We start from the raw sequence: 56,757 nt of genomic DNA on the forward strand, positions 1-56,757 counted from the left end.
GTACACGAAAGTGACGTCGGCGGTCACCTCAAGGGCCCCGCGCTTCCCTTCCCGGTACGTGAGCCGTCCGCGGGTCTTGACCACGTCCCCGACCAGGCGCGCCTGCGCCGGGTCGAAACGGCTGAAGAGCATCCGCGCGTCGTCTTCCTCGCTCGGTGTGCGCAGCGCGGTCGCTACGAAGGTCGTGACGTCCTGCTGATGCGGGTTCATCAAGGCGATCGCCTTCTCCGGGCGTCCTCCGCGCAGCACGGTCGCGTCCAGGCTGGACGCGGCGAGGAAGTCGCGTGTCCGCGCGAGCGCCAGCTGTACCTCCGCCTTCGTCATCCACCCGGTCGCCTTGGCGGCGGGCACGGTGATCCCGGCCGTGCCGTTCGCCCAGCGCGCCGCCGGGGATCCCCGGAACGGGTCGTCGAGTGTGGCCCGCCCGGCCGGCTCGGCCGCGGGCGCGTCCTCCGGGCGTTGCGACTCCTGAGCCAGGGGCTCCCGCGTCGGGCCCTCGTCACCGGACCACCCGACGATGCCTCCCGGGTCCACCGCCACGACCAGCAGGACCAGCGAGGCCAGCAGCCCGGCCGCGTACCAGCCCTTCTTCCTCCGCCGTGGCCGGGCGGGTGTGTGCGCACGCCACGGCGTCGGCTCCGCGGGCTCCGTCCGCAGCCGACCTGCCACCTCGCGGGCCCGCGCGGACGGTTCCTTCGGCGCGTCCCCCGCACCATCGCCCGCGGTACGCAGGAACTCCTCCCACACCTCGTCCGGCACGGACGAACCGCCGCGATCCCCACCCATGCCCACGCCCTGCCCCTCACCCCGTGTGTGGTCCCGGCCCCTCCCCGGGGCCACCGCATGATCGCACACCCCCATCGGGCCCATCCGCCCAGCTCAGAGCCCGCCCCTGGAGGGGATCCAGCTCTCCATGGGCGGTGCGATATTCGATGGGGCGAACGCGCGTCATCGGGCACAATGCCCGCGGTGATCTCCCACGCCGACGAGCTGCTCGCCGTTCTCGACCCCCTGCCGCACGCCGCCCGGCTCCGGTACACCGCCGTCACCGCTCACCGGCTCGCCGCCCGCGGCGACCTGCGGCCTCTGCTGGCCGCTCTGGACGTGCGCGGCCCGTACGAGCGCCGCCTCGCCGCGCTGGCGGCCCTCGCCGCCGGGGATGCGGCGTATCTGGCGGCCCGGATCGGCGATCCGGACCCGGTGGTCCGCCGGTACGCATTGCGCGGTGCCCGGCGACTCCCCGTCCCGGACTCCGCCGTCGAGGCCGCGTACGACGACGCGCCCGCCGTGGTCCGCGCCGACCTGGCACGGCTGCTGCGCGACGGGCGGCGGCCCGAGCTCGCCGAGCGGCTGGTGCTCCGGGTGCGTACCGCGTACGGCGACCAGGACGCGGCCCGTCTGCTGCCGGGCTGCTCGCCGGAGTTCACCGCGCGGCTGCTGCCCGAACTCGCGGGGGCGCTCGCGTTCGAGGAGTGGAGCACGCTCGCCGTACGCCATCCCGTCGCCGTCCTCGACCACGCGGAACGGGAACTCGCCGATCTCCCCGAGCGGCTGCGCGACCGCTGGTGGGTGCGGCACGCCGTCGGAGTCGCCGCCGCCCTGCCCGCCGCGCCGGGGCGCGTGCTGGACCTGCTGGAGCGGTACGGCCCTGACAACCTCCCCGGTCCGGTGCACGACCGGCTGGGGGCCCTCGTCGCGGAGGACGGCGAGCGCGTCGCGCGCTGGCTCGCCGACCCCGGCCGGGCGGCCGCGCGGTGGGAACGGACACCCGGCCGGGCGGTCATGCGGCAGCTGGTGGCGACGGATCCGCCGTCGCTGCCCGCGCTCGGGGCGCGCTGGTTCCACCGGCAGGCCTTCACTCTTCTGCTGCGGTCGGTACCACCGGCGCGCCGGTCCGGCTTCCTGGACGCCGTCATCACCGCCGGCCATCCACGCCGGAACGTCCGCGCGCACGAAGGGGTGCTCGCCCTGCTGCCCGCCACCGAGCGGCACACGCGGGCCCGTGCAGCGGTGGAGGCGCTCCGCGTCGAGCGCGGCAGCACGGTCTGGGACCTCTGGGGTCTGCTCGCTCTGCTGCCGCCCGCCGAGGCCCGTCCCGAACTCCTGGCCGCCCTCGGCACCGGTGACGCCGAGGAGCGCGGGACGGTCTGGGAGCGGCTGGCCGTCAACGCCGGCCTGAGCCGTGATCCGGAGCAGGTCGCGGAGGTCCTCGCGCTGGCCGCCCGCAGACTCGCCAACGAGCGCGACCCCGTACGCGGAGAGGCCCTGTCCGCCTTCGCCGACCTGCCGGCACCCCTGATCGTGGCAGCGCTCGGGGGCGGCGCGACCGCTGGGGGCCGCGCCGGGTCCGAGTCCCTGGAACGGCTGTGCCTGGATGCCCTGCGGGCCCGGGACTGTTCGTCCGGGACCCGGGACACGATCCGGACCCTGGTCCCGACCCTGCTCACCGCCGTGGACGCGGAACGGGAGGGAGACGGGGAAAGGGTGGGAGTGGGAGCCGTGGTCGGCGGATTCGCGGTGGCTGCCGGCGGCGGTGCCGCCCTGCGTACCGCCGTACGCCTCGTGGAGGCGTTGACCGCTCTCACCGGCACGGTAAAGCTCGGCCGTCCGGGCACGCTGCCGCGCGCCAGCGGGGTACGCGTCATGGTGCACGCACTCGGCCCGTGGCTGGACCGGGCCGCCGCCCGCAGGGACGTCGCGCCTCTGCTCGCGCTGGTCAGTTCCTGCGGACACCACGCGTACCGGATCCCGGAACTCCAGGAACGCCTCGAACAGGCCCTGCACGCCTGCCCCGACGGGGTCTTCGGTGACGTCGCCGCGGCCTGGTTGGCCGACCCCGCGACCCGCGGCGACCGTGTGGCCGAGCTGCTGGCGAGAGAGCCCTCTGCGGCCTTCCTGCCTCCCGTGCTCGCCGTACTCGCCGCGGAGCGCACCGACCTGCTGGACGCCGCGCTGCCCGCGGTCCCGCCCGCGGACGGCCGGTTCCCACCGGTCGGTACCCCCCGGCCGCTGCCTCCCTTCCGGTACGCCGACCGGTGGCTGCCCCGGCAGCAGCGGGCCGCGGTCCTGCTGGCCGCGGACGTCGTCGCGGACCCCGGCCGGCCCGTCGACGAACGCGCCGCGCTGCTCCGTGCGGTGGCGCCAGTACCGGAGCACGGGCGGGCCCTGCTCCGGCGGTACACCGCGTCGGCGTCGGCCTACGCCGGCCCGGCGTCGGCGTCGACCGACGCCGGGCCCGACGACGCGGCGGAGTCCGCGGCCGACCACGCCGAGTCCGCTCTGACGACGGCGGCTCTGGACGCGGCCGCGCACACGGACGATCCGGCCTCGGTCCTCGGCGCCCTCCTCGACCACGCCGGCGACGACCGGGCCGCGGCCGCCTGGTCCGCGGCCGGCCGCGCCGCCGCCCACACGAGGCCCACCCGGCTCGCGGCCCTGCTCCGTGACGTCCTGACCCGCGAGAGCGGAGTGAAGGTCACCGTCCGGAAGACGGCCGCCCGGCTCGCCGTCCGCCATCTGCCCCCGGTCGCCGCCACCGCGCTCCTGTCCGCCGTGGGCGGCACCCCGGGTATCCATCCGGACGTGCGCGCCACCGTCGTCGGGCTGGCCGCGACGCTGCTGCCGGCGGAGGAGATGTGGGCCCTGCTGGAGTCGGCTGCCGCCGACGGGCCGGATGCCGCCTGGCGCGCGCTCCTGGATCCGAACCCGGCGGAGCTGGCCGTCGCTCACCGGGCGCGGTACGGGGAGCTCGTCGCCCGGCTGCCCTTCGTCGCCGGGGAACAGGTGGCGGATCAAGCCTTGTTGAGCCTCCGCGACTGGGCGCGGTACACGCCCGCGGCCGGCAGGGCCCTGGCCGACGTCTACACCGATCTCTCCTCGCCGCTGAGCTCCTGGCGCGCGAGCCACGGGCTTACGGAGCTGGCCCAGTCCGAACTGCCCCACCCGATCGGTGGCGTGGAGCCCGGCAGCCTGCTGCACGACGTCGTCGACCGGCTTCTGGCGCTCATCGCGGCCGGCGAACCGGAGGGTGGCGGGGAGGATGGGGATCTTCCGGCCCGCCGTCGCCTCCACTCGCTCCTCAGCACGTCGATCCGCGACCATCGGATGTGCGCGGAGCTGGCCCGGCGGCTGCCGGCCGTACCGGCGGTCACCGCCACCCGCACCGCCCTCCTCGCACGGGCGATCGACCTGACGGCACCCGAACCCGAACTGCTGCTTTCACTGCGCGAGTTGACCGCAGCCATCGAGGGTCGCCCCGTCCTCGCGGTCCGGGTGGCCGAGGATCTGGAGGAAGCGCACGCGTACGGCGATCCGCTCGCCGACCCCGCCGGCGCCCTCGCCACGGTCCGGGCCCTGAGCAGCGAGGGCGGCGCCGTGGAAGGTCTCCTCGCCGTCGGCCTCGTTACGGCGCTCGGGGCCCGCCAGAACTGGCCGGACATCTGCCGCGCCGCCGTCGTCGCACTGCGCCGCCACCCGGATCAGGAGGTCCGGGAGGCGGCGTACGCCACCGCCCTGGCCGGGAGATGAGCCCGCCCGGCGGAAATCCGTTCGATCGGCCGTGGCCCCCCGCACTAAGGTCGGCGACGTGGCAACGAAACTCAAGCGCATGATTTGTTGCGATCAGAGTCAACAAGAAGGGCGGGCTTGATCGCCCCCTCGATCTCCAGGAGCGGCACCCGCGCAGGCTCAGTATGTACGGCGTCGCCTTCGGGCAGAGAGGATCGCCATGACGGCCTCCCAGCGGCCGTTCATCCGCCGGCGGTCCCAGTAGGTCTTCACCGACCTGGACTCGAACTGCGCGAAGATCTCAGGCCAGCTGGAGCCCGTACGGGCCTTGCGGAGGATGCCATCCAGCATCCTCCTCGGGTCCACGCTCCAATGTCCCGTCATGAGCGGGGCCACCCGCTCCCATGCCTCGTCGGTCAGCTCGGGGACGAGTCGATTGCGGTCGGCGAACCACTGGCCGACCGAGCACTTGCGCCCGGCCTTCCGGACGATCGGCTCACCGGCGCCCTTCGCCCTGATGTCCAACATCTCGATATACCGAGCCTGGGTCTCCGCGTCGGCCTGAGCCATGTAAGTCTGGGCCAGTTCTGCCAGAGCCTCGATGTCCTTGGCCCGGCCTTCGGCCGCCGCGGACTCCGCCTGCCACTGCCGGGTCTCGGCAAGCAGCTGCTCCGTCTCGGTAAGCTCCTCTTCGAGCCGCCGTACGGCGCGCTCCACGTGCGCTTCAGCCTCGGCGCGGCTGAGGCCCTTGCGGGCTTCCATCAGGGAGACGCGGACCAGGTCGCCGTAGTGCTCGGCGAGCGGCCGGGCCTGGCGGGCCACGGCTACTCGCCGTTGAGGAGCTTGGCGAGCTGCTCGTCCAGGGTGAACTCGCCGTTGTCGACCGCCGCCTCGAGCCATTCGGCCGCCGCCCTCACCTTCGCGATCCCGCGACGGACGGTCTCGCGCTCGTCCTCGGTGAACTCCTGGCCCCTCAGCCGCGGGACGAGCCGGCCCAGGGTGGCGACGTACTGGTGGCAGGACCCGACCAGGTCCAGGTACTCGTGGTGTGCTCGATCTTCCTCACGGCCGGGGTGCGTTCGCGGATCGTCTCCCTCACCTGCGCGGAGTTGTCGAACTGGGCCCGGTTGACCAGGAACCGTGCGGTGCCGTCCCGCATCGTCTGCCTCGCGACCTCCGGCCGGTGCAGCAGATCCGTGGTCACCGTTTTCGCGACCTCGTCGTCCCGGGTCAGTTCCTGGACCACGCGGACCCGCTCGGCCGGTGGCAGCTGGGCCGTGGCCGTCGGCCTGCGCAGCAGATCGGCCGTGACATCGCCGCGACCTCCTCGTCTCTGGTCAGGTCGGCGGCGGCCTGGACCTTCTCCTCGACCGTGACGGGCCGCTCAACCCGCTGGCCCACCCGGCGCTTCGCCGCGTCCGGGGTCCACCCGCGCCGGCCGGTCCGCTGGTTGAACGGCACGTCCTCGATCGCCGCCCACCGCTCGGTCTCGTCGGTGACCGACGCCAGGATTCGGTGGACGGTGAACGACACGTCGTCCTTCCGCTTCGCGGCTGGCCAGCGGGATGAGGTCCACCGCCAGTCCTCCACCGTCGACTTCGCGACCCCGATGTCGTCGGCGAACAGCGCGAGCGACTCCTCGACCGTGAACAGGTCGTCCGTGCCGTTCGGCATCGACCCGCCCACCGGCCGCATCGGCTCGATCCCCAGCGCCTTGTCGCCCAGACAGAACTGGGCCCTCGAAACCTGCGCGATCAGCTCCCGCGCTTCGGCGACGAGCTGTTCGTACCGCGACCTGGTGACGTTCCCGACCCGCTCCGACATGACGACCACCACCTCACCCCTGGGCCGGACCCGGTCATGATGCTGACCGACGTTGGGGAGGCTCCCGGCCCAGGTCCCTCCACCGTGACGGGCCCTGGCACGACGGGGCAGAGCATGAAGCAGGGGCGTGCGAAGCGCCGGGCAACCGCTGCTTGGAGCCGGTGAACGACGGCCGTGGCCGGTGGTGACGGCGAGGCGTTCGGCTACGGCGTTTCCGTAACACCGTTCCGTGACGCCGCCCGCTGACGGCAGGCCCGCACCCGGCACCGCGACGAACAGTAGACGGCCGACCGTGACCGCTCGACCCCCACCGTCAAGCCCCACCGGCAAACCGGACACTCCGCCTGCTCGCCCCGGCGCATCGCAGCCACCCGCTGCCGGGCTCGCTGAAGCCTCCGCCACCGTCGCGACCTGCAACAGCCCGAACAGACCACTGCCTCCACCGCCATCGACGATGGCAGCGGATCACCACACTCCCGGCAGTACCGCCGGCCCACCACGCCAGACGCCACAACCCGGATCATCCAGCCGATCACACCCCACGACCAGAGTTCAAAAACACATACTGAGGAAAGGGTCAGTCGCCAGACGGTGCACGACCGCCCCACACCTACTTCTCTACTACGGCCATCAGATCCGCCAGGTTGAACTCGAGCGGCGCGGTCCGGCGGCGGGATCGCGGAGCCCGCCGCCAGAGAGGTTTCAGGTGGTGCGCGTTACCGTCACCAAGACGGTAACCACGGTCGCCATCAGCATCATGACGGCGAGCGCCCCCGTGATAGGGGCGGCCCATGCAGGGCGAAGACGGATCAGCACCAGGACTGCGCCTCCGGCCATCGCCGTGACAAGAAACATGAGCAGGATCAGCAGAAGGATGGTCAGGCTCATGCCGACTCCCCTTCCTGCCTGGACTGCCGCATGTCGGGCGTCGCCTCTGGCCGCTGCAGGGAGCGGCGACGATGCTGTTCGGCGCAAGTCGGCGAGCCTTACGCCGTACCCGCTCAGCGAAGGCGGGCGGGTCCTCTGCTTCCACGTGCTCCGCGGCTTCCCGCCAGGTGCCGATATCCGGCAGCCCGAGGGCCAGGACCACCGAGCGCTCGGCGGGCTCGAGCTCGGCGAGAAGATGGCCCAAGCGCTGATCGCCAGGGATGAAGTCGAGCAAGGAGTCCTCTGGGCAGGTGTTGTCCGACAGCACCTCCCGCAACGTGATGCCTGAGGGCCCCGGGGTCTCTAGGAGGGCCAGCCGCTTACCTTCGACTCGGCGTCCCCTCCACACGAAGCCACCCGTCCTGCGTTGCCACAGCGGCTGTAGCTGAAGGTGCACGACCTGAACCTCCTGCGCCAACACAGTCAGGGCAGAAGGGCGAAGCTCACCGGCCGTGTGAAGCGGGGCTGCCCAATCGCTCAGAAGAGCGGTGGACACTGCCTCATCCCATCTGGGCTGGAGCCGAAGGACTGAAGAGCTGAACTTCCGCAACTGCTCCTGGTCGTTGCGGAGAGCGGATTCCCTCGCGGCCAAGGCCGCCCCTACCGAGTCGTGGTCATCGCCGAAATCCAACAGAGGGATGCTGTTGCGGAGGCTCGCCACCCGCCGCGCTAGCTCCTCGGCAGTGACACGGTGGCACCTCCTCGTTTCCTCCGAGCGTTCGGCAGGGCGCCGGGCGAAGACCGTCACGCTGCCGTCGGGGTAGAAGTATGTGTCGCACGGAAAAACTCGGACTCGTCGGTCTGCTTGGACAAACGGTTGCGTGCACTGCGGATCGTGGAACGACGAGTAGTCACGGGCGGTCCTTCGTATGTGTAGCCAACAGGGTCTGCACCCCTGGGCCGCGGGAACAGCCCGAACCGGCAAGAAATCTCACCAGAGGCCATGTGATGTCCGTAACGACGCCGAAGCGCCGTTCCACTCCCCCAGCCCGACAGCGACTGGTTCCGAGTCTTTACCCAGGGGCAGGAGCCACTTGCCCGCGGCACGTGCGGCGGTGATGCCAGCGGCGTACCGAGGTCGTGGCTGAAGTGAGGCGGCGGATACGTCAGCGGGTGAACACCCACTCGCTGGGCACCAGCCATCGAGCTGTGGCCACAAGGGCTGGCTCGCCGTCGTCGGGCACCTGGGCCCGTACGCCCTGTGGCGACGAGGGGCGGGTGCACACGTCTACAGGCGGAGATCGGGCCTGCCGCCTACGGCTCGCCCTGCTGCTCCAGACGCTCCACCGCAGAAGCGGCCCGCTCGGCAACCCGGCGCGCCTCCCTCAGGGCGCGCTCCGCCGACTTCACCGCCGTACCGGCGTCCGCCTCAGCTCTCTTGGCCTCGGCCTTCGCCTCCTGGGCACCCTGAAGCTCGCGCTCCAGGCGGCGCACCCACTCGACCGCCTCCTCCCGATTCCCCTCGGCGGTCTCCTGCGCATCATGCGCCTTACCGAGCTCCCGCTCGCGCCGGCCGACCTCGGCGTCAGCCTCCTCCGCCGTCGTACGAGCGCGCTCGAGGTCGCGCAGCCGCGCCGCCGTGCGCCCCGACTTCGTCTTCGGCACGGGCTGTTCGGTCGGAGCCGGGCGTGCGGGCGCTGCCTCCGGGGCGACATCGGCGAAGTCGACCGCGGCCTCGGGCGTCTTCACGAGCCGGCCCTTCGACCACTGCTCGGCGACGTCCGGGTCGGCGAGCACGCCGTGGAGGGTCTGCTCGATCTCGTGCAGCACCGTGTCGCTCACCGGCTGCCCCGCCTCCTGGGCCAACACGGCGGCCGTACGGGCGAGCGCGGTAATGAGCTGATGCTGCTGCCGACTCGCCGTACGCAGCTGATCGGCATCGAGCGTCTGGTGGGCCTCCCGTAGCGTCTTCCCCAACGCCAGGAACTGCCGGGTCTCCTCAGGCCGCTGACGGGCCAGGAGGTTCGCGGCCCACGCCGCGAGCGCTGGCCGGCGCAGCGCCGCGATAGCCTTCGCCGCCTCGGGGTCCTTCGCCTTGCGGGCCTCGACGACGTACCCGTCGCGTGCCGCGACGAAATCGGACGGTTTCAGCCCATATAGCTCCTGGGTGATCTCCTCGACATCCACGTCCCCACTGTGCGCCGCCCCGGCCAGGCCGAGGGGGACCTCACGGGCAACGGCTCCGCCAGATGCCGGGCCAGGTCACCCGCGCGGTCCGAACGGCGCCCTGCCACAGATCTCTCTGGCCCGCCGCGACGTACGGTCGGAGCAAGGCATCCGACAGGACGGATTCCGAAGGACCGGCCGCCCGCACCCCACCACCGAGCGCGGGTGGCCAGCTACTTCTTCGCCCGGCGCTCGTCTACGCCGTGGGGTCGAGCGGGACGATGCCCGTGGTCGTGTACAGGTCGTGCCACTCAGGCGCTGACGTAAGAGTCAGCACGGACCGCCGGATTGAAGAATGCCCAGGTTCGAGATGACCTCCCGGCTGCTGGAACCCACACTCCTGGCCCTCGCCGTCCCCGCCATCCGCGGACGAGCCCTCCGACATCGCCGAAGAAGTCCCCACCGCCGGCCTGGCGCAGACCGCCTCCATCTAGGCCGTTTCTCTCGGATCATGGCGCTGACCAGATGAGGATGGCCGCGACGTGGAGTCCGGCCAGGTAGACGGTGGCGGTCTTCTCGTAGCGGGTGGCGATGCCGCGCCACTGTTTGAGGCGGTGGTCGGCCCAGCGGACGGACGGGGAGGCGAAGACGTCGCGCCGCCCGAGCGCGCGATGGAGCTGTTCCAACACGCACACCACGTAGGCGTCGCGGTCCACCGCACCGGGCGGCAGGTCCGGGTTGGAGAACACCGCCTTCTTCCACGCCGGCGGCACCAGTTTCTGGTCCACCTCGCGCGGCAGCAGCGGCTTGGCCTTCACCTTGCGCCGGGCCGGCGCGGGCAGCCGCTTCACCGCCTCCAGCACCCGCCGCCCGCCGGAAGCGGCACCGAGCGCGCACGACTCGCCGAGCAGCGTCAGGAACGGCCGGACCGTTGCACCGGCCGGCCAGCTGACGGCGCACCTCAGCCTCCGCCTCGTCGTCCCCGGGTGGCAGCAGCTCGTCCAGCAGCGCCACCGCGGCCTCGACCTCGGCACGTGGAGCGACCTCGGCCTCCAGCGCCTGCCACATCGCCGCCGCGTCCAGGTCGGTGCCCGTCTCGGCGACCAGGTCCAGCTGCCCGCTCCACAGCCGAAGCGCCGCCTGCACCGTCCGCGACGCCTTCGCCAGGCGCGGCAGGGCGGCCAGCCAGTCCCGGTCGGTGGCGCGCTTCGCCACGCTGATCAGCTTCACCTGCATCAGCAGCGCGAACACGTCCAGCGCGTCGTCGATCGCGGCCGCTTCCAGGTGCCGCACCACCGACGTCAGCAGCGCGGTGCGGCGCGGCTCCGGGGTGCGCTGAAGGATCGGCGCCTTTGCCCAGGACCGCAAGAGCTTCGAGGAGTTCGAGGACACCGTGGCTTCCTACGAAGAGGTCATCGAGTTCCGCCGCACGTACGGCCGCCCCGACTACTTCCTCCGCGTCGCCGTGGCCGACCACGCCGCCTACGAAGCCTTCCTCACCGGCAAGCTCAGCTGCCTGCCCGCCGTCCTGCGCCTCGAATCCCACCTCACCATGAAAAAGATCAAGACGAACGACTGAACTCGGCGGCGTAGGCGGTGCCAGTCACACGGGCGGCGATTCCAGAGCCGTCCTGAGGGCAATATTCTCAGCGTCGATTGCATACACGGGCCATAATGGACCGCTCGCGGACTCGGTCGTGGACGGTCGAAGTACGCGTCAGCTGACCCGAAGACCGACCGCCAGCGTCAGTTCAAGGACCCGCTGTGGCGATGCGAGATCCGGAAACAGCTCCCGCAGCTGCGACATCCGGTACCGGACGGTCTGGGGATGGACGAACAACGCCGCCGCCACCTCGTCCCGCCTGCCCTGGTGCAGCAGCCACTCCCGCAACGTCTCCTCCAGCCGCCGTGCGGTCGCGACAGACAAGGTCCGCAACGGTGCGAGGGCTCGGGCACGCAGGTCTGCGAACGCGTCCACGTCGGCGCTCAGCACCAGCTCGGGCAGGTGGTCCTCGGTGTCGCGAATATCAGAGGAGAGGGAGCGCGCGCGTGCGGCTCGTGCGTACGAGGCGGACGCACGAGTCCATGGCCGGGCCGGGCCGACCACGGCGGTGCGGTCGGTTAGCTGCCGCAAGAGATGTGATCGGTCGGCATCGGGGACGAGCAGCACACCGGTGGCGTCCGGCAGATCGTCGAGGACGAGGGTGCTCGGGTCGAGGGCGCGGTAGGCAGGCCGGGCCTGGGCGGCGGGCAGCAGGACCGCGGTCAGCGAAACCGGAGGCTGCCACCCGGCCCGTTGAACAGAGGCCAGCAGCACGTCCGGGCTCGCGCCGGCGAGGAGGTCGCGGGCCAGGTGTTCCAGGTGGCGCTCGTGGGCCCTGCCCCGGGCGGCCAGTTCGTCGGCGTGGCCCGCGGCGCTCGCGGCGGAGAGCTCGTCGATGTAGGCGAAGGTCAGCTCGGCGAACTTGGCGACCTCGGCGGCGGGCAGACCTGCGGGTACGGCACCCGCTGCCAGGCATCGCCAGGCCACGCGGGCGCCGACGCGGTATGCGCTGAGCAGGGCGTCCATCGAACGGCCGGATCGCACCTCGCCACGGCCCAGCTCGTAGGCCGCGTCACCGGCGTCGCCGCCTGTGGCGTTCCCGCTCGCGAGGTCCAGGTAGTGCCCCAGGGCGGTGCGGACGGCTCGGCGGATGGTGCCGCCCATGCGGCCCGACAGGGCGTTGGCGTAGGGAGGGACCTCGTCGATGATCGCCTGGACGACCTCGTCGGCGGTGGATTTCAGCGCGGCCCGAAGTGCGGTGACCGTCGTCTCATCCAGGGCCAGTTCGGTGACCCTCCGGATTGGATGGCTCATGCTTTATTCCCTGCGAACAATTCAGCCGACCAGATTTACGTCCTGCGGTCAGGACTTTACGCCTTGAGGCGCAGCAAGCTGGAGTCATGACGAGTGCAGCCCTCCGCAGCAGGGCGTGGAAGCTGCTGGAGATGGTCACGACGCCGCTGCTGCCGTCGGACTACCTCGACCTGGTCAGCCCGCTGCGTGCGGGCGCTGACCTGTGTGGGCGCATCGAGGCCGTGCACCCCGAGACGGGTGACGCCGCGACTGTCGTGATCAGGCCGGGACGGGGCTGGCGCGGTCACACGGCCGGTCAGTACGTGCGGATCGGGGTCGACGTCGACGGGGTGCGCCTGTGGCGTGCCTACTCCATCACCTCGCCGACAAACCGCCAGGACGGCCGCGTCACGATCACCGTGAAGGCGATCCCGGACGGCAAGGTCAGCAACCACCTGGTCCGCAGGGCGAAACCGGGCACGCTGGTCCAGCTCGGCCAGGCAACCGGTGACTTCGTCCTGCCGCAGGCCAAACCCGCCAAGGTGCTCTACCTGACGGCCGGCAGCGGCATCACGCCTGTGATGGGCATGCTGCGCGACGTCGAGTTCGACGACGTCGTCATGGTCCACTGCGCGCCACAGCCGCAAGACGTGATCTTCCGTAACGAACTGCACGACCTGGTCGCGGACAAGAAGCTGCGGCTCACCGAGGTGCACACCGACACAGACGGCATGCTCGACATCGCCCGCCTCGACGAACTGGTGCCCGACTGGGCCGAGCGCGAGACCTGGGCCTGCGGGCCCGCGGGCCTGCTCGACGCCGCCGAAGATCACTGGACCGAGCACGCCGTACAAGAGCGCCTGCACACCGAACGCTTCCGCCCCAGCATCGTCGTCGCCGGCGACGGCGGCGAGGTCACGTTCAGCGCCACCGGCAAGACCGTCGACGCGGACGGCGCCACGCCGTTGCTGGACATCGGCGAGGAGGCCGGCGTGCTCATGCCGTCCGGGTGCCGCATGGGAATCTGCTTCGGCTGCGTCACGCCGCTCAAGGCGGGCGCCGTCCGCGACCTGCGTACCGGCGAGATCACCGAGGCCGAGCCGGGTGTCCTAATCCAGACCTGCGTGTCCGCCGCGGCGGGCCCCTGCGACATCGAACGGTAGGAACACCTTGACCGCCATCGACCCCACCGCCCACCTGACCGCGGAGCAGATCGAGGAGCTTGGCCGCGAGCTGGACGCGATCCGCGACGAGGTGATCGCCGACCGTGGCGAGAAGGACGCCGCCTACATCCGTAAGGTCATCTCAGCGCAGCGCAAGCTCGAGCTGGTCAGCAGGGGCGTGCTGCTGTTCTCGTTCTTCCCGCCCGCGTGGCTGCTCGGCACCGCCGGTCTGTCCGTGGCAAAGATCATGGACAACATGGAGATCGGCCACAACATCCTGCACGGCCAGTGGGACTGGATGCGGGACCCGAAGATCCACTCCACCACCTGGGAGTGGGATCACGTCTCGCCGTCCGAGCAGTGGAAGCACTCGCACAACGAGCTGCACCACACGTACACCAACGTGATCGGCAAGGACAACGACCTCGGCTACGGCATCATGCGCGTCGACGAGGACCAGAGGTGGCACCCGTTCCACCTCGGCCAGCCGCTGTGGAACTTCATCAACGCCTGCTTCTTCGAGTACGGCATCGCAGCGTACGACCTTGAGCTCGGCAAGAACCTGCACAAGCGCCGCCGCAAGAACCCGGAGTTCCGCGCGCGGGCCAAGGCCGTGGGCCGCAAGATCCGCAAGCAGGTGCTCAAGGACTACGTGATCCACCCGCTGCTGTCGGGCCCGTCGTTCCTCACGACGCTCGCCGCCACGTTCACCGCGAACCTGGTCCGCAACATCTGGTCCCACTCGGTGATCATGTGCGGGCACTTCCCCGAGGGCGTGCAGGTCTTCGAGCGCAGGTCGATCAAGGGCGAGACGCGCGGCCAGTGGTACCTGCGCCAGATGCTGGGCTCGGCGAACATCAGCGGCAGCAGGGCCATGCACTTCATGACCGGCAACCTGTCGCACCAGATCGAGCACCACCTGTTCCCTGACCTGCCGAGCAACCGGTACGCCGAGGTCGCGGTGAAGGTGCGCGCGCTGTTCGAAAAGTACGAGCTGGAGTACGTCACCGGGCCGCTGCCCAAGCAGGTGTTCTCCGCGTGGCACAAGGTCTTCCGGCTCTCGCTGCCGAACAAGAAGCCGAAGGTCAAGACGCCGGACCGCGAGCAGGAGCTCGTCGCGGCCTGATTCCCGGTATTGGTTCAGACCTTTCGGCCGTACCGGCGGCACCGCCGGGTCCGGTGAGACCCGTCGCGGACGGTGGGCGGCCGCGATATCAGACCGTACGACACGGGATCCGGAGCAGCCCGGTGTCCGGCTGCGCTGCCTGGACGTGCGCCAGGAGCTCAGCACACAGCCCCCGGCGAGGTGTCGTAGTGCACTGACCTGCCGTGGTCAGGCTGGTAGTCGGGTGCATACGCGCACTCGGTTTGCCGACGGCGGGCTGGGTGGAAGGCATGGGCTGTGACGTGGACACTGCCACGGTACCGAGGTGGCAGGCGTGACGAACCGGCATGCCGCAGTCATCTGCACCCACGAGGGCTAGCTAGGCAATGGCCACGTTCCGGAGACACGGAACGTGGCCATCAGCGTAAGACGGACTCAAGAACCACAGGTCACAGCCTCGGTATATGCCGTGGGCGTTGAGATCCCACACCCAGTGTAGGGTTTCAGATTTCGTGGCACAGTCTCAGCCGCGATTGGCGCGAGGGATGGCACCTATGCCGCTCTCGTGAGACTCCCTGGTGCCCTGTCGCATTGAAGCTGTCGGATTCTCACGGCTTTCTCCTTGCGTCGCGGGCTGCGCGACGACGTTGGCCCTCAGAGAACCGGCATTGCCTTGAGAAGTCTTGACGGCGTGTGATCACGTCCGGGGTCAGTGTCGGAACAGCCAGACCATGCGGTCCCACGACAGGGCGTGGTAGACGATCAGCACGCCGGCGAGCGTGATGGCCAGAACATGGGATCCCGCCGCGTAAAGCGCCACGGCGCCGCCGAAGAAGACAGCCAACTCCAGGAGGAACCGCAGCGCGCCGGGGGTCGCCACCACCGTCCCGCCGGACCGGGACTTGTCGCCGGGGGTGGCGAACACGCCCCACAGCACGGCCACAAGGACCGGGGCCACGACTACAAGGACGTACCGCAGAGGTCCTGGCGTGGTCGTCCAGGCCCAGACCGCGAAGCATGCGAGCGACACCAGTTCCAGAATGAACCGTACAGCGAGCGTGGACGCGTGAAACCCGAATCCTGACGACATGCGCGAGATCCCCCCTATAGCCCTCCGCGGATGTGAGCCGCCGGCGGCCGAGAGCGGACAAGAGAGCAGACCGCGGGCACCCCGGCTCGGGGGCTACCGGTCCCTCGATATGCCGGGCAGGGCCGCTGACTTCCTTCGCGCCGCCGACCTCGCCCCCACCAAGCGGGCCACCCTCGACCAAGGTGTCACTGTACCCGGCCAGACCACCGCGTCCTCAGGAAATGCCACCGCCGTGAGGCTGGCCGGAGTGCCACCGACCTGCGACAGCGACTGAGCTCCTGGTCAGCGGGCAGGGCTCGGTCACGAAGCGCGAGGTCCTACACCCAGGCTATGCAGACCCGGCCGGTGATCGCATGCCTGGCGGCGCGAAGGAAGGGGGCGGGCGGATGCCCCGCCGGGATTCGAACCCGGGTTTCCGTTTCCGGGCGAACCGGAGACCGGTGTCCTTGGCCGCTGGACGACGAGGGCTGTGCGGCATCGTACGGGCGGGGGCGAAGCAGCGCACCAGAGTTCCGGTGTCAGGGGCCGGTGACGCGGACCCGGAGCTCGTACCGTGCGCCGCTGCTGATCGCCTGCGCCTGTTCGATCAGGTCGGCGCCGGTGAAGTCGAGGAGCGCGGCGTCGGCCGCCTGGCGGAGTAGCGGCAAGATCTCGGCGACCGTCCGGCCGCGGTGTGAGACGGCGAGCTCGGCGTAGGCCCGCTGGTAGGGGGCGCCGTACGCGCTTGCGGGGTCGTGCAGGAGGTGGTCGATGTACTGCGCGCTGACGGTGATCTCACCCATGACCCGCTCCCTATGTCGCCAGGCCTGGCCGTTCCAGGCCCTCGACACGACGGTAGGGGGCAGGTCTGACATTTCCGGTCTCGGAGGGTCACCCCAAGGTGCCGTGGTACCAGAAGGTGACAGGAGCCGAGTCGGTTGCCGGCGCGTACTGGGGTCCACGGGCGGCCTCTCGCTGCTCTTCGAGTTCCTCGTCTGACGTGGCCAGGACGGTGGTGACCTGCCGGTCGGTCATCTGGCTGAGACGTCGGACCAGGAAGGTTTCGTCCTGCTCCCGGAAGCGGGGGATGGACAGGAAGCGGGCGAGAAGTTGCGTGCGGGCAGGGTCCAGCTCGTGTGTCATGCCGCCCTTCTACCAGGACTACTCGCCGGGCTTCACCGGAACGATCTGAACGTCGCTGACGCCGTCTTCGGCTTCCTTCAGGGCCTTGTAGTACTCGGGCTCGTCGCGTCGTAGCTGACGGCCGCGACCTGCCGCTCTTCCCGTCCCGCCCGCGTCCACGTCAGCCGGTAGATGTCCATGTGGTCCTCCGTCGTCCTGGTGTGGGGCCCGGCGGCAGCATCGGCTTCAAGGATGGGCGCCGCCGGGCACCGTCAGGTTGTCACGGCGCACTGACACTGCCCAGTACGACCGCGCGCGGGGCATGGCCGTGTACGACGACGGCGCGCCTATGGCCTCCCGTGGGGAGCCGGGAGGCAGGCGCGGCCCGGCCCCCGCGGGCGACGCGGGGCCGGGCCGGCGGCCACGCTCCGCAGGGGGTGAGCCGCGGGGGGCCGCTTGCGGTTCACCCTGCCACCGGGCCGGTCGGGTACGCCAGAGTCGTGCACGAACCAGCCACCGGCATATGCGGCAGGGGTCAACGTCGGCCCGCGAGGCGCTGGTCGTCGTACGCTCCGGTCCCCGTGGACACCGCGGCAGGGTCCGCGAGCTCGGTGAGCGCGTGCACGGCGGCATCCATTCGTGCCGTTCCTGCCCTACTGCCGCCAACGCCTCGCCGACGACCCGCATTTGTGGGCCTCGACCCTGTTCGACGAGGTGACCGAACTCGGCTATGAGGGCGCGTACTCGACCTTCACCCGGGCACTGCGCCGCTACCAAGTTCGCCCGCATTGCGAGCCTTGCCACGCCTCCACCGGCAGGAACGTCGCGGTGATCGCGCATCCGCCCGGCGAGGAGATCCAGTTCGACTGGCTTGAACTGCCAAGCCCACCAGAGGAGTGGGAGTAGGTGAGCACGCCCATCTGCTGGTTGGCGCGCTCGCTCATTCGGGCCGGTGGCGGGCGGTTCTGTCGGAGTCCGAGGACTTCCCTCACCTGGTCCAGGCCCTCGACGAGGTCATGCGCAAGCTCGGCGGAACGGCCCGCCGGTGGCGCTTCGACCGGATGGCGACGGTCTGTTGCCCCTCCAGCGGGCAGGTGACCTCCTCTTTCGCCGCCGTCGCCAAGTACTACGGAGCCGGCGGGGACTTCTGCCCGCCCCGACGCGGCAACCGCAAAGGAGTGGTGGAGAAGACCAACCACTCGGCCGCTCAACGCTGGTGGCGCACGGTCCCCGACGGGCTGACCGTCGTCCAGGCCCAGTCCGGCGTCGACAATCTCGCCGTCCGGATGGACGAGCGGCGCCGCCGCATCGACGGAGTCGCCACCACGGTCGGTGAGCTCGCGGCGGCCGAGCCGATGCTCGACATCCCAGTGCGGCCCTTCCCGGCCGAGCTCGAAGTCGAGCGGACGGTCAGCCCGCAGAGCCTGGTCCAGTTCGACGGGAACTTCAACTCCGTCCCGCCCGGCCTGCCAGGAGTCCAGGTCAAGGTCCTCAACCGGCTCGGCGATGACGTCCTGCGGATCGCCACTGCGCGGGCAGTCATCGCCCAGCACCGCCGGGCTCCTCGGGGATCCGGGCAGACCGTCCGCGACGACGGCCACGTCATCGCACTCGAGTGTCGGCGTACACGTGAACGTCCCCAGCCTCGTACGGATGAAATGGGACAGTTGCTGATGCGGTGAGACCTGCTGCTCGGCACTCTGCTGCTTGGTCGATACGGGCGGCGGAGGGGGCTGGCAGTGGTCTTGGATCCGCAGCGTTGGCTGGAGCTTCGGCGCTTTCGTGGCCTGCTGGAGTCCGGGGCGATTAGCCTGTCGGAGATCGCCAGGGAGACCGGGATGGACCGCAAGACGGTCCGCAAGTACCTCTCGGCACCGGGGCCGGCGACGCCTCCGCGTCGGTCGCCGAGCGGGCGGCGGGCGAGGGTGATCGATGAGTTCGGGCCGCTGATCGACTCGATGCTCCGGGCCGAGGTCTTGATGAAGGCCGCGGTCATCCACGAGCGGTTGACCCAGGAGTACGGCTTCACCGGCAACTATCAGCGGGTCAAACTCTACGTTCAAACGGCCCGGCCGAGGATCGCCGAGGAACTCGGGATCACGCCCAAGGAACTGGCGGGGATACACCGTCGGTTCGAGGTGATCCCGGGCGCCCAGGCCCAGGTCGACTGGGGAGATGAGGGCAAAATCCTCGCCCACATGGGCATCGCAAAGGTCTACTCCTTCCACATGACGCTCTCGTACTCGCGCGACCCGTTCTGCTGCTTTACCACCAGTCAGGACCTGCAGACGTTCTTCGACTGCCACCGCCGGGCGTTCGCCCACTTCGGCGGGGCGCCGATAACGATCGTCTACGACCGGACCAAGACCGTCGTCCGCCGCCACGTCGCTCCTGGTGAGGCGGTCCCGCTGCATCCGGAAGCGGTCGGCTTCGCCGGGCACTACGACTTCGACATCGACGTGCTGGCCGCCTATCGGCCGCAGGGAAAGGGCCGGGTCGAGCGGCAGGTCCTGATCGTCCGCGACCACGTTCTGTCCGGCCGGTCATTCTCCTCCGTCGAGGAGATGGACGCCGCGTTCACCGCCTGGGTGCCCGTGCGGCGGGCCCAGATCCACAAGACTCACCGGGAGGTCATCGCGGAGCGGGCGGAGCGGGATCACGCGGCTCTCAAGCCGCTGCCGCCGACTCCGTATCTGGTGGCCGAGCGGCAGCTGCGGCACGTGGGCAAGGACTGCCTGGTCGCCTTCGACGGCAACCTCTACTCGGTGCCGGCCCGCAGGGTCCGCCCGCGGCAGCTGGTCGAGATCCGGGCGACAAAGTCCCAGGTCATGCTGCATGCCACTCTCACCGACGCCCACGGCGGCACGCTGCTGGCCTCCCATCCCCGGGCGATCGGACGCGGTGCCCGTGTCGTTGACGAGTCCCACTGGGACGGCCTGCCCACCGGCAAGGGACGCCGGACCACCACCGGCGATATCCCGGTCCAGCCTCGCCCCGAACGGCCGCGGGGGGGAGGAGGCCGGGCCTTTGCAGGCCCTGCTGAATCGGGCCGCGGCCACCCGGATCGAGGTCGGGCGCCGACCGTTGTCGGTCTATGACGAGCTGACCGGCACCCGCCCCTTCACCACCCATCGAGCGACGAAGGAATCGTCTTGAGCGAGCTGACCGGCAACCGCATCCGCACCACGGCCGGCAAGCTCGGCCTGCCCCACCTCGCGGAAACCATCAACGAGTTCACCCGTCGGGCCGACGAGTCGAAGATGGCTACCTCGACTTCCTCGACCTGGTCCTCTCCGAGGAACTGGCCGTCCGCGACGACCGCCGCTTCCGCCAGGGCCTGCGGCTCTCCCGGCTGCCGCACCACAAGACGCTCGATGAGTACGACTTCTCGTTCCAGCCCGACCTCGACCCGCGCAAGGTCAAGGACCTGGCCACCCTCTCGTTCGTCGAGGCCAAGGCGAACGCCGCTCTTCTGGGTCCGCCGGGGGTGGGCAAGACACATATCGCCGTCGCTCTCGCCGTCGCGGCCTGCCGGGCCGGCTACTCGGTCTACTTCACCAGCCTCGACGACATGGTCCGCAACCTCAAAGCCGCCGAAGCCGCTGGGCGCCTGGCCAACAAGCTGGGCACCTACCTGCGGCCGGGCGTCCTCGTCGTCGACGAGGTGGGCTACGAGATCCTCGAGCGCGGAGAAGCGAACCTGGTCTTCCAGGTCATCTCAAAGCGGTATGAAAAGGGCTCTATCATCCTGACCTCGAACAAGACCTTCAGTGAATGGGGACAGGTGTTCGGCGATGAGGTCCTTGCCACCGCCATCCTCGACCGCCTCCTGCACCACTGCGACGTGATCTCAATCAACGGACCGAGCTACCGGCTCAAGAACCGGCTCAAGGCCATCGAGCGAGACACAGACGTGGCCTGACAGGCCACTTCGTGAGACCGCCGGAGCCTGGTCAGTCGCCGTCGAGTCGCTGGAAAATCTCGGAGAACTCGTCGTTCTCGATCAGCCCGGCGATCACCTGGGTCATGTTGCCGATGCCCGGCTCCCGGACGATCAGGCCGTCCGAGACCCAGAAGTAGCGGCCACCGAGAGCCTCGTCGGTTCCTGCCCAGGTCTGCATCAAGCGTTCGACTTCTGCCACCGTGAAGACGGTCGCGCTCCACCGGGAGCCGTCCTCAAGGTCCACGAAGACATCGACGTTGCACACCAAGTCCAAGTCCTCGCCTGAGCTGGGCAGGAACGATGCTTCGAAGGCGTCCGCGCGAACCCGGTACCACGGCCCGTCCCAACCTCGTTCGACCGATCCAGGCGATGCGTTGTGACTCATCACGCGAGTGTCTCCGGCCGGCCTGACGATCTCAACCAGGTTCCTCAGCCGTGCTCCTGCCCGCGACATAACTGGGGACGTTCATCCGTACGCGACTGGGGAGCTTAGGTCGTACGCCGACACTCGAGCGAGCCGTGCTCGCGTCGTTCTCCGACCGGGCCCCCTGCAAGACCAAGGTCCGAAGGCCGCCCTCGGCGGCCGCTCTCGCGGAGGCCGAGCGTCTGCGCGGGCTTCCAGTGGCCGGGGATCCGGCCGAACGGGTCGTGATCGACCTGTCTCACTATGCCGCCGTGGCCGACCGGCTGCGGACAGCTCCCTCACCGACGGAGGAGAACGAGGAGTGAGTACGCCATCGTCGCCGATGCAGATGAGCGAAGCACGCCGATTCCAGCAGCTGCGAGGCCATCTGTCCTACCTCAAGTTGAACGATGTTGCCGAGGCCCTGAACCGGGTCTTGGACCAGGCCCGGAGCGAACGGATGTCGCTGACCGCAGCTCTGGAACGGCTGCTGGAGATCGAGGTCGAGGCCACCGAGGCCCGCCGGCTGGCGGCCCGGCTCCGGTTTGCTTGCCTGCCCGAGCCCTGGACCCTCAACGACTTCGACTTCGCCGCCCAGCCGGGCGTTGACGAGAAGCTCATCCGGGACCTGGCCACCCTCCGGTTCCTCGACGACGCCTCCAACGTCCTGTTCGTCGGGCCGCCCGGGGTCGGCAAGACCATGTTGTCCGTTGCCCTGGGCCGGGCCGCGGTCGAAGCGGGGCACCGCGTCTACTTCACCACCGCTGCCGAGCTCTCGGCCCGGGCATCCGTTGGGGCGGACGCCCCCTCAACAGCGCAGCCTGACCAACCGCGAACTTACACAGCCACAGCGCATCATCGGTCTGCTCGTGGCCAAGCGCGGACGACCGAAGCGTTGTGAAGATGATCTCGGCTGGGCAGATCCGGAGCCCCGAACGGGGCCGGTTCAGGAGAAGGACGGCGCCAGAGGAGAAGGGCTCAGGAGGCGGACGGCTCGATCTCCCCCGCGAAGACGATGACCTGGTCGATGAGGCTCCGCCGCAGATGGACGACGTCCGTTCCCGCCAGGCGGGGGCCTCCATCCGGCGTCGTGAAGACCCACTGGTACCGGGCCCACTCGTCCGGCATGTCCACCGCCGAACAGCGCACCATCGTGCCGGTCCCCGCGGGGTGGCGCCGGATGTCCAGCACGAACCGCTCGACCGCCTCGATCCCCTCACTGCGGCCCAACGGTCCCCAGAAAACCACGTCCGAGGTGAGGGCCTGAGAGAGCAACGCAGTCACATAGCTGTCGTCCGAGGCGTTGAACGCGGAGATGAACGTGTCGATCGCGGACCGCGCGGTCTCTTCCTGCATGCACCAGTAATACCAGTCGCCTCGCGGAACGCGCTCGTCCCGTGAGCCATCCTCCGACCACGGTGAACCATCCCGGTCACAGCACTAGTAGGGCTTGGTCAGGTTCGTGTTGGTGTTGCGTGTCCTGCGGGTTCGGTGTGTCGTTGGGGATGTGTGACGCCGGAGGAAGTTTCTGCTGTGCGTGGCGAGTTGGAGGACTCTGCGGCAGAGGTCTTCGAGCCGTTCGCGGTAATGATCAGCGTCGGTGGGGGCGGGTTTACCTGCGGGGCCTGCTCACGGACGGGCAGCGCAAGTCGGTCGAGCCGATGGCCGCCCGGCTTGGTGAGGACGGGAACCGACAGGCGCTGGCCCACTTCATCACCACCAGCCCATGGGATCCAGCGCATGTGAGGGCCCGGCTGGCCTGGAGGATGGAGAAGGCGATCCAGCCCACCGTGCTGATCTTCGATGACACCGGATTCCTCAAGGACGGCAATGCCTCGGCGGCGGTGGACTGGCGGCTGTTCGTGCCCGAGACCTGGGCGCCGGGGTCCGTTACGGCGCATCCGGACAAGGTCGCCCGCCGCACCGCCTGCGGCATTCCCGAGGACATCGGGCATGTGGAGAAGTGGCAGCTCGCACTCGACATGCTCGACGAAACCCGCTCGTGGGGCATCGAGGTGCCGCTGGCTGTTGCGGATGCCGGATACGGGGACGCGGCCGCCTTCCGGCACGGCCTGCAGTCCCAGGGCCTCAACTACGTCGTGGGAATCTCCACCACCCTCTCGGTCCAGCCCGGCCGAGCGAGGCCGGTGACCGAGACGTACTCCGGGACCGGACGGCCGCCGGTTGCGAAGTACCCGGATAAGCCACAGTCGGTGAAACAGCTGGTCATCGGGGCGGGCCGGAAAGCGGCGAAGCCGGTGCAGTGGCGTGAGGGCTCCCGGCCCGGCACCGGCCGCAGTGGCTTCAAGCGGATGTACTCGCGGTTCGTGACCTTGCGGATTCGTCCTGCCGGACGCGAGGTCCGCCAAGCCGTCGACGGCCCGGAGCTTCCCGAGTGCTGGCTCCTGGCCGAGTGGCTGGCCGACCAGGCCGAACCCGTCCAGTTCTGGCTCTCCGACCTACCCGCCGACACCCCGCTAACCACACTGGTCCGCCTGGCCAAGCTCCGCTGGCGTATTGAACACGACTACCGCGAGATGAAGCAGGCGTTGGGCCTGGCCCACTTCGAGGGCCGCACCTGGAACGGGTGGCACCACCACGCCACCCTCGTCTCCGTCGCCACGCCTTCTGCACCCTGCAACGACTGGCCAGAGCCCCAAAAGACACCAAGCCGGCCTGAGCCTCTACCGCATCGTCCGCGAGCTACAGACCCTCCTCGCGACATGGACCGGCGTATGCCCCACCTGCCACCGCGGCATACCCACACCAGCCCCAACCTGACCAAGCCTTACTAGGCTTCGCGGCGAGTTCCCGCGTGGCTGGTGGCGCTCGGCGCGATGGTGGATCACCGGAATCCGTGAACTGGCACTGAGCACTGTGGCGGCTGTGACCACCGTGGTGTTCGTCGGCGAGATGGTGCGCTCCGTGCGGCATCGCAACGAGCCGAGGACCCTGGCGCGTCTGGCCGGCACGATCGAGGGGTACGTGTCGAGCATTCTGGTCAACGGCACAGGCTTGGGCGTTTTGGTCACCATGGCGATCAAGGATGATCTGCCTGTGGTGCTGCTGACGGGGTGGTGTCCGCCCAACATCGGCGCCAGCGCTGTGGTGTTCGTCGTGGTGGCCCAGTCGAGGATTCGGAGGCCAACAGCGTGGGCCGAGCTCGACTTCGTCGAGCAGCATGCCCCGAAGTACGGCCGGCCGCCGGAGACCATCGAGGAAGTACCGGGCGCAGCAGCTTCAGGAGCAGGCGTAGAGGCTTGACCAGACGAGGAAGGACAGAACCCCATGTACGCGATGTCCACGGGGTTCTGCGCTGCTTGGCTGGCCAAGCGGGACGTCGACGTTACTTCTTGCACTTGGCCTTAAAGGCGTCCAGCAAAGCCTTGCCCGCATCGGAGTTGTCACGTACGTACGCGCTACCGCTGACGCTTATCGAGGTGTCGCTGGTTGAGATGGGCTCGGTGCCGGTCCGCTCGTTGCGGGTGTCCTCTCCGGCGACCGTCCAGATGATCTGGGACTGATCCTTGTTGAACTCGCCGGTGCTCGTCACGTCCGGCTCCTCGTAGACACCATCGCAGTCGTACTCATGATGCGAGACATTGTTGCCCTTGACGACCAGCTGGCCGAGCTGGGACGTGCCGTTGACGTCCTTGATGTAGTAGGTACCGTCGAGCTCGCTGTCGCTGCTTCCGCTGCAGGCGGTAAGTATGAGTGAGCCCGCGGCCAGGGCCGCGATGGACACGGTAATCTTGGCCCGCGTCCTACGTGCAGTCCTGGTGATCCTCATGACGTTCTCCCTGCGTTCGTTATGGAAGTCTGTTTAGATAGAAGGCCAGTCAAAATAACCTATGGATAGGTGACTTTGGCGGACCGGGACCGCCTGTCAGGTGCCTTCTCGGAGGTTGTCGAGCCGATGCTCAGTCAGCGCTAGCGCGACCTCGGACTGATTGAGCGCCTGCTCGCCGTCCGGGATGCGCCACTGCAGACGCTGCACGGGCGGGGCATCTGCTTCTTGGACTGCCAGGTCGCCGAGTTCACTCAGCTCTGCGTACGCTCCCTGCAGCTGTTCCCCGTGGTGTGCTGACCGGACCCTGAGGCGGCCAGCCCACTCTTCCCACCAGCGCACCCGCGACTCGCTGTCGAGCGTGGTCTTCCCCTCGATCCAGGCACGGAGCTCGGTTGGGTCGACGTCACTCGGGAGCCCCGTGGCGAAAGGCCCCTCGGGTTCCGGCATGTCGATAGGGATGTGCGACAGCAGCACCGCGGGGGTCGTGTTGAGCACGTAGGCGCTCGCGACGAGATCGTCGACGGTCACGGGGCGATCGCATCGCTCCATCTCCGCGAGAGCGTCGGCTGAGATCGGGTGATCGAGCATCGAGACACCACGCCGGCCTGAGCCTCTACCGCATCGTCCGCGAGCTACAGACCCTCCTCGCGACATGGACCGGCGTATGCCCCACCTGCCACCGCGGCATACCCACACCAGCCCCAACCTGACCAAGCCCTACTAGGCCGTGTATCGAAAGCGCTGTTCATGCTGCTTGCCGACGGTTGAGGGAGTGCTGGATGTACGAGTTGCAGGGGTAGGAGCCACCCCTGCAACCACAGAGTTGAACACGTTCAACATATCTGGCAAGGTATCTCTCCACGGTCGCTCCTATCGATTGACCGATACGGGCTGAGGGTGGGAGGTCCTGGTGGCGGGCGGAAGCAGACGGCGCGTGCGGGGCGCTGCCCTCGGTGTCTTGCTGGTGGTTTTCGCTGCTCTGACGGCATGCGCCGGCCCCTATCAGTACTACGAGGGAACAGGGCTCCATGACGCCACGGCGGCCGAAGTCGCTGGGGGCTGGGAGAACGTCGAGGGGACCCGCGTGGTACTCCGTGAAGACGGGTCGGCTCTTCTCGAAAAGCTCGACGGGCAGGGCTTCGACTTCGAGGACGGTTGGCGCCTCTCCGGTGCGGGGACCTGGCAACTGACCGACGACGACGGCGGACAGGTCGTCCGACTCGCGCTGACGACCCGGACACGAGTCGAGAGGCGCTTTCCCGTGACTGTGGCCAGCCCCTCGGCTCCGGAGCCTCCGTCGACGCACTCGTGGTTCTTCTACGTGGACCGCGATAAGCACGATGGGCTGGTGCTGTTCTTCATGTACGGCGATCATCGCAGTGGAGAAGGGCGTCAAGTCCCGGGCGCACCAGGACCTGACGGCAGCTCATCACGGCCTGCAGAAGCCCGCGTTGCTCGCCGGGATCTCCCGTACCTACCAGCCGAAGGACGAGGAGGGTGAGCAGCTGCCGCCCGAGTCGACGCTGGTGCAGGTGAAGGCCGAGGACGTACTGCGCGACACCGCGCGGGCGTTGACACGTCTCTTCGACGTGACGGCCACCAAGGACTGGGCGAACTGCGAGGCGCGCGCCGACGTCACGGTCGACGGGCGCGTGCTCGTGGGGCAGGTGCCCGTCGCGTATCTGCTGTTCCTCGAGAAGCAGTTGACGGACATCAACACCTTCGTCCGCAAGCTTCCCGTGCTGGACGCCGCCGAGTCGTGGACGCAGGACCCGTCGACCGACGCGTGGAAGACCGAGGTCGTCCGCACGGTCCGTACGAAGAAGGTGCCGCGCAACCACGTCAAGGCGGAGGCGACGGACAAGCACCCGGCGCAGGTCGACGTCTACTACGAGGACGTGCCGGTCGGTTACTGGACCACGGTGAAGTTCTCGGGAGCGCTGCCGGCCCGGCGGGTCAACGAACTGCTGGAACGGGTGGAGAAGCTCCAGCAGGCGGTGAAGTTCGCCCGTGAGGAGGCGAACAGTGCCGAGGTCACCGACCAGCGGGTCGGCGACGCCGTCTTCGGCTACCTCTTCGGGTAGCCGGGACACCACAGACTCCCCGGCCACAGAACACGGCCGGGGCGCGCGAGGAGCGCAAAGCTGAAGCTGAGCCTTGTCGTAACATCCGCGGTTCCAGTGGAGGTTCGAGTCCTCCTCCCGGCACTTCGCGCCGGGACGGCCCAACCAGGCAGAGGCAGACCGCGGTCAATCTCAGACTATTGCTCCAGACTCAGCATTCGCCGCTCATCGCCGGATCGACCGGGCCCGGGCCCTGGTGCGTCGAAATGCCAGTTCGAATCTGGTCCGCCGAGCTCGATCGGCGGTGGTCCAACGGCAGGACGCGACGCCATGACGAATGACCCGGGTCCTCAAGCGTGCCGGCGTGTGATGTGAGTGGCATCGACAGGGTCCGGGGGCAGGCTACGCCCTCGGACCCGCTCCTTTTCCGCGCGAGACCTCTCATCCGGTGAAGTCCGCCACTCCTGTCGGCTCCGCCACTCCGGTCGGCTCCGTCTATCCGGTCGGCTCCGTCTATCCGGTGAGTTCCGCAAGGGCCTCCTCCAGCCAGTGCACGTGCCGGCACGCTGGGCCGGCAGCACCAGTGCGACCTCTGGAACGCCGCGCGCTGACGCGCGACACGAGCGCAGGTGCGGCACGTGACGGTGGACGCAGAGACATCAGAGTGAGCCTCAGAGCCATGGATCGTCTCGCGAGGAGCGTCTTGACTGGCATCATGATCAAGCATCCGATCCTGGTAACCGGCGGCACGGGCAAGTCCGGCAGCCGCGTCGTCTCCCGCCTGAGGGCCCAGGGGGCCCCGATCCGCGTGGCATCGCGCACCGGTGAACCGCCCTTCGACTGGCACGACCGCACCACCTGGGACTCCGCGCTGGAAGGCGTGCAGGCCGTGTACCTCGTGCCGCTCGACGGCCGGCTCCTCACCCGCCCCTTCGTCGAGCGCGCCGCGGAGCTCGGTGTCGAACGCGTCGTGCTGCTGTCGGGGCGCGGCGTGGACGTGCCGGGCTACTCCGGCGAGGCCAACCTCGCCGGCGCGACGCATGTGGACGGGGAGAGCGCGGTACGCGACAGCGGCCTCTCGTGGACGATTCTGCGGCCGGCCTGGTTCGCGCAGAACTTCAGCGAGGGCATCTTCCGGGACGCGGTCCTCGCCGGTGAGCTGCGCCTGCCGGCCGGGGACGGCGCGGCCTCCTTCACCGATGCCGACGACATCGCCGCGGTCGCGGTCGCGGCGCTCACGGAGGACGGCCACGCCGGGCAGACGTACGAACTCTCCGGGCCGCGGGCTCTGACCATCGCCGAGGCGGTCGCCGAGATCTCCGAGGTCACCGGCCGTGTGGTGCGCTATGTCCCGCTGTCCCACGGCGAGTTCGTCACCGAGCTCATCGGAGAGGGCTGGTCGGCCGCCGAGGCCGAGGACTACGCGGAGGCGGTGGGCCCCATCCGGCGGGGCATGGACAGCGCCCTCTCCGACGGCGTCCAGCGCGCTCTTGGCCGCGCGCCGCGCGACTTCACCGAGTACGTCGCGGGGGCCGTGAACGCGTGGCGTGACTGAGTACTGCCGTCGGCTGCCGTGGTGTGGTGTCGGCTGCCGTCGCCTGCCGTCGCCTGCCGTCGCCTGTCATCGTGCGGCGTCGCTTGTCGTCGCCGCCCTCGGCTGTCGTCGCCGCCCTCGGCTGTCGTCGCGTGCCGTAGCCGGTCAGGCGGGCGTGGACAGGGCCGCGAGGTAGTCGGGCAGGACCGTCGCAAGGGCGGCGAGCGGAAAGCGGGCGCCCAATTGCCCGTCCGGGCGGACGACGAGGCCGGTCGGGCCGTCGGGGCGGTAGAGCCGGGCGAACTCCCCCTCGGCGTCGTGGTACCCGGCCACCGCCGCCAGGAAGTCCAGGCCGGTCCGCGACGCTTCACGGGCGAGGATGGCGAGGGTCTGCGGGCGGTGCTCGGCCTGCGGGCCGCCGTCGGGCCACCGCACCATCCCGCAGGCGACCGAGGCCGCGGCCAGCTGGGCCGGATCGGCGGCGTAGAAGAGCACGACGTGTTCCGTACGGCCCCGCAGGACGTCGAGCAGGCGCAACGGGTACGCGGCGATGGGCGCGGTGAGGCCGCCGCAGTCCGGGGCCCGGTCGCCGGGCTGGGGTGCGTCGGCCGGTCCGTGCGTACCACGGGCGAGCGGACCGTCCCGGTAGCTGACGAGCAGTTGGGCCTCGCGGAGCGTCGCCGTCCGTGGTTCGGCGGACTCGGCTTCGATGCCCTGTGTGGCATGGCGCACGGTGCGGCCGACGACCTCCTCGCCCACGGGGCGGCGCTCGGCGTCGTAACTGCCGAGCAGGGCGGGGCCCGCCTCGCCGCGACAGACCAGGGCGAGCTTCCAGGCCAGGTTGCAGGCGTCCTGGATGCCGGTGTTCATGCCCTGGGCGCCGGTGGGCGGGTGGATGTGGGCGGCGTCGCCCGCGACGAACACCCGACCGTCGGCGTAGCGGTCGACGATCCGGTGGCTGATGCGGAAGACGGAGGACCAGCGCATCCGGGACAGCGTGGCCGGCCAGGGGCCAAGACGGTCCACGACAGCCTGGATGTGGGACAGCTCCGGGGCCCTGCCGCCCTCCAGGCCGTGCGTCACGCCGTCGCCCCGCCCCGCCGGCCCCACGGCGTCCGCGGCGTCCGCGGCGTCCGCGGCGTCCGCGGAGAGTTCGGGCGGGACCAGCATCGACATGCGGTAGCGCCCCTGCCCGGGGAGCGGGATGCAGACCAACAGGTCGTCGGTGGAACCGTCGTCGGCGAGGTGGCTGGACCGTACCCCGTATCCGTACGGGAGGTCCCAGTCGGCCTCGACGTCGGCCAGCATGTACTCCGCCGGGAAGGCCCCGCCCTCGAAGGTGAGGCCCAGCTGCTTGCGGACGGTGCTGTGGGCTCCGTCGCAGCCGATCAGATACCCCGCACGCACCTCCTCCTCGGCGCCGGCGGCGCCGCGCAGGAGGGCGGTGACACCTTCCTGGTCCTGCGTGAACGACAACAGTTCGGTGCCGCGCTCGACGGTCGTGCCCAGGCCGGTGACGTACTCGTCGAGGAGGCGCTCGGTCTCGTACTGCGGGAGCGCGGCGAAGCCGTACGGCACCTCGGGCGGCAGCGCGAGCTCGATCCGCGTGCGCTCCCGGCCGTTGACGTAGACCAGCTGGCCACGCAGCTCGGCGGCGGCTTCCAGAGCGGCGCGGGCCAGGCCCATCCGGTCCCAGAGCTCCAGGGTGCGCGGCTGGATCCCGACTGCCTTGGCGTACGGGAGCGGGGCCGCGAGCCGGTCGATCAGGCGGCAGCGCACGCGCCGGCGGCGGAGTTCGGCGGCCGCGCTCAGTCCTACCGGACCGGCGCCCACGACGAGTACGTCGGTCATGCGGGTGCGCGCCACGGCTGCCTCCCAGCGCCTGGCCCCCGGATCGGTCCCGTACTCCATCGTCGCCCGCCGATGCGCGGGCGGCGACCCGAGTACCGGAGCCGGGAACGTTGCCGCAGGGGGAATCGGGGGGCGAGGTCGTCGTCACCGCTCCGAGTCGTCGGAGGTGTCACTTCCACTCGTAGATCTTGGCAGTGGCCTTCCCGCTCTCCTCGACATGGAACTCGAACACGCCGGCGATGCCGGTGAGTCGGGTGAACCTCGCGGCGGCGGTTTCGAAGAACAGGGCACCGCGCCAGTCGATCGCGCCGGATTCGTCGAAGCTGCCCACGCCGGAGCCGTGCCAGGTGATCGTCTCGCCGTCCTGAGTCATCAAGACACCCTGGCCTTCTCCGAAGAGGGTGCCGTCGGCTCGTACGACCGACTCGTACGTGCCCATGTCCTTGACTCCGACACCCAGGAGCGTGCCGGCCGCTTGGAAGGACGCCTCCATCACGGGGTGGCCGCCGTCGGTGGACAGCACCCGGACTCCCGTGGTGTCTCCCTGCTCCTCGCCGATCAGGTCGCCGAGCATGATGGAACTCCTCTCCGCTCCCCTCGACCAGGGGAATCGACGCGTGGGTCCCCTCTTCCGGACTACGCCCGGCCATGGGAGCTGTCAACCGGAGGAACCCCCGCTCCCGAGAGGCGGCGCTTCCCGATCTTGACGGGTCCGGCGTGACTGGAGCCAGGTGCGATGTCGAGGGGGCGACCCACGCGAAACGGCCCCGCTCCAGGGGGATTGGCGTGTTCATCGCGGCAGAGGCGGTCGGCTGGGAGGGCTGCACGAGCTACGTCGGCAGGCTCTGTCGCGGCCTGGCCAACTCCCCTCTCGTCATCACGGCGCGAGACGAATCGGCAACGCTCCTCGGCCTTGCTCCGACCATCGTCCACGGACCACGAGTCGTCCGAGGAAGGCAAGCGCAACCACGCGTCGGCGACCCGGCTTTCGCGGAAGTCGTGATCTCGCCGGCAACTCGGTCATCCTGCCCCACCGTGTGTGAGCACTCAGCCTCGCCTCACGGGAGGCCTTGTCGACGACGCCGGCCTTGAGCGGCTCCGGTGTCCCTGTCGATCAGGTGGCGGCGGCTGGCGGCTGTGCGCCACGGAGCGACGAACGGGCTCGATGCATTTGGTGAACAGTATTGAAAAGCCATGTGACATGTGCAATTTTACTCCGCAACCGTCGCAGACGGCCCCCACCTACTCCCCTCCCCAGGAGTGCATCTTGCGCGCCATGGCCATCGCCACCGCTCTGCTCATTTCGGCCTTCGCGGCCGCTCCCTCCCAGGCAGCCCAGGCCGTCCAGGTCGAGCCCAAGCCGGACCACGTCTTCGCGGACCCGGGCCAGCGCCCGGCCCACGGCAGTACCAAAGGCGCCCCTGGCGCGACCGGGACGACCGCCGGCGGCGGGCTGGAAGCGCGCATCCTGCCGATCGTCCACAACTGCAGCCCGTCGCTGCGGATCCGGGCCCAGGAGATGACCGCCGCCCAACTGACGGCGACCTGCGCGAGCCTGGCCAACCAGGACGCCTACTTCCACAGCGTGGTCAAGGACTCGGGGGCGGTCGCGAACGACTACAACACCACCCTGGAGGTCGACGTCTTCAACTCGAGCGCCGACTACAAGGCATACGCAAGGAAGATCTACGGCATCGACACCAACAACGGAGGCATGTACCTGGAGGGAGACCCCTCCGTGACGGGCAACCAGCCCCGGTTCATATGTTACGAGCGCACCGACGTCAGCCCCGGCTGGCAAATCTGGAACCTCAACCACGAGTACACCCATTACCTCGACGGCCGCTTCAACCTCTACGGCGACTTCGGCGCCAGTCAGACCACCCCCACCGTGTGGTGGGGCGAGGGCATCGCCGAGTACGTCTCCTACTCCTACCGCGGCGTCACCTACACCAACGCGGTGGCCGAGGCCGGCAAGCACACGTACTCCCTGCGCACGCTGTTCGACACCACCTACGCCAACAGCGACGTCAACCGCACCTACAACTGGGGCTACCTCGCCGCCCGCTACATGGTCGAGAAGCACCCGGCCGACGTCGCCACCGTGCTCGGCCACTACCGCACCGGAAACTGGACCGCCGCGCGTTCCTTCCTCACGTCACTGGACTACGAGAGCGACTGGAACGCCTGGCTGACGACCGTGGCAGCCGGCGCCTGACGCACTCCTCGGGCAGGCCGGGCGCGGCAGCTCGTCCGCCACCGTCTAGGACCTGTCCGGCTGCGGCCGTTCTGCCTGTGAGCAGCGGGCGTTGCGGGCGGTGGCGGGGTCACCGGCAGGTGATCAAAGGGTTCTCGCACCGGGTGCGGACCGGAGCGCAACGGCGTGGCCTGCCCGACGGCTCATCCGAGATCATTTGTCAGACTGAGCCTAATATCGAAGCCTCGAAGGACAGACGGGCGCGGAGGCGGGGCGGGGTTCATGGGGACGTCGGGGGCGGTCAGTCGTCGTGGGTGGTTGAAGCTCGGAGGGCTCTTCGTTCTGGGTGGGGGCGGTGCCGTGGCATGCGGGTCCGCCGGTGACGGCGCTGGACCGGAGCTCCGGGAAGTGAACACCGATCTCGCTCCGCTTCAGCGCCGGTTCCGCGCGATCGGTCGGCTGTCCGACCCCCACTGGCTCGCCTACAACCCGAACGACTCGGGGCGCGAGTGGCTTCCGGACCAGGATCCGCAGATCCGTGTGGTCGGGGTCGCACGCCTGCCCGCCGGGGCTGTCGAGTCCATCGTCGGCAAGCCGGTGTACGCCTTCGAGCCCGCCGGTCCCTCTCACGCTCCGGAGGAGCTGACGGAGTTCCTGCCCGAGGGCGCCGGGTGGGTGGGGAGCGTCCGTTACGACCGGCACATCACCAAGTCGCTCTACGTCGGCCGGTTCCATCTTTCCCCGACGACGGACCACGTGTACTTCGACACGGTGAACCCCGAGATCGTGGCGAGCGCGCCGCCTCAGTAGGGGTGGCGGCGCGCCCGCGCCCCCGTCGGCGTGGTGCAGAGTGGACGTCATGCTTGCTGATCATCACGAGTACGACGTGGTCGTCACTGCCGTGGCACCGGTCGGGACCGCGGTGCGCGTGGACGGGTACGAGGGCTTCATCGACCAGGCCAAACACCCCTCCTGGTGGTCGGACGCACCCGGTGCCGCCGTAGGTGACCGTATGCGGGCCGTGGTGCTGGACGCCGGCAGGACCCCGCCTCGGCTCAGTGCGCTGTCGAGCGACATCCGGATCGCCCGGAGCCTGCGCCATACGAAACCCCTGGAACGACTCTGCCCGCCGCCGCCCGGCAGCGGCCGGGCCGTCAAGTGGGACGCCGTCGAGGAGGCGTTGGGCGTCGTGCTGCCGGGCGACTACAAGCAGCTCGTCCAGACGTACGGCTGCGGGGTCTTCGGGGAGGTGCTCTGGCTCCTGGAACCGGGCTGCCCCGATGCGATGTACGACCTGGTCGTCCAGACCGCGGAGCGCGAGGAGGACCTCGCCGATCTCTGGGCCCTGGGCGAGGAGAAGCCGTCGCAACTCGACGAGGACGGCGTGAGGCTGGTGCCCTGGGGGTACGTGGAAGGCGCGGGACACGTTCTGTACTGGCTGGTCCGGCCCGGCGTCGAGCCGGAGGAATGGACCGTCGTCCTCAACGAGGGGCGCGGACCCCTCTGGGAGGCCCACCAGGCGTCGTGCAGCCAGTTCGTCCTCGATGTGGTGGCCGGTACGACGACGTCGTTCTACTTCACCGACATCGACGAGATCGTCGACCCTGAGGACAGGGCCCGGTTCCTGCCCCTCGCGCAGATCCTCAACCAGTAGGCGACCAGAGCCGACGGCCCCCTCGACATCGGGGGTGGCGCGGTGAGAAGGGGATTCCGCGCCGTCGACAGACAACTCGGACAGCTCCAGGTCAAAGAGAGATGACGGCAGGCAAGGCATCATCCTCTGCTGCTCGGCGAAAGGGCCGCGCCGCTCAAGGCAGGAGATATGCCGCGAGCTCCTGCCACTGCCGCGTGGGAGGGGTGTGGGGTGCGGTGGTGAGGAGATGGAGGCTGACGTGGTCGGCACCGGCGTCAAGGTGCTCGTGGACGCGGCGGGCGATGTCCTCGGCGGGGCCGTGGGCCACGATCGCGTCGACGAGTCGGTCGCCGAGCAAGTCCACGTCCTCGTACCCCAGGGCGCGCAGCAGAGCGCGGCGGTTGGGCAGGGCGGCCGCCGCCGTGGTGCGGGCCAGTGCGGTGGTGTGCGAGCGGTCCGGGCCCAGCACGCACAGCTGGGTGACGGCCAGGAGCGCGGTGGGTCCGAGCACAGCCCTGGCGTCGCGGGTGTGTGCGACCGGCATGCCCAACGGACTTGCACCCCAGGCCCGTTCGGCAGCGAGTGTGAGCATGCCGGGGTCCAGGGCCGCGAGTACCCGGTGGGGCGAGGCCGCCGTGGCGGGCGGCCCGAAGGGGGCGGCGTCCAGCGCGTCGAGGTAGGCGCGCATGGTGGGCACCGGGGGGCCGAAACGGTGGCCGCGGACATCTTCGGCGAGGCTGGGGTGGCTGTCCCACCGGCCGAGCAGGAAGCGTCCGGGGAATGCCTCCTCCAGAGTGCGTTGTGCGGCGGCGGCCGTCACCGCGTCGCGCGCGTAGATGTCCGCGCTGCCGGCTGCCACTACGATCCGCCGGGTCTGTGACAACAGGATCCCGGCCTGTGCCATCGCTTCCCGCCCGGCTGTCTCGGGGAACCACAAGGCGCCGAAGCCCAGGTCCTCGATCGTGGTCACGGCCTCGCGGAGACCGGCCGCTGTGCAGTTGTCGAGTTCGCCTGACCAGATCCCGATGCGCCCGAGGTGGGGCCGCCGGCCGCTCACGCGTCACGTCCCTCTGCGCCCTGGGTGTCCAGGAACGCCGTGATCTGGGCTGCACATGGAGGGCCACCCCGGTTAGCAAGCAGTCAGGAGATCCCGTGCCCCGAGACGCGGCAGTGCCGTCCTCGCCCAGGCGGCCCATGCGCGCCGACGCGCGGCGCAACTACGACCGAATCCTGGCTGCTGCCGGGGCTGCTATTGCCCAGCACGGCACCGAAGCCTCTCTGGAGGAGATCGCCCGGCACGCCGGGGTCGGCTCAGCCACACTGCACCGGCACTTCCCTTCCCGGCAGGCGCTGCTGGAGGCCGTCTTCAAAGACCGGGTTGAGGCCCTGTGCACCAAGGCGCACGACCTGGCCGCCGAGCCCGATCCGGGCGCCGCCCTCGTCATCTGGCTCCACGCCGTCGGCGCACACGCCGTCACCAACAAGGGTCTGGGGGCATCCCTGATGCCCGGCACCGACGCCGGCGATCCGACGTTCGAGGACACCTGCCACACGATGATCGTGAACGCCGGCGGCGAACTACTCGCGCGCGCTCACCAGGCGCACGCCGTGCGCCCCGACGTCACCATCACCCGACTGCTCAAACTCGTCGGAGCCATCGCGCTGGCCACCGAACTCGACAGCGACGGCGCCGCCGAGACCGAACGCCTCCTGACGCTCGTCATCGACGGGGTGTGCCCGCACGGGACAGGGCGGGCGCGATCCTTCGACACGCCAAGCGAGGACTGGTAGCGCATTTCTCTCGCTGGGCGCCCCCTGGGCTCTCGCACCCCTCGCACAGGTCGTGCCGGCGCCACCTCTTCGTAGGCAGCCGCGGCGTCGTCGCATTCGCGTGGTCCTGCATTCGCGCCTCCAGGCCGCGTGCCGGTAGCGCTTCCACGAGTCCGCATGTCGATCTCCCGCAGCACTCCGTCCAGGACCCCGCGGATGCGGCCGGACTCGTGGTCGATGCGTGAGACAACGAACAGGTCCCGGAGGCGTTCGCCGCGCGGGCCGGCCGTAACGACGAGGCGATCGGGGAGTTCACCCGGCTGGTGGCCGAACGAAGCCGTAGGCCGGGGCGCGGCTACTGCACGTTCATGGCTGGGGCTGCGGTTGGGGGCGGGGGCTGGGGCTGGCGCCTTCTGGGGTCACGTTCCGGATTCCTCCAGCCCCGCCAGGGCAATGTCGATCATCCAGTGCATCACGGACTCGGGCAGCGCCGGGTTCATGACGGCATGTCTCCCGAGCTCGCGGTCACGGAGGGCGCGGACCACGTACCGGGCGGGCAGCGCGGGGTGACGGGCCGCCGCGCACCGGACCGCCGCGCTCCCGTCGTCGAGCAGCCGGACCGCCGAGGCCGCCGAGAGCCGGGGGTCGGTGGCGGCCCGCAGCCGGACCTCCCCGTCCTCGTCCCGGCTGAACCGTTCCACCAGATCGGGGGTGGATTCCGGGTCGTCCAGGGCCAGTTGACGCAGGCGCGGATGCGGGTCGGTCGCGTACGGGAGCAGGCCGGTGCGCGGGAAGTTGGGGTGGGTGCGTGGGCGCCCGGGTGAACTGAAGCTGCCGTTCCACCACTGCCAGACCTCCAGGAGCATGTCGGCCGGCGCGTCGTCGCAGGACTCCGCGAGGAAGAGGCGTACGACCCTGTCCTCGTCCCGCGCGAGACGTTCGACGACGTCCGGCGGGAGGTGCCGGGCTCGGGCGACGGTGCAGCGCAGCAGCGGGTGGCAGGAGGCGGCGATCCGGCGCATCGCCTCCGGGTCGGCGTGGAGGTCGCGTACCCAGGGCACGTCGTACCGCATGCCGTCGAGGTCGAGGCCCACCAGGCATTCTGCCCGCTGCGCCTCGGAGAGTTCGGGGTGGACGGATGCCGCCCGGCGTACCGCCTCCCTTTCGTCCGCCGCGAGCGCGGCGAGGACGTCGGGCGGCAGACGGGGGTGGGTGGCGAGGGTCCGCCGTACGTCCTCGTTCTCGTCGCCGGCGAGGAGGGCGAGCACCTCGGGGGGCGCGAGCGGGTCGGCGGCCAGGGCCTGGCGGGTGTGCGGGTCCTCGTGCGCGGCGAGGGCCTGGTAGGAGGCCACGTCCAGCGGGTGGACGGCGTGACACCCCTCGCTGCCGTCGCCGTTGCGTAGGGACGGATCGGCGGCGATCCGTTCGTGGCCGGCCTGCGTCAGGCCACCGCGCGTGGCGGCGGTCGCGGCGAGCAGGGCGCGCCGGGCCGGGCTCTCCTCGCTCAGGATCAGGGCGGTCCACTGTTCCGGGGTCAGGGAGCGCTGGTGCTTGGCGACCTCGGCACGGAGCTGTCGGTCGGGGTGGGCGATCGCCGCGTCGAGGACGGCGGCGGAGAGCGTGCGGTGCGGGACGTAGCCGGCTCCCAGGTCGAGCAGCCGGATCAGCACCTCGTCGCTCGCGGCGTCGTTGAAGCCCAGCCAATCCACCCACGTCCCCCACAGCCGCCTCGTGGGCCGGAGCCGGGCGCCGCGCAGTCCCTCCCACGCGGCCTCGCGCTCCTCAGCGGACTCCCGTGCGGCCGCCCGCGCTTCCCCCTCGCGCCGCTCCCGGACCCCCACGACGGCGACGAGCCAGACCTCGTACTCCTCGCAGGTCACACCCAGCAGTGCGTCCCCGTCCACGGAGAGGGTGACGAACTCGGGCTGTCCTGGACGGTCACCGAGGACGCCCGCGAGGTCCCAGGCGGGGGCGAGGCGGACCCTGGCCCAGGCGTCGTCGTCCCCGACGTGGATGAGGAACTCGCCCTTCTCGTCGATGACTCCGTGCTCGCGCGCGAGACGGTGCCACTGGGTGTTGAGTGCGGCGACGAGGTCCGGCCGGTCGTCGCGGACGGTGGCGGTCGGCACGGTCTCGTACGAGGCGACGCGCCGCCAGGCGGCCGCGGGTGCAAGGACGTTCTCCGCGCCCCACTGCCCCACGACCTCCAGGCCGGCCCGGCCCAGCAGTGCGACCAGTTCCGCCCTCGTACGTCCTCGCCTCGGCCTCATGGGTGCCATCCTGCCCGAGCGCGCGGGTGTGACGCCGGGGCGGGGGCGGCCCCGCGCCCGTACCCCTGCCTCACGTCACACCACCGTCCCCCACCACGCCCCGGCACGCGCGGCGTCCGCCGCCGGGTGGTCGGCCGCGCCGTCGTGGAGGGCGAGCCGGGAGACGATGCGGTAGCGGTCGCCCCGGTACACCGAGTGGATGGCTGTGTAGACCACAACCGAGAGCATGTGTCGTCGGATTCCAAGACCACTTCCCGATCACGGCCGTGTGCGATGTCGGTGAGAAGTAGCAGCGCCTGAGCGAGGCTCCGCTCACCGACGGCTCGGCGCGGCAGGCTCTCCGCCGCTACCGCCGGCACCGCGCGTGCCCTGGAACGGAGATCCAGGTGGCTCACCGGCACCGCCTCCGTATGATCCCCGCATGTCCTGGATACGCCGCCGCCCGCGCACCACCGAGCCCCCCGAGGGCCGACTGCCCGATCTCGACTTCCTCTCCTTGATCCGCGACGCCCTGGAGGAGGTCGCCCCCGGCTGTACGGCGGGCGCCGAACTCAAGGGCAACTCGCTGGAAAGCCCGCACGGTTGGGCCGTCGCCGTCGGACCGGCGGGGCACGGGGACGACTGGCACTACGACCTGATCGCCTTCCCGGACGTGAGCATCCAGCCCGACGTGCCCTGCTTCGTGGACTGCGTCGTGGTCGTCACCACTGCGCGCGACGCAGCCGGCCTCTGGGCCCGTTCGGCAGGCGCCTGCCTGCTCGAGCTGCTCTACGAGCAGGAGGAGCTCGCCGAGCACTGGGGCCCCGATGATGAGCAGGGTGTGCCGGGGTGGCGGTCCATCAGCTCGGGCGTGCTGGCCTACGGGCTCTCCGACCGGGAGAACCTCCGCCTCCAAAACGCGCTGCTGGAGGCGGACGTGCTCCGCGAGATCGCCCACACCTTCACTGCCGACCTGGAGTCGCCCCGGTTCAACGGTGTCCGGGTCTTCTACGGCGGTGCCCCAGGCGCCGTGGAAGCCGAGGTGCGGGTCAACGGCGAGCGACACGAGACCGCCTCCGCAGCGCTGGCCGCGCTCGGCCTGCCCGAGCCGACAGTCTTCACCGTCGCGCGGTCCTTCACGCTGGTGCTGCCCGTCGGCTCCGGCCAGGAGCGGCAGGACCACGGGGCCGGCGGGTGCGGGTGCGACTGCGGCGGCACCTTGGACCCGGAGCACCCCGGCTTTGCCCACCCTCTCCCCCACCTGATCGCCGAACTCTCCCCGGCCGAGCGGGCGGAGCGGGTCACCGCCGATACGGGCGCAGTGATGGTCGCTCAAGGTGTCGGCAACTTCCTCAAGGTCCGGCTGCCGATCCGCCTCGACGACGGCCGCACCGTGGTCCACCTGGCCTGGGTGCGCCTGGCCGCCGAGGTGATCGAGGACTACACCCGCCGGGTGCACGACGGCGCCTTGGAGGGTCACCGCTTCGAGGGCCTGTTCGGCAACGCCATCGAGCCGTGGGGCGAGGAGCTGCTCCAGGCACCCGTCCTCCTCGGCGGGCAGCGGGAGGCGGCGGACGGCTCGATCCGGCCCAGCGAGGTTCTCGACTCCGAGCACCCGCTGCTGGCCCGGATCCTGCGCGAGAGCTGGCCGGCCGCGTTCGTACTCGGCGACCGCAACCCCGGGCCGTTCCGCTCCTGATCACCGCCAGGTGCCCCAGCCAGTGCACCGTGGCGACGTCCACCCGTCGGTGCGCAGGATGGTGATGGCGGTGCAGTGGGCGCGTATACGGCGGCGAACCAGGCGCACTGCTCGGGCTGCATCCTGCACTGCGACGAGCCCGGTAGTCCCCGGTGCGGCATCCGCCCGCCCGCGGCAGCACCCGAGCCCAGAGCGACCGACTGGCCCGAGCACTGTGCACCTTGCCTACCAGAGAACCCGCCTGAACAATCCGACCTGCACACGAGACCGGGAGGCGCAAGTACCGACGCGCTTCCAGGACTCGGCAACACGGATCCTGGCACCGGCGGACCGCTCTCGGCGCTGACCGACAAGCGCTGCTGGCTCTCGGCGACAAAGCCAGAGTGGACGAATTCGACGGTACGGCCCGCTGGGGCGAAGGTGAGGCGTTCGATCAGCAGGGCGGGCGAGAGGACGGGGACGCGGCAGGCCGTCCCTTCCTGGTTGGCGGCCCAGGCGTCGGCGACCTGGCCGAGGTCGCTGAGCTTGTCGGGATTGATGCGCAGCGCGGGTGCTGCGGTCGGCCGCGGTCGGCGTCGGGTCACCACTGGGCGATGAGCGGCGCCTCCGGTTCGTGCTGCCGCCAGGCTTCGGTGAGGCGGACGAGGCGGGTGGGGGCGGAGATGCCGCGCACGGTCGCGATCCTGCCGCCTGCGATGTCGAACGTCACGGCGCCGATGATCTGATCGCCGAGGACGAACAGGATGGCGGGGGCGCCGTTGACGACGGCGTAGTGGATGGCCGGTGTGCCGCCTGCCAGTCGCCGCTTCGCGGGTGTGGGCTTGAAGCCGGCCCGTACGACGGCGGCGATGCGCTGCGGAGTGTCGTACCGCAGCAGCTTCTCGGCCAGGCCGCCTGCGCCGTCCGAGATCGCGGTCGCGTCATCGGTGAGCAGCGCCACCAGCCGCTCGGTGCGACCCGAGGCGGCCGCGGCGAGGAATTCCTCGACGATCCTGCGGGCGGACGCCGGGTCGACTTCGCCGTCGCCGCGGCGCGCGGTGGTGATGCGGCGCCGGGCCCGGTGGAGGTGCTGCTGGCTCGCGGATTCGGTGATGTCGAGGATCTCGGCGATCTCGGCGTGGCTGTAGGAGAACGCTTCGCGCAGGACGTAGACGGCCCGCTCCAGGGGGGACAGGCGCTCCATGAGTGTCAGCAAGGCCAGGGAGACCGATTCGCGCTGCTCGAACGTGTCGGCCGGGCCGAGCAACGCGTCTCCGTCGAGGAGCGGTTCGGGCATCCAGGCGCCGGCGGTACGCTCGCGGCGGGCCTGTGCCGAGCGGAGCCGGTCCAGGCACAGGTTGGTGACGACCTTGGTCAGCCATGCCTCCGGCACCTTGATTAGCTGCCGGTCCGCGGCCTGCCAGTGCAGGAACGCGTCCTGCACCGCGTCTTCGGCGTCGACGGCGGAGCCCAGCAGTCGGTACGCCAGCGAGGCCAGCCGGTTCCGGCCGGCCTCGAACCGGCTGGTGTCGAATCGATCAGTGGCGGTGCTGTCCATGCGGACCACCCTAAGTGGTGTGGCGGAAGGCTCGCCTCGGAGGGTTTTCCCTGTGGGGGTGGGGTGTTGCGCGCCGATTCGGTGGGGGGAGAGAGGTCGGTCGTGCCTGAGCCGGCGGGTGCTGTGGGGGTCAGACCGTCGCGTGCGTGGCCGGTTGCGCGGCCGTGTCTTGGACGGTGGCGGCGGGGCGGTGGCGCAGGTTGCCGGCCAGGCACAGCACCAGACCGAGCGTGAGCCACGTCGCCAGGACGGTGGCGGAGTGGGTGGCGCCGTGGCCGTCGAAGAAGCCTGTGGAGCGCAGCAGTTGGCCGCCGGCCCCGGGCGGTAGCAGTTGGCCGAGGGTGCCGGACCGGCCGGGCAGCATCTCGGGTGCGGTCGCGGTGCCCGACAGGGGGTTGCCGATGAGCATCATGGTGGCGGCGCCGAGGCCGAAGCCGACGTACCCGAGCAGTGACTCGAGACCGAGGATGGTCAGGGCGATGGCCGCGATGGTCAGGGCGACGGCCCCGGTGTTGGCGGCGAACGAGCCGTCGAGCGAGCCGAACCAGAACTGCAGGATCGCCGCCACGGCCAGTCCGCCGGTGACGGCGAAGGCGAGCGCTCCGGTGACGCGGCGGGCGCTGCCGCGGACGAGCCTGGTCAGCAGCAGGGCGGCGATCAGGCCGCCCATGACCAACGGCAGGGCCCCGGCGGCCAGTCCGGCGCCGCGCGGGTCGTCGGCCGGCAGCGGGGCGAGGTCGCGGGTGGCGTCCGCGGTGCCGGTTCCCTGCGCCTGGCCGAGGCCGGCCGCGATGCTGTTCAGGGTCTGGGCGACGGCGGCACTTCCGGCGGATGCGGTGATGACCTGTGGGGTGCCGGAGCTGAGGTCGATCGCCCCGTACACCTCGCGGTCGCGGATCAGCTGTTCGGCGGCGGCGGTGTCGGCGACCTCGGTGACCTCGAAGCCGTCGGGAAGGCGTTGGTCGAGGACGGACGTGATCCGCTTGACGGCGGGGGCGGGGCCGGCGACGGCGATCGGCACATCGTGCACCGATGAGCGTACCGACGGCCAGGCGAAGGCGGTGAGCAGCAGGCTGACGCTCACCGTGAGCAAGGCGACTGCCCTGGCCACGGTCGGCCAGGGGGAGGGCGACGCGTTGCCTGGGGGCGCGACCTGAGGGGACATTCCTTACTCCTTCAGAGGAGGGAGTTCTTCGCCGGGTGAGCGGGGCTCCGGGCTCGACGCGGGTCGGTTCTTTCCGGATTGCGGACGCAGCGGAAGCCGCTGATGCGGGCCTTCTCGACACGGACTGCCAGGACGGGCGGGGGCTGAGGGCCGTTTGCCGTTTGCCGTTTGCCGTTCGCCGTTCGCCGTTCGCCACGGTGGATTCGCCGGTGGCCACGGCGTCGAGTGGCGCAAGATCGTGAAGCGCGACCTGGCGGCTACGCGGCCGTCTTCTCGGCAGCGGACGTCTTCGGCACGGTGGCCAGGTGGTGCTTGCGCTTGGGCAGGCCGAAAGTCGGGTGCGAGGTGGCCCACAGCGACATCCAGACGATGGCTGCCTTGATCCGGGCCGCCTTCCGGCCGCCCATGTACTTCGGCTTCGCCTGCCCTTCGTCGTCGACCATCTGCAGGATCCCGTCCCGCCGCCCGAGGCTGATGTGGTTGCCCAGGTACTCCAGCGTGGTGCTCGCGATCTTGCTGCCGGTCAGGCGCCCGACGATCGCGTCCACGGCCTGCCGGCCGGTGTAGCCGGCCGAGGCGCAGGACATCGGCAGCGGACGGCCGTTGTCGCCGATGACGTAGCCGCTGTCGCCGACGGCGTAGACGTTCGGGTGCGAGACCGACCGCATGGTGCGATCGACCACGATCCGACCGTTTTCAGTGACCTCGAACCCGCCGGCGGTGGCGATGGAGCTGACCGCGAACCCGGCCGTCCACACGGTCGCGTCGGCCGCCAGGGCGGTGCCGTCGGCACACAGCACCCGCGTCGCTTCGACGGCTTCGACGCCGGTGTGCTCCAGGACGGTGACGCCCAGCCGGTCGCAGACCTGACGCAGGTGGCCGCGGCCTCCGGCGGAGAGCTGGGCGCCCAGCTCTCCGCGGGCGACCAGCGCCACCGACAGGCCGGGTCGGGATTCGGCGATCTCGGTGGCGGTCTCGATGCCGGTCAACCCGTCGCCGACGACCAGCACATTCACGCCTTCGCCCCGCTTCTCCATGCTGTCCAGGCGCTCGCGCAGGCGCAGCGCGGAGGGCCGGGCGGCGACGTCGAAGGCGTGCTGGGCCACGCCGGGGACGCCGCGGTCGTCACCGTGGCTGCCGAGCGCGTACACGAGCGTGTCGTAACCGAGTTCGCCGCCGCCGTCGGCGTCGGCCACAGTGACGACCTGGCGGTCTGGGTCGACGGCGGTGACACGGGCCAGGCGCAGCCGTATCTCCGTGCCCGCGAAGACGTCGGCGAGCTGGGGAGCCTCGATCTCCTGACCGGCCGCGAGCTGGTGCAGCCGCAGCCGCTGGACGAAGTCCGGCTCGGCGTTGACCACGGTGACCTCGGTGTCCGCCGGGGACAGCCGGCGGGCCAGGGTCCCGGCCGCGTAGGCCCCGGCGTAGCCGGCGCCGAGGACGACGATGCGGTGCTTCATGGTGTTGCTCCTGTCGGTTCGCTTGGCTCTCGGTGACTTGAGCGGAGCAGCGCCTCGATTCCTGACAGGCACCAGATGTGATGTGGGTCACATTCATCTTGGGTGGTTCGCACGACCGCGATGTCGGCCCGGGTCATCAGCGGGTGGACGGTGGCGAGTGACGGCGGGCCCGTACGAGTAACTACCGAGCGCTTGGCCACGCCGCGGACAAGAGATCATCATGTGGGGATGCCTGAGAACCCATCCTCTGCAGCACCGGCCGTAGTACGGCTTCCTCGGTACACGAAAGCGGAGCAGGAAGAGATTCTCGGCGGCGGTGACGATCCCTTCGGCGTTGCCGCGGCCGGCTTGACCTGGCTGCCCAAGGACGAGCACTTCGGTGTCAGGTACGGCGAGCGGCTTGTGGCCCACGCTGGCCTGCTACGGCTGCCTGTTGCGATCGGCACCACCGAGACGGAGGTGGTGGGCGTCGGCGGAGTGGCCGTCGCACCCGACATGCGAGGTCATGGTCTGGCTCGGCTCGTCGTCGCAGCGGCACTCGACCACGCGCGCACGATGGGTCCCCACCATGCGCTCCTGTTCTGTCGGCCTCCCCTCGTGCCGCTGTACCGGCGCCTCGGGTGGCATCCGCTCGACCAGGACGTACGCGTCGAACAGCCCGGGACCCGCGTGGTGACCATGCCGCTGCGGACCATGGTGACGCCCCTGCGTGACGACGCGTACTGGCCTGCGGAGCCTGTGCGACTCCTCTCCCTCCCGATGTGACGGCCCCCCGCACGACCCGAACCGGCGCTAGGACTTGTCCGGCCGATCATGTGACTACTCCGCTCCCGAGTCGTTGATGTGGACATGGGGCGGGGCGACCTGACGGATGCCGAGTGGGAACGGCTGCGGCCGTTCCTGCCAGTCAGCAACGGGCGTTGTGGCCGGTGGCGGGATCATCGGCAGGTGATTGACGGGATTCTGCACCGGGCGCGGACCGGGGTTCAGTGGCGTGACCTGCCCGAACGATTTGGCCCTTGGAAGACGGTCTACGAGCGCCACCGCCTGTGGTCGGGCGACGGCACCTGGGAACGTCTGCTTCAGCAGGTCCAGGCCGCAGCCGATGCCGCAGGCGAGCTCGACTGGGACGTCTCGGTGGACTCCACCATCGTCCGCGCGCATCAGCATGCGGCTGGCGCCCGCACCGTTCCACCGCCGGAACCTGCCTCAAAGGGGGCCGACGAGGTGGAACACCAGGACGAGGCACTGTGGCAGAGTCTCGTCGGCCGCCTGGTGGAGGTGGTGCTGGAGGTGAGGGTCTGGGCCGCTCGCGCGGCGGGTTCACCAGCAAGCTCCACCTGAGCGCGGACGGGCGTTGCCGCCCGCTGTCCCTGCTCGTCACTCCAGGTCAGCGGGCGGACTGCACCCAGTTCACGTTGGTGTTGGAGAAGATCCGAGTGCCCAGACCTGGTCTGGGACGGCCGCGCAAGAAGCCAGGCAGCCTCGCGGCCGACAAGGCTTACAGCAACGGCCCCATCCGCGAGTACCTGCGACGACGGGGAATCCGCCACACCATCCCGGAGAAGACCGACAGCCAGATCGCGCGTCTACGTAAAGGCTCACGCGGCGGACGGCCACCCGGCTTCGACGAGGACCGCTACAAGAAGCGCAACACCGTCGAACGGGCGATCAACCGCCTGAAACAGTCCCGGGCGGTCGCGACTCGCTACGACAAGCGCGGATACGTCTTCCTCGGCACCGCCACCGCGGCGGCCGTCGCGATCTGGCTCCGAACATGAACTCCTACGCGACCCAGCAGTAGACGCCCTGGCCCTGACGTCGGGCGCTGCTGACGAGAGCAGCCAAATCACCCACGATCGCGTCGGCGATCTCCGTGTCGAAGACCTCGCCGTCCTCCGCACGCAGCTGAGCCCACGAGGCAGCGATGTCACGCAACCTGGAGTGCTCGGCGTTCGCGAGTGCAGCGGACAGGCGAGGCGAGATCGCGAAGACGACGCACCCGTCGGCGTCATGGCCGGCGACGATGCGAGGTTCTCCGGCTTCGACCAGTTCCTCGTAGCTGCCGCCGGCCATAAGACATTCCCACTCGATCACGGCCTCTTCGGGATCGAAGTTGCCGAAGGACAGCGACTCGAATGCCTGTCCCGGCCCGGTCTGGAGGGACAGACCTGCTGACGTGTCGTCCGGCGCCACGAAGAACTTGACGATGATGCTCACCCGGGCATCATGCCCGACTGCCCACGACGATGATCGGCCGGACATGTCCTGGTCGGTCGGGTGTCATGATCACTCAGCGGCCTCGCATCCTGGCACGCCAACCGGCGGCCCGGGCCGCACCGCGACAGCGGACTGAAAGAAGGGAACTGGCATGCGCAGACTCGTCCACTACATCGCCACCACTCTCGATGGCTTCATCGCGGGCCCGGACGGCGCGGACCCCACGGGTCCGAGCGGCTTCTGGCCCATACCGGAGGACTACATCCAGCACCTCGTGGCCGAGTACCCGGAGACGCTGCCCGTCCATGTCCGGCAAGCACTGTCCGTCACGGCAGAGGGCACGCACTTCGACACCGTGCTCGAGGGGCGGCGCAGCTACGAGATCGGTCTTGCGGCCGGAATCACAGACGCCTACCCCCACCTGCGTCACCTGGTATTTTCCCGGACCCTGACCGAGAGCCCGGACCCGGCTGTTGAACTGGTCGCCGACGACCCGGTGGCGACCGTACGGGAGCTCAAGCAGCAGGACGGCAAGGACATCTGGCTGATCGGCGGCGCCGAGCTGGCGGGCTCCCTGTACGCCGAGATCGATACGCTGATCCTCAAGATCGGCCCGCTGACCATTGGCGACGGGATCCCGCTGTTCTCCCGCAAGGCTGCTTTCGATCCGCGCACTTGGACGCTCGCCGACCACACCGTCCTCAAGGGCGGCGCGGTGTTCCTCACCTACACGCGCGTTAACGGCTGATCGCGGCTCGTGCAGGTGGTTCTCGGGCGTACGCGCGGCGCGCTCCCCTTGCGCGGTACGGCCGACGCCGCCGCTCGTTAGACGCCGTATTCCTCTCGATCATGGATGCGGTTCTGACCGGACATCGGGCCTTGGCTGATCTCCGGTCGCGGAGCGCATGAATACGGGGCCTCCGGTGCAGCACGGGGGATGTTGAGTCCAGCCCGTGCGTCCGGAGGCCCCAGATGTCGCAGGTGTACGCGGTTACGTCCCTGGAGTTCAACTCGGCGCGCTCGGCGTGCGATTGCCTCGCTCATCGGTTGGGGAACGCGGCCGATCAGCCGGAGGGGCCCCGGTCTACAACTCGGATATGACGGATGCCCAGTGGGCGGCGGTCCGTGATGAGATGCCGACACCGGGCTGGCTGGAGGGGTAAGGCGGCTGGCCGGAGCTTGACTGCTCTCGTCAGCAGCGTCCGGCGCCAGAGCATCGTCAAATGACGGTTGATCTACAGCGTTGGCGGGGCTAGGGTCTTCGACGACATCGCGTGTCGGTCACCGGCTGGGTGAGGCATGGAGGTGTCAGGACATGCCTTCGGAGGCATTCCTTGCCAGTTGAGTTGAACCACACGATCGTCCATGCCCGGGACAACCGGGAGTCCGCTGAGTTCTTCGCGGAACTGCTCGATCTCGAGATCACCACCGAGTGGGGCCCGTTCATCGCAGTGGGTCTGGGAAACGGTGTCACACTGGACTTCGCCACAGTCCCCGCCGAGAGCATCACGCCGCAGCACTACGCCTTCTTGATCTCCGAGGAAGAGTTCGACGCGGCGTACGCGCGGATCCGACAGCGCGGCACGGAGCACTACGCCGATCCCCAGCGCAAGCAGCCCGGTGCGGTCAACCACAACGACGGTGGCCGCGGCGTGTACTTCATGGACCCGGCGGGCCACGCCATGGAACTCATTACCGTGCCGTACGGCGGCTGGACCTCGTAACTACGCCCACGGGGTCAGTGCGTCGCAGCATCTCCATCTCGTCGTCGGAGAAGTCGGCCGGGTCGGTGTCCAGGCGCCAGAGGCATCGCGTACAAGGGGGAGTGCCGGTACTCCCGTGGCTCGCCGGTGGGCAGGCTCTGCTCCCGGCGTAGCGGGCCGCCCGGTCCGTAGGGTTCGCTGATCACGTCGGCGATCATGGCCCGGCAGGTGCCCGGGAGGGAACCTAGTGCCGCGTCAGGCAACCTTCGCCCTGTCGCGACGCCCGGCACGCGCCCTCCTTGCCCGCCATCGGGCAGGAGGGGCCCTGAACGCCGCTCCTTGACGGGCGAAGGTTGCCTGACGCGGCACTAGCGCTCCCTACATCCGCCCTGCTGGTCATGGATCGGGTGACCCTGGACAAGCAGTGGCGTGGTCACGGCCTGGGCGCCGTCCTCGCAGTGGAGGTCGTTCACCGTCTCATGGCCGGCTGTCGGGCGGTCGCGTGCTCACCTGGCGTCACAGACCTTCGCGGCAGCCGCCTGAGGGACCAGGCCGAGTGGGACCGAGTGAATGCCAAGATCTCTCAGGGCTGGGAGCGCATCGGGTTCCGCCTCTACCGGGACAACATCTATCTCCTCTCCCCGACCTCGCTGGAGCTGGAGGAGCAACGAGGGGTGCTGCGAGCGCAACTGGCGGAGCTTGGTGCTGTCTGGCGGCTCCTGTAACACCGCCCTACTCCAGCCTGATCGGAGGGGCCCGAGGAGTGTCGTGTCTGATGTAGCGTCTCGCCGCTCGTGGCACAGGCTCGGAAGTTTTCGCACCCCAGCATCGAGTGGACCCATGGAGGCCGTGAGCCGGCGCTGCGGCGCGAGTACCTCGCCGCCACGCTGGTCCCACGATGGCGCCAGGGCGGGGAGGCGAGGTGAGTTTCGCCCGGACACTGCCGGGCCGGACAGTGGAAGGACTGACCGCGTTCAGGAACCAAGCGGGGCCGCCGCAACCTAGTCCGAGGGGATAAGGCGAGAAACGGGCCAACCTCTAGGACTTGTCCGGCCGATCATGTTGCTGGTTAGGGTGCGAGCGTGTCCAAGACAAGCGTGAGTAACGAGACCAGCAGCATGCTCTGCCTGTGGGTCGAGCCGTGGGGTACCGATCACTGGATGCGTCCGGGTGAAGAGTTCACCGTGGTGACCGAGTCGGAGCCGGAGCAGTCGCCGTTCAACGTGGTCGTGCATGACCAGGGCGTCACGGTGTGGGTGAACTCGGGTAATGACGCCGAAGTCTTCGACAAGAACGGCGGCCCGGTGCCGTGTGGACACCAGCGGCCGGCAGAGGGTGGTCTCTGAGCTGTGTGCGATCGTCAGGTCCGGAGCCAGATGACAAGGGCTGCCGCCGTCGCGGTGCCGAGGAAGACGTAGCCGCGCTTGTCCTAGCGAGTGGCCACCGCTCGGGACTGTTTCAAGCGGTTGATTGCCCGCTCGACGGTGTTGCGCTTCTTGTACCGCTCCTCGTCGAATCCCGGTGGTCGTCCCCCGCGTGACCCTTTGCGCAGACGGGCTGCCTGGCTGTCGGTCTTCTCCGGGATCGTATGTCGGATGCCCCGGCGCCGCAGGTACTCGCGACAGGGGCCATTGCTGTAGGCCTTGTCGGCTGCGAGGCTGTCCGGCTTCGTGCGGGGCCTGCCTGGGCCGAGTCTGGGGACGCGGATCTTCTCCAGAACCGGTTTGAACTGGGTGCAGTCCGCACGCTGACCGGGGGTGACGATCAGGACAGCGGGCGGCAGCGGCCATCCGCACTCAGGTGGAGCTTGCTGGTGAACCCGCCGCGCGAGCGGCCCAGGCCCTCACCTCCAGCACCACCTCCACCAGTCGGCCGACGAGGCTCTGCCACGGCGTCTCGTCCTGGTGTTCCACCACTTCGGCCCCCTTTGAAGCGGGTACTGGCGGCAGATCGGTGCGGGCACCGGCCGCATGCTGATGCGCGCGGACGATGGTGGAATCCACCGAGATGTCCCAGTCGATTTCACCCGCAGCGTCAGCCGCGGCCTGGACCTGGTGGAGCAGACGTTCCCAGGTGCCGTCGCCCGACCACAGCCGATGGCGTTCGTAGACGGTCTTCCACGGGCCGAACCGCTCGGGCAGGTCGCGCCACTGCACTCCGGTCCGCACACGGTGCAGAATGCCGTTGATCACCTGCCGATGATCCCGCCACCGGCCGCAACGACCGTTACTGACCGGCAGAAACGGCTGCAGCCGTTCCCACTCGGCATCCGTCAGGTCACCCCGCCCCATGTCCACATCAACGACACGGGCACCGAGTAGTCACATGATCGGCCGGACAACTCCTAGGCGATGAGCAGCGCCTCGGCGCCGACCGGCCGGTATCCCGCGGCCTGGAAGGCGCGGATGCTGCGGGCGTTCCCGGCGGCCTGCTGCGACCAGACCGGTTCTCCGCCGGGTACGAGATGGCGGGCGGCAGTAGCCAGTGCTCGGCCCAGGCCGCGGTGGCGTATCTCCTCATCCACCTCGATCGCCGTCTCCCAGCGGCCCGCCACTCCCCGGCCGAGTACGAGCACTCCGCCGGCGGTGGCCCACACGCGCACGCCGTCACGGCGCTTGCGCGCCCTCACCACCCGTGGATGGTCCGGGTCGGCGATTTCCTTGAGGTCCAGTGGCGGCTCGCCCGGCAGCGGGGTGGCGACCGTGAGCAGGTCGATCGTGTCGTTCGACCTGCCCGTACGGCTCAGGAGCGCTGCCAGGAAGCGCGGGTTCATGGTGGCGGCCAGCTCGTCGCAGTCCACGGAAGCCAGCGTTGCCCGCACCCACTCCGGGTCCTCGTCGGTGAACACCACGGAGTGTGCGGTGAACGCAATCACCCCTGCGTCGCGACGGCTTGGTTGCGCCACCACTGTCGTGCCTCCGTCCGGTGGCGGGAACTTCCCCTGCGACGCGGCTTGCAGGATCTCGGCGAGTGTCTGGTCCATGTCCCTGTCGTCCCCTCGATTGCGACTCGGCCCGTTCGTGATCAGATGGCCACGCCCAGGGAGGGCAGGGCTTCACGCGGGCCGGGCTCGTGAAAGTGATGTTGCGCGCGGCGATCACGGAGATAGGTGGTCCGCGACCGATCGGGCCCAGCGGCGGTAGCCGGGGCAGGGGGATGGAAGGCGTCGCGGGCGAAGACATCGGGGTCGGCCGGGATGGCGCCGGAGCGGACCCACGTCGCCTGCGGGCGCTCGGCGCACATCCGGCGGGAGACTCCCGCCTCGGTGGAGAGTCTGTGGGCTCTCGACCGAGGCGACGGCACCGTGCAAGTCGACAGCACTCCTTGGTTCGTATGTGGCGTGGCATGCGGAGAAGGGCGCGTGCTCCAGTCACCCACCGACGGCTTCGATCCCGGTCCCGTCCGGGCCCAGGTGGAGACGCCTGCGTTGCATCCCGCCGGGCCACCTCTTCGAGTACGGCACGTTCCTCGGCCTGCCGGGAGGTATCCGGGGCCACATCCGCCAGTCGATGAGCTGGACTGGGTCAGCCTGCCAGTCGGGCGAGGGCCAGCGCGTGAGCGCGGTCGAGGGAGACATCGGCAGCGCACGGGATGTCCGGCTGCACACCGGTGCCCTCCCAGTTCGTACGGGAGACGGGGTTGATGGCGCGGCCCATGGGGACGGTGACTTCCAGGTGTGGGTGCACGGTCCAGCCCTTGCACGGGTGTGCGCCGCCGCGGGTGGGCTCGCCGACGACTACGGCGCGGCCGAGCTGCTGGAGGTCGTACGCCAGCTCCTCAGCGGCGGAGAAGGTGCTGTCGCTGGACAGCACGTACAACGGCTTGCTGCCGCCGAAGCGCGCACCGGGAACGTGCGGCAGGCTCCAGGACTGCTCGCTGCGCTCGCCGCTGCGCCACTGCATGGTGTTGAGGTGGGTGCGCTCGTCGAGTAGATAGCTGCAGACGAAGGCGACCGCGTCCGGGTCGCCGCCCCGGTTGGCGCGAAGGTCCACGATCAGCGCCTGGGCGCGGGAGGCCAGGGTGAGCGCGGCGCTCAGCGGTTCGGCGGCCCACTCCAGCGGAAACAGCATCGGTGCCAGCTCCACCACGGCGACCCCTCCGTCGAGCAACTGCACCCGGGGCACACCGCCCAGCGAGGTGTCGAAGTCCCGTCGCATGGCGTCCAGGGTGGCCGCCCCCTGCTTCGGGGACACCGGGTCGGCGTGGTGCTTGAGTCTCAGGTGTCGGTCGCCGTTGACGGACTGCAGGTCCGCGGTGACCAGCCGGGCGAGCTCCTCGGCGTCGTCGACGTCGTAGGCGCCCTCGGCGAGGCGTCGTTGCAGCAGGCCGGCGAGCTGCTCGGCCATCTCGGGGAAAACGTAGTGTTCGGTCAGCAGCCGGGCTGTCTCGTCGATGACAGGGGCCAGGGGAAGCTTCGTTGGAGTCGTCATGGCACGGAGTAGAGCACCACCCTTGCCAAAGCGTCAAAGAGTTTAGACACTTTCGGTATGCGTGATCAGCCTCCCTATCCGCAGCCCCCTGAGGACGTCCTGGAGATCGGCGCGCCCGAGCAGTTCGCGGCGCTCGCCCACCCGTTGCGTCAGCGGTTGCTCTTCGCCCTGGGCCACCGGCCTGCCACCACCACCCAGCTTGCGGCGCAGCTCGACGCGAAGAAGGGCAACGTGGCCCACCACCTCAAAGTGCTCCGCGAAGCCGGGCTGATCCACATCGCCGAGACGCGCCAGGTCCGCGGCGGCACCGAGCAGTATTACCAGCGCACGGCCCGCCACATGGTCGTCGCCGAACCCCAAGCCGCAGGCACCGCCGCGATGCTCGCCGCGGTCGCCCAGGAACTCGACCGCTCTCCCGCCGAGACCCACCTGACACTGCGCCACCTGCGTCTCAGCCCCGCGACGGCAAGAGAACTCGGCGAGGCCCTCGCCAAACTGGTCGACGAGGCCGAGGAAGACGCAGAGGACCAGCCCCTGCACGGTGTGTTGGTGGCGCTCTATCAGCATGCCCTGCCGACCAGCACCACCGGCTCCGCCTAGCGGTACCACCTCATGGCCTGACCGCCACCCGGTACCACGGCAGTGAAGGCCGTCGTCGTCCTTCACCACGCCTCGACCTGAGGTGGGAAAGGGCTCAGGATCCAGGCGGGCTGCCGGTCAGCCAGGCCATCCGGACCCGGACTCCCGTCGAGGTCGGGTGCCGGCCACCCTTCCCGCAGCAGATTCAGAGTCTGCAACGTGCGGTTCCGTAAAACCGGAGCGGTGCGCGACCGGCATCAGTCTGCTGCGAGGGCCTGAACGGCCTTCCCTCTCACGTGCCATGGGAGATGCGTACACGGCGGCGAAGGGTGGGGAGACCCGCTCACGGCAGGATCCGGAGATCTTCATCGGGTTGTGCTCGCGGAGACCGGTGATTCTGCCGATGCCCGTGCGGAGCGCCGACCCGATAGTGGCCGAGCCAGTTCACGGCGCGTCCGCCACTCCGCTCCCCCGGTGGCGGCCGCCCCACGACACGAGAGGACGACTCCGTCGTGACACGACACTTCGCCGCGGCCCTGGCCGCCGCCTGCCTCACCCTGCTCCTCGCCCCCGGCGTCCAGGCCGCGGACACCGCCGCGGGCGCCGCCACCGCCGCCAACCCGTACGAGCGCGGTCCCGCGCCGACCAATGCGAGCATCGAGGCGCTGCGCGGCTCGTACTCCGTCGCCGAGACCGGTGTCTCCTCCCTCGCCGTCACCGGTTTCGGCGGCGGCACCATCTACTACCCGACGTCCACGAGCGACGGCACGTTCGGTGCGATCGCGATCTCCCCGGGGTTCACCGCGACTCAGTCCTCCATCGCCTGGCTCGGGCCGCGTCTGGCGTCGCAGGGCTTCGTCGTGTTCACCATCGACACCCTCACCACGCTCGACCAGCCGGGCAGCCGCGGACGCCAGCTCCTGGCCGCGCTCGACTACCTGACCCAGCGCAGCGCCGTACGAGGCCGCGTCGACGCGACGCGCCTCGGCGTGATGGGTCACTCCATGGGCGGCGGCGGAACCCTCGAAGCCGCCAAGAGCCGGCCGTCCCTCAAGGCCGCTGTTCCGCTCACCGGCTGGAACACGGACAAGAGCTGGCCGGAGATCAGCACGCCGACCCTCGTGATCGGCGCGGACGGCGACACGGTCGCCCCCGTCGCCACCCACTCGGAGCCCTTCTACGAGAGCCTGCCCGGTTCGCTCGACAAGGCGTACCTGGAGCTCAACGGCGCCACGCACTTCACCCCGAACACCTCGGACACGACGATCGCCAAGTACAGCCTGTCGTGGCTCAAGCGGTTCATCGACGACGACACCCGCTATGACCAGTTCCTCTGCCCGCTGCCGCGGCCCAGCCTGACGATCGACGAGTACCGCGGCACCTGCCCCCTCGGTTCCTGACGCTCTGTGCACCATCACAGAACGGTGCTCCCGGGTCTGGGCCCTCGCCCAGACCCGGGAGCCTTCCCGCGTCCCATACGGGTCGGTAACGTGACCGCCGTGAGCGGAGCGAGCCAAGCCGCCGCCCCGAGCCCGCGGCTGTACGACCGCACGACCGAACTCGCCGCCGTGGCCCGTCTGGCGGCCCGAGTCGAGACCGGGACCGGAGGCGTCCTCTTCCTCATCGGGGATCCCGGCGAGGGGCGCACCGTGCTGCTCGCCCGGGCAGCCGCCGACTTCCCCGGCACGGCGTACCGGATCGCCGCGCCCGGGCATCGCGCGCCGTGGAGCGGAGCGCGTGCCCTGTTCGCCGCCCTGGCCGCCACCCCGTCGGCGGGGCGCAGGGCGCTGCGGCGCGCGCGGGTCGGGGACGGGCTCGGTGCGACCGTGGCCGGCCTCCTAGCCGACTCCGCCTCCGGCACCGGCACCGGCACCGGCACCGGCACCGGCACCGGCACCGATCCTGGGTCCGGGTCGCGGCGCTCGGTGCTGATCTGTCTGGACGACCTGCATCTGTGGGACGCCCATTCGCGGGCCGCGCTCACCGCGTCCTGGCAGGAGCCCGACCGTCGCGGTCCCGGCGGGCGGGTACGGGTGGGCTGGCTGCTGTCGGCCGCCCGACACCATCGTCTCCCCGATGTGCCGGCGGCGGAGACCGTCCGCCTCGGCCGGCTGACCCCGGCCGGTGGACGGGCCCTCCTGAGCGACGTGTGCCCGGTGCCCCCGGCCCCGTGGGTGGAGGGGCGGTTGCTCGACGAGGCGGCGGGGCACCCGGGTGTGCTGACCGCGACCGTACGGCGCCTCTCCCCCGCCCACCTCGCGGGAACCACGCCCCTGCCGCGGCCGGCGGCGGACGGCGCCGTGCTCGCCGAGGTGTACGGGGGCCTCATGGGCCGCCTCCCCGCGGACTCCCGCCGCCTGCTCGCCGTGGTGGCCCTGTCGGCCCGCACGGGATCCGGAGGACCGGACGCGCCGACGGACGGGATCGGCATCGACGCCGTCCTCGCCGGGGCGCGGGCCGCCCGCACTTCGGTCGAGCCGCTCGACGGCCTGATCGCGGACGGGCTGCTGCACAGGAGCGGCGCCAGGCTCCGATTCGAGGACTCGTTCCTCGGTCGGGCCCTGCTCGCCTCGGCGCCGGGGCAGGAGGCCGACCCGTCACCGGGCCGGACCACGGACACCGCGCTCGCCCGGAGCGAGGGCCACCGCGCCGACCGCCTGGGCCCGCCCGCCGCCGTCCGCGCCCTCACACCGCTGGTCCGTGGCCGCTCCCACCTGGTACGCGGTCTGGCGGCCCTCGCGGGCGGTCCGGTCATGGACGCGCACGAGGCGTTCCTGGCAGCGGCGGAGCTGTTGCGGGGGCGGGCACCCGTGGAGGCCTCCGACGCCCGGTTCCTCGCGATGGAGGCGGCCTGGGCCGGGGGTGACGTCGCCGGCTGCCTGGCCGCCCTGCACGGCGGAAGGGGAGTCCGGGGTACGGAGGGGGACTTCGCCGACGGGCTGAGCGCGGCCCTCGCCGTACGGCTGGACGAGGCCCGTGCCCCGCTGACGCGGGTGGTGGCGCGGGACGGTGCCGCGGACGATCCCCGGCTGCTGCTCCGGGCGGGTTCGGCCGCGCTGGTCCTCGGCGACACCACCGCTGCGGCCAGGGTCCACGCCCGGGCGCTCGCCCGGGCCCGGGCCGAGGACCGTACCGCCCTCCTGCCCCGGGCGCTGGAGCACCTCGCCTACGCCGAACTCCGGGCCGGCCGGTACAGCCGGGCCGCGCGCACCGCCCGGGAGGGGCTGCGGGCGGCGGAGCTGACGGGCCAGGACAACGTGGCGGCGCACCAGCACGCCGTCCTGGCGCTCGTGGCCTCGGTGGCGGGCGACGGGAAGGCGGTGCGGGAGCACGCCGGGCGCGCCCTCGCGACGGCGCGCCCCCACGGTCTCGTCCAGGCCGCCACCCTCGCCGAGTGGGCGCTGGCCCGGGACGAACTGGGCAGGGGGCTGGCCGCGCAGGCCACCGCGCGGCTCGTCCCCCTCGTCCGGCCCGGCCCCCGGGGCGGCCACTTCGCGCTGCGGATGCTGGCCGTCCCCTGCTTCGTGGAGGCGGCCGTCGCGTCGGGCCGGAGCACGGAAGCCCGGGCGGCGGCCGAGGAGTACGCGGTGTGGGCCGCGCAGGGCATCGACCGCCCGGCACCCGCTCAACTGGCCCGCTGCCGGGCACTGCTCGCGGAGGACGAGGAATCGGCGTACTGGTTCGGCGAGGCCGTCCGTCGCCACGACAGCTGTGGCAACGACTTCGAGCGCGCCCGCACCCTCCTCGCCTATGGCACGTGGCTCAGGCGCCGCCGTCGCCCGGGCGACGCGCGAGGCCCGCTGCGCGACGCCCTCGTCACCTTCGAGCGGGCGGCGGCGGAGGGCTGGGCCGAGCACGCCCGGTCCGAGTTGC

General features: G+C 70.2%; 47 protein-coding genes, 1 tRNA gene and 9 pseudogenes (2 of these 57 only partly in view). 29 read left to right on the forward strand and 28 right to left on the reverse strand.

The genetic code is table 11. From position 1 onward, the window contains the following. Positions 1-786: the 5' portion of a hypothetical protein gene (locus tag ACFWWU_RS15775; RefSeq protein WP_384144784.1), read on the reverse strand. It extends 297 nt beyond the left edge of the window; 786 of the gene's 1,083 nt are visible here — the first part of the coding sequence; it begins with the start codon at positions 784-786; its stop codon lies beyond the left edge, outside the window. Positions 787-969: 183 nt separating this feature from the next. On the opposite strand from ACFWWU_RS15775, the gene ACFWWU_RS15780 reads away from it, so the two are divergent. Continuing rightward, a complete protein-coding gene (locus ACFWWU_RS15780) occupies positions 970-4,527 on the forward strand; it encodes a hypothetical protein (protein ID WP_384144787.1) in 3,558 nt (1,185 codons plus the stop codon). Positions 4,528-4,686: 159 nt separating this feature from the next. Here the strand turns inward: ACFWWU_RS15780 and ACFWWU_RS15785 are convergent, their stop codons facing one another. The 6 genes and pseudogenes from ACFWWU_RS15785 to ACFWWU_RS15810 all read right to left on the reverse strand — a co-directional run. Then, positions 4,687-5,328, reverse strand: a complete 642-nt coding sequence (locus tag ACFWWU_RS15785) for a transposase (protein WP_384144789.1) — start codon at positions 5,326-5,328, stop codon at positions 4,687-4,689. A 2-nt stretch (positions 5,329-5,330) separates the two neighbouring features. Continuing rightward, positions 5,331-6,330 (reverse strand): annotated as a pseudogene (locus ACFWWU_RS15790) (DUF6192 family protein). Positions 6,331-7,032: 702 nt separating this feature from the next. Next, entirely contained in the window at positions 7,033-7,218 is a 186-nt protein-coding gene (locus ACFWWU_RS15795) for a hypothetical protein (RefSeq protein ID WP_384144792.1), read from the reverse strand. 1,293 nt (positions 7,219-8,511) lie between these two features. Next, positions 8,512-9,384, reverse strand: coding sequence for a hypothetical protein (locus tag ACFWWU_RS15800; RefSeq protein WP_384144795.1), 873 nt, complete (start codon positions 9,382-9,384; stop codon positions 8,512-8,514). 488 nt (positions 9,385-9,872) lie between these two features. After that, positions 9,873-9,980 (reverse strand): annotated as a pseudogene (locus tag ACFWWU_RS15805) (IS5/IS1182 family transposase); the annotation flags it as partial. Then, positions 9,969-10,719, reverse strand: a pseudogene (locus ACFWWU_RS15810) (Tn3 family transposase); the annotation flags it as partial. The pseudogenes ACFWWU_RS15805 and ACFWWU_RS15810, both read right to left, overlap by 12 nt. On the opposite strand from ACFWWU_RS15810, the gene ACFWWU_RS15815 reads away from it, so the two are divergent. Beyond that, entirely contained in the window at positions 10,706-10,942 is a 237-nt protein-coding gene (locus ACFWWU_RS15815) for an Lrp/AsnC ligand binding domain-containing protein (protein WP_384144998.1), read from the forward strand. The pseudogene ACFWWU_RS15810 and the gene ACFWWU_RS15815 sit on opposite strands and share 14 nt — an antisense overlap. A gap of 138 nt (positions 10,943-11,080) precedes the next feature. Here the strand turns inward: ACFWWU_RS15815 and ACFWWU_RS15820 are convergent, their stop codons facing one another. Next, a complete protein-coding gene (locus tag ACFWWU_RS15820) occupies positions 11,081-12,220 on the reverse strand; it encodes a helix-turn-helix domain-containing protein (RefSeq protein WP_384144798.1) in 1,140 nt (379 codons plus the stop codon). Positions 12,221-12,306: 86 nt separating this feature from the next. Between ACFWWU_RS15820 and ACFWWU_RS15825 the strand changes: the two genes are divergently transcribed. From ACFWWU_RS15825 to ACFWWU_RS15835, 3 genes and pseudogenes are all read left to right on the forward strand, one after another. After that, complete coding sequence (locus ACFWWU_RS15825) at positions 12,307-13,362, forward strand: ferredoxin reductase (protein WP_384144801.1); 1,056 nt, start codon at positions 12,307-12,309, stop codon at positions 13,360-13,362. A gap of 7 nt (positions 13,363-13,369) precedes the next feature. Next, entirely contained in the window at positions 13,370-14,488 is a 1,119-nt protein-coding gene (locus ACFWWU_RS15830; protein WP_384144804.1) for a fatty acid desaturase family protein, read from the forward strand. 82 nt (positions 14,489-14,570) lie between these two features. Then, positions 14,571-14,768 (forward strand): annotated as a pseudogene (locus ACFWWU_RS15835) (DUF6207 family protein); the annotation flags it as partial. Positions 14,769-15,176: 408 nt separating this feature from the next. Here ACFWWU_RS15835 and ACFWWU_RS15840 read toward each other — a convergent pair. From ACFWWU_RS15840 to ACFWWU_RS15855, 4 genes are all read right to left on the reverse strand, one after another. Then, positions 15,177-15,557, reverse strand: a complete 381-nt coding sequence (locus ACFWWU_RS15840) for a YrdB family protein (RefSeq protein WP_384144807.1) — start codon at positions 15,555-15,557, stop codon at positions 15,177-15,179. Between the two features lie 387 nt (positions 15,558-15,944). Further along, positions 15,945-16,025 (reverse strand) — tRNA-OTHER (locus ACFWWU_RS15845). 50 nt (positions 16,026-16,075) lie between these two features. Continuing rightward, the gene (locus tag ACFWWU_RS15850) at positions 16,076-16,339 is read right to left on the reverse strand and encodes a hypothetical protein (protein ID WP_384144810.1); all 264 of its coding nucleotides are present in this window, start codon (positions 16,337-16,339) and stop codon (positions 16,076-16,078) included. Positions 16,340-16,427: 88 nt separating this feature from the next. Next, positions 16,428-16,679, reverse strand: a complete 252-nt coding sequence (locus tag ACFWWU_RS15855; RefSeq protein WP_384144813.1) for a hypothetical protein — start codon at positions 16,677-16,679, stop codon at positions 16,428-16,430. Between the two features lie 618 nt (positions 16,680-17,297). Here ACFWWU_RS15855 and ACFWWU_RS15860 point away from each other — a divergent pair. The 4 genes and pseudogenes from ACFWWU_RS15860 (at position 17,298) to istB (ending at position 20,580) form a co-directional block, all read left to right on the forward strand. Continuing rightward, positions 17,298-17,564 carry a hypothetical protein gene (locus ACFWWU_RS15860; protein WP_384144816.1) on the forward strand — a complete coding sequence of 89 codons (267 nt, stop codon included), beginning with the start codon at positions 17,298-17,300 and terminating at the stop codon, positions 17,562-17,564. Beyond that, entirely contained in the window at positions 17,555-18,340 is a 786-nt protein-coding gene (locus ACFWWU_RS15865; protein WP_384144819.1) for a transposase, read from the forward strand. The genes ACFWWU_RS15860 and ACFWWU_RS15865 overlap by 10 nt, the downstream gene beginning before the upstream one ends. 57 nt (positions 18,341-18,397) lie before the next feature. Further along, positions 18,398-19,814, forward strand: a pseudogene (istA, locus tag ACFWWU_RS15870) (IS21 family transposase). Then, positions 19,811-20,580, forward strand: a pseudogene (gene istB / locus ACFWWU_RS15875) (IS21-like element helper ATPase IstB). The pseudogenes istA and istB overlap by 4 nt, the downstream one beginning before the upstream one ends. Positions 20,581-20,611: 31 nt before the next feature. On the opposite strand, the gene ACFWWU_RS15880 reads toward istB, so the two are convergent. Further along, a complete protein-coding gene (locus tag ACFWWU_RS15880; protein ID WP_384144822.1) occupies positions 20,612-20,986 on the reverse strand; it encodes a hypothetical protein in 375 nt (124 codons plus the stop codon). 134 nt (positions 20,987-21,120) lie between these two features. On the opposite strand from ACFWWU_RS15880, the gene ACFWWU_RS15885 reads away from it, so the two are divergent. Both ACFWWU_RS15885 and ACFWWU_RS15890 read left to right on the forward strand, forming a co-directional pair. Then, positions 21,121-21,330: a hypothetical protein gene (locus ACFWWU_RS15885; protein WP_384144825.1), complete on the forward strand. Its 210-nt coding sequence runs from the start codon at positions 21,121-21,123 to the stop codon at positions 21,328-21,330. Continuing rightward, positions 21,327-21,905 (forward strand): ATP-binding protein, encoded by a 579-nt coding sequence (locus tag ACFWWU_RS15890; protein ID WP_384144828.1) that lies wholly within the window; start codon positions 21,327-21,329, stop codon positions 21,903-21,905. The genes ACFWWU_RS15885 and ACFWWU_RS15890 overlap by 4 nt, the downstream gene beginning before the upstream one ends. A gap of 77 nt (positions 21,906-21,982) precedes the next feature. On the opposite strand, the gene ACFWWU_RS15895 is transcribed toward ACFWWU_RS15890, so the two are convergent. Next, complete coding sequence (locus tag ACFWWU_RS15895) at positions 21,983-22,360, reverse strand: nuclear transport factor 2 family protein (protein WP_024757633.1); 378 nt, start codon at positions 22,358-22,360, stop codon at positions 21,983-21,985. A gap of 153 nt (positions 22,361-22,513) precedes the next feature. Here ACFWWU_RS15895 and ACFWWU_RS15900 point away from each other — a divergent pair. Further along, positions 22,514-23,684: pseudogene (locus ACFWWU_RS15900) on the forward strand (IS701 family transposase). A gap of 206 nt (positions 23,685-23,890) precedes the next feature. Then, positions 23,891-24,268, forward strand: a complete 378-nt coding sequence (locus ACFWWU_RS15905) for a hypothetical protein (RefSeq protein WP_384144831.1) — start codon at positions 23,891-23,893, stop codon at positions 24,266-24,268. A gap of 82 nt (positions 24,269-24,350) precedes the next feature. On the opposite strand, the gene ACFWWU_RS15910 is transcribed toward ACFWWU_RS15905, so the two are convergent. After that, positions 24,351-24,794, reverse strand: a complete 444-nt coding sequence (locus ACFWWU_RS15910; RefSeq protein WP_384144834.1) for a hypothetical protein — start codon at positions 24,792-24,794, stop codon at positions 24,351-24,353. A gap of 96 nt (positions 24,795-24,890) precedes the next feature. After that, the gene (locus ACFWWU_RS15915) at positions 24,891-25,322 is read right to left on the reverse strand and encodes a DNA-binding protein (RefSeq protein WP_384144838.1); all 432 of its coding nucleotides are present in this window, start codon (positions 25,320-25,322) and stop codon (positions 24,891-24,893) included. 812 nt (positions 25,323-26,134) lie between these two features. On the opposite strand from ACFWWU_RS15915, the gene ACFWWU_RS15920 reads away from it, so the two are divergent. Continuing rightward, positions 26,135-26,878, forward strand: coding sequence for a hypothetical protein (locus ACFWWU_RS15920; RefSeq protein ID WP_384144841.1), 744 nt, complete (start codon positions 26,135-26,137; stop codon positions 26,876-26,878). Between the two features lie 694 nt (positions 26,879-27,572). Next, complete coding sequence (locus ACFWWU_RS15925) at positions 27,573-28,412, forward strand: NAD(P)H-binding protein (protein WP_384144844.1); 840 nt, start codon at positions 27,573-27,575, stop codon at positions 28,410-28,412. A 144-nt stretch (positions 28,413-28,556) separates the two neighbouring features. Here ACFWWU_RS15925 and ACFWWU_RS15930 read toward each other — a convergent pair whose 3' ends face one another. Beyond that, entirely contained in the window at positions 28,557-30,257 is a 1,701-nt protein-coding gene (locus tag ACFWWU_RS15930; RefSeq protein ID WP_384144847.1) for an FAD-dependent monooxygenase, read from the reverse strand. 154 nt (positions 30,258-30,411) lie between these two features. Continuing rightward, complete coding sequence (locus tag ACFWWU_RS15935; protein ID WP_384144850.1) at positions 30,412-30,816, reverse strand: hypothetical protein; 405 nt, start codon at positions 30,814-30,816, stop codon at positions 30,412-30,414. A gap of 879 nt (positions 30,817-31,695) precedes the next feature. Here ACFWWU_RS15935 and ACFWWU_RS15940 point away from each other — a divergent pair. From ACFWWU_RS15940 to ACFWWU_RS15950, 3 genes and pseudogenes are all read left to right on the forward strand, one after another. Next, a pseudogene (locus ACFWWU_RS15940) lies at positions 31,696-32,454 on the forward strand (collagenase); the annotation flags it as partial. A gap of 393 nt (positions 32,455-32,847) precedes the next feature. Further along, the gene (locus ACFWWU_RS15945) at positions 32,848-33,249 is read left to right on the forward strand and encodes a hypothetical protein (protein WP_384144853.1); all 402 of its coding nucleotides are present in this window, start codon (positions 32,848-32,850) and stop codon (positions 33,247-33,249) included. A 49-nt stretch (positions 33,250-33,298) separates the two neighbouring features. Beyond that, positions 33,299-34,093, forward strand: coding sequence for an SMI1/KNR4 family protein (locus ACFWWU_RS15950; RefSeq protein WP_384144856.1), 795 nt, complete (start codon positions 33,299-33,301; stop codon positions 34,091-34,093). A 154-nt stretch (positions 34,094-34,247) separates the two neighbouring features. Here ACFWWU_RS15950 and ACFWWU_RS15955 read toward each other — a convergent pair whose 3' ends face one another. After that, a complete protein-coding gene (locus ACFWWU_RS15955) occupies positions 34,248-35,129 on the reverse strand; it encodes a TIGR03620 family F420-dependent LLM class oxidoreductase (RefSeq protein WP_384144859.1) in 882 nt (293 codons plus the stop codon). A 137-nt stretch (positions 35,130-35,266) separates the two neighbouring features. On the opposite strand from ACFWWU_RS15955, the gene ACFWWU_RS15960 reads away from it, so the two are divergent. After that, a complete protein-coding gene (locus ACFWWU_RS15960; RefSeq protein ID WP_384144862.1) occupies positions 35,267-35,863 on the forward strand; it encodes a TetR/AcrR family transcriptional regulator in 597 nt (198 codons plus the stop codon). 398 nt (positions 35,864-36,261) lie between these two features. On the opposite strand, the gene ACFWWU_RS15965 is transcribed toward ACFWWU_RS15960, so the two are convergent. Further along, positions 36,262-38,112 carry a PE-PGRS family protein gene (locus tag ACFWWU_RS15965; RefSeq protein ID WP_384144866.1) on the reverse strand — a complete coding sequence of 617 codons (1,851 nt, stop codon included), beginning with the start codon at positions 38,110-38,112 and terminating at the stop codon, positions 36,262-36,264. Positions 38,113-38,187: 75 nt separating this feature from the next. Beyond that, the gene (locus tag ACFWWU_RS15970; RefSeq protein WP_384144869.1) at positions 38,188-38,328 is read right to left on the reverse strand and encodes a hypothetical protein; all 141 of its coding nucleotides are present in this window, start codon (positions 38,326-38,328) and stop codon (positions 38,188-38,190) included. A 205-nt stretch (positions 38,329-38,533) separates the two neighbouring features. Here ACFWWU_RS15970 and ACFWWU_RS15975 point away from each other — a divergent pair, with 205 nt between their 5' ends. After that, entirely contained in the window at positions 38,534-39,790 is a 1,257-nt protein-coding gene (locus tag ACFWWU_RS15975) for a DUF6348 family protein (protein WP_384144872.1), read from the forward strand. Positions 39,791-40,370: 580 nt separating this feature from the next. Here ACFWWU_RS15975 and ACFWWU_RS15980 read toward each other — a convergent pair. The 3 genes from ACFWWU_RS15980 to ACFWWU_RS15990 form a co-directional block, all read right to left on the reverse strand. Further along, on the reverse strand, positions 40,371-41,327 hold the full coding sequence (locus tag ACFWWU_RS15980) for a sigma-70 family RNA polymerase sigma factor (protein ID WP_384144875.1): 957 nt from the start codon (positions 41,325-41,327) through the stop codon (positions 40,371-40,373). Positions 41,328-41,457: 130 nt separating this feature from the next. Next, entirely contained in the window at positions 41,458-42,492 is a 1,035-nt protein-coding gene (locus tag ACFWWU_RS15985; RefSeq protein ID WP_384144877.1) for a hypothetical protein, read from the reverse strand. 257 nt (positions 42,493-42,749) lie between these two features. Then, positions 42,750-43,952, reverse strand: a complete 1,203-nt coding sequence (locus ACFWWU_RS15990; protein ID WP_384144880.1) for an NAD(P)/FAD-dependent oxidoreductase — start codon at positions 43,950-43,952, stop codon at positions 42,750-42,752. Between the two features lie 228 nt (positions 43,953-44,180). Here ACFWWU_RS15990 and ACFWWU_RS15995 point away from each other — a divergent pair, with 228 nt between their 5' ends. Together ACFWWU_RS15995 and ACFWWU_RS16000 are read left to right on the forward strand one after the other, a co-directional pair. Beyond that, on the forward strand, positions 44,181-44,717 hold the full coding sequence (locus ACFWWU_RS15995) for a GNAT family N-acetyltransferase (RefSeq protein WP_384144884.1): 537 nt from the start codon (positions 44,181-44,183) through the stop codon (positions 44,715-44,717). An 84-nt stretch (positions 44,718-44,801) separates the two neighbouring features. After that, positions 44,802-45,733, forward strand: a protein-coding gene (locus tag ACFWWU_RS16000) for an IS5 family transposase (RefSeq protein WP_384144887.1) whose coding sequence is annotated in 2 segments (ribosomal slippage) — positions 44,802-45,134 and positions 45,137-45,733 — 930 coding nt in all. Because the reading frame shifts where the segments join, the coding sequence is not laid out codon by codon here. Positions 45,734-45,737: 4 nt separating this feature from the next. Here the strand turns inward: ACFWWU_RS16000 and ACFWWU_RS16005 are convergent. Further along, positions 45,738-46,172, reverse strand: coding sequence for a hypothetical protein (locus ACFWWU_RS16005; protein WP_384144890.1), 435 nt, complete (start codon positions 46,170-46,172; stop codon positions 45,738-45,740). 151 nt (positions 46,173-46,323) lie between these two features. Between ACFWWU_RS16005 and ACFWWU_RS16010 the strand changes: the two genes are divergently transcribed. From ACFWWU_RS16010 to ACFWWU_RS16025, 4 genes are all read left to right on the forward strand, one after another. After that, positions 46,324-46,920 (forward strand): dihydrofolate reductase family protein, encoded by a 597-nt coding sequence (locus tag ACFWWU_RS16010; RefSeq protein ID WP_384144893.1) that lies wholly within the window; start codon positions 46,324-46,326, stop codon positions 46,918-46,920. A 586-nt stretch (positions 46,921-47,506) separates the two neighbouring features. Beyond that, positions 47,507-47,896 (forward strand): VOC family protein, encoded by a 390-nt coding sequence (locus ACFWWU_RS16015; RefSeq protein WP_384144896.1) that lies wholly within the window; start codon positions 47,507-47,509, stop codon positions 47,894-47,896. A 386-nt stretch (positions 47,897-48,282) separates the two neighbouring features. After that, positions 48,283-48,600 (forward strand): hypothetical protein, encoded by a 318-nt coding sequence (locus ACFWWU_RS16020; protein WP_384144899.1) that lies wholly within the window; start codon positions 48,283-48,285, stop codon positions 48,598-48,600. 357 nt (positions 48,601-48,957) lie between these two features. Next, the gene (locus ACFWWU_RS16025) at positions 48,958-49,221 is read left to right on the forward strand and encodes a hypothetical protein (protein WP_384144902.1); all 264 of its coding nucleotides are present in this window, start codon (positions 48,958-48,960) and stop codon (positions 49,219-49,221) included. Between the two features lie 14 nt (positions 49,222-49,235). Here the strand turns inward: ACFWWU_RS16025 and ACFWWU_RS16030 are convergent. The 3 genes and pseudogenes from ACFWWU_RS16030 to ACFWWU_RS16040 all read right to left on the reverse strand — a co-directional run. Next, a pseudogene (locus ACFWWU_RS16030) lies at positions 49,236-50,166 on the reverse strand (IS5 family transposase); the annotation flags it as partial. Between the two features lie 53 nt (positions 50,167-50,219). Continuing rightward, positions 50,220-50,858 (reverse strand): GNAT family N-acetyltransferase, encoded by a 639-nt coding sequence (locus ACFWWU_RS16035; protein WP_384144904.1) that lies wholly within the window; start codon positions 50,856-50,858, stop codon positions 50,220-50,222. 541 nt (positions 50,859-51,399) lie between these two features. Then, positions 51,400-52,305 carry a S41 family peptidase gene (locus ACFWWU_RS16040; protein ID WP_384144907.1) on the reverse strand — a complete coding sequence of 302 codons (906 nt, stop codon included), beginning with the start codon at positions 52,303-52,305 and terminating at the stop codon, positions 51,400-51,402. A gap of 57 nt (positions 52,306-52,362) precedes the next feature. On the opposite strand from ACFWWU_RS16040, the gene ACFWWU_RS16045 reads away from it, so the two are divergent. The 3 genes from ACFWWU_RS16045 to ACFWWU_RS16055 form a co-directional block, all read left to right on the forward strand. Beyond that, complete coding sequence (locus tag ACFWWU_RS16045) at positions 52,363-52,905, forward strand: ArsR/SmtB family transcription factor (protein ID WP_384144910.1); 543 nt, start codon at positions 52,363-52,365, stop codon at positions 52,903-52,905. 491 nt (positions 52,906-53,396) lie between these two features. Next, on the forward strand, positions 53,397-54,284 hold the full coding sequence (locus tag ACFWWU_RS16050) for an alpha/beta hydrolase family protein (RefSeq protein ID WP_384144913.1): 888 nt from the start codon (positions 53,397-53,399) through the stop codon (positions 54,282-54,284). Between the two features lie 99 nt (positions 54,285-54,383). Continuing rightward, positions 54,384-56,757 carry the 5' portion of a LuxR C-terminal-related transcriptional regulator gene (locus ACFWWU_RS16055; RefSeq protein WP_384144916.1) on the forward strand. The gene runs 269 nt beyond the window's last position, so 2,374 of the gene's 2,643 nt are visible here — the first part of the coding sequence; the start codon lies at positions 54,384-54,386; its stop codon lies beyond the right edge, outside the window.

It is taken from the genome of Streptomyces sp. NPDC058650 (assembly GCF_042717315.1).
GTDB lineage: Bacteria > Actinomycetota > Actinomycetes > Streptomycetales > Streptomycetaceae > Streptomyces.

Bases quoted from the DNA above. Each gene is read 5' to 3' on its own strand.
- ACFWWU_RS15795 (WP_384144792.1), bottom strand. From the start codon at position 7,218: ATGAGCCTGACCATCCTTCTGCTGATCCTGCTCATGTTTCTTGTCACG.
- ACFWWU_RS15820 (WP_384144798.1), bottom strand. From the start codon at position 12,220: ATGAGCCATCCAATCCGGAGGGTCACCGAACTGGCCCTGGATGAGACG.
- ACFWWU_RS15825 (WP_384144801.1), top strand. From the start codon at position 12,307: ATGACGAGTGCAGCCCTCCGCAGCAGGGCGTGGAAGCTGCTGGAGATG.
- ACFWWU_RS15840 (WP_384144807.1), bottom strand. From the start codon at position 15,557: ATGTCGTCAGGATTCGGGTTTCACGCGTCCACGCTCGCTGTACGGTTC.
- ACFWWU_RS15850 (WP_384144810.1), bottom strand. From the start codon at position 16,339: ATGGGTGAGATCACCGTCAGCGCGCAGTACATCGACCACCTCCTGCAC.
- ACFWWU_RS15855 (WP_384144813.1), bottom strand. From the start codon at position 16,679: ATGACACACGAGCTGGACCCTGCCCGCACGCAACTTCTCGCCCGCTTC.
- ACFWWU_RS15880 (WP_384144822.1), bottom strand. From the start codon at position 20,986: ATGAGTCACAACGCATCGCCTGGATCGGTCGAACGAGGTTGGGACGGG.
- ACFWWU_RS15895 (WP_024757633.1), bottom strand. From the start codon at position 22,360: ATGCAGGAAGAGACCGCGCGGTCCGCGATCGACACGTTCATCTCCGCG.
- ACFWWU_RS15910 (WP_384144834.1), bottom strand. From the start codon at position 24,794: ATGAGGATCACCAGGACTGCACGTAGGACGCGGGCCAAGATTACCGTG.
- ACFWWU_RS15920 (WP_384144841.1), top strand. From the start codon at position 26,135: ATGGGCTGGTGCTGTTCTTCATGTACGGCGATCATCGCAGTGGAGAAG.
- ACFWWU_RS15925 (WP_384144844.1), top strand. From the start codon at position 27,573: ATGATCAAGCATCCGATCCTGGTAACCGGCGGCACGGGCAAGTCCGGC.
- ACFWWU_RS15935 (WP_384144850.1), bottom strand. From the start codon at position 30,816: ATGCTCGGCGACCTGATCGGCGAGGAGCAGGGAGACACCACGGGAGTC.
- ACFWWU_RS15950 (WP_384144856.1), top strand. From the start codon at position 33,299: ATGCTTGCTGATCATCACGAGTACGACGTGGTCGTCACTGCCGTGGCA.
- ACFWWU_RS15960 (WP_384144862.1), top strand. From the start codon at position 35,267: ATGCGCGCCGACGCGCGGCGCAACTACGACCGAATCCTGGCTGCTGCC.
- ACFWWU_RS15965 (WP_384144866.1), bottom strand. From the start codon at position 38,112: ATGAGGCCGAGGCGAGGACGTACGAGGGCGGAACTGGTCGCACTGCTG.
- ACFWWU_RS15975 (WP_384144872.1), top strand. From the start codon at position 38,534: ATGTCCTGGATACGCCGCCGCCCGCGCACCACCGAGCCCCCCGAGGGC.
- ACFWWU_RS15980 (WP_384144875.1), bottom strand. From the start codon at position 41,327: ATGGACAGCACCGCCACTGATCGATTCGACACCAGCCGGTTCGAGGCC.
- ACFWWU_RS15985 (WP_384144877.1), bottom strand. From the start codon at position 42,492: ATGTCCCCTCAGGTCGCGCCCCCAGGCAACGCGTCGCCCTCCCCCTGG.
- ACFWWU_RS15990 (WP_384144880.1), bottom strand. From the start codon at position 43,952: ATGAAGCACCGCATCGTCGTCCTCGGCGCCGGCTACGCCGGGGCCTAC.
- ACFWWU_RS15995 (WP_384144884.1), top strand. From the start codon at position 44,181: ATGCCTGAGAACCCATCCTCTGCAGCACCGGCCGTAGTACGGCTTCCT.
- ACFWWU_RS16010 (WP_384144893.1), top strand. From the start codon at position 46,324: ATGCGCAGACTCGTCCACTACATCGCCACCACTCTCGATGGCTTCATC.
- ACFWWU_RS16035 (WP_384144904.1), bottom strand. From the start codon at position 50,858: ATGGACCAGACACTCGCCGAGATCCTGCAAGCCGCGTCGCAGGGGAAG.
- ACFWWU_RS16040 (WP_384144907.1), bottom strand. From the start codon at position 52,305: ATGACGACTCCAACGAAGCTTCCCCTGGCCCCTGTCATCGACGAGACA.
- ACFWWU_RS16045 (WP_384144910.1), top strand. From the start codon at position 52,363: ATGCGTGATCAGCCTCCCTATCCGCAGCCCCCTGAGGACGTCCTGGAG.